This is a genomic window from Bacillus sp. 3G2, from assembly GCF_044324725.1.
Taxonomy (GTDB): domain Bacteria; phylum Bacillota; class Bacilli; order Bacillales; family Bacillaceae_G; genus Bacillus_A; species Bacillus_A mobilis.
Genome location: NZ_CP172246.1, coordinates 1,408,707 through 1,466,377, shown reverse-complemented (window position 1 = coordinate 1,466,377; position 57,671 = coordinate 1,408,707). Strand labels below are relative to the sequence as shown.

The following is a 57,671-nucleotide window of genomic DNA, read 5'->3' as shown; positions in this document are numbered from 1 at the left end:
TACTAGCAATTTTTTGTGACTCGTGTTCTGCTTTCCCATATAATACACGACCTGACTGTTGTTCCATTAATACAGCATTTCGAGCACTGACATTACTGTTCATCTTTGCATATGTAGGAATTGGCATAACGCTTGCATACATAATAAAAAGCGTGATTATTACACAAATTCGTCTCATATTTCCCCCCACGTCCTTTTGGCACTTTTTGTACAAGTGTATGCTTGGCCTTTTAAAATATGAACGAAATCTCTTGCCCCTTCCAATAAAGTGAAACTTTAATCAGTGGGGGTTTTGTTCATCCCCCACTTATTATCAGCCCTCACCAATCGGGCTTTTACGGGCAGCCCGATCCCCACCTAAATTCTTTGCTTTCACTGAATTTTGAGGTGGGGTCTTACTGCCCGTTAAATGCGGAATAAAAAAGACGCAGAAAATCTGCGTCTAATACGGTGTCCATTCAATTTGTTTCGCACTTTCAAATCTTTTTTCGACATCAGTCCAATTTACAACATTCCACCAGTTTTTAATATATTCATCTTTTCGATTTTGATATTGTAAATAATACGCATGTTCCCACACGTCTAGTACGAGGAGCGGTATGGTATCCCATTGTGTAAATAATTGATGAAGTGTACTCTGCAAAATTTCTAATCTTCCAGATCGTGGCACCCAGACGAGAATCGCCCATCCTGATCCTTCCACTTTAGAAGCTGCTTCTGTGAAATGTTTTTGAAAACGTAAAAAACTTCCAAAATCTTGCTCAATCTGTTGTGAAAGAGCCCCTCTCGGACTTCCGCCACCATCTTTTTTCATGTTATTCCAAAATATCGTGTGTAAGTAATGACCTGATCCATGAAAAGCGGCTTCTCTTTCCCAATGCTTAATTAAATCAAATTGATTCGTTTTTCTCGCTTCTTCCATCATCTTCTCTGCCTTATTTAATCCTTCCACGTAACTGCGATGATGTTTATCATGGTGTAACATCATAATTTCTCTAGAAATATAAGGTTCTAACGCATTATACGGATAAGGTAATGGTGGAAGTGTATGCCCTCCAATTGGAACAGCTCGTTCACTATCCCCTCTTTCATATAGTTCATATTCCTCTTCTCCTTGCACGAATACTTCCTGCAAATGATGCTGAATATGTTCTACATCATCACTTATCTCATACATAAACTCTGCATCTGTATCATACTCATGCTCTTTCATACGATCTAATAACGTTTGAATTTTATAAGCAAGCATATGGACATCATACACTTCCATTGCACGGCTATCTAATACGTGAAGAACACTTTCACACCAGCTTTCTACTTCATGAAAGTAATCTGTAAATACACCTTGCTGACTCATGTTACACCTCCTTAATGCTATCCCCATAAATATATTCAAAGGAAATCCCTTATATAACTTTACAAAAGGAAAAGAAGCTAAGTCCTCTTAGCTTCTTTTTCGCAATTAATATTTGTGTAACATCTTTGTTTGGTAATCCGTCTCATAATATTCTAATTCTTCACGCATCAATTGAAATTTACCTTCTAAACTCTTCATCACTTGCTCTACAGATGCTGGTGGCGTTTGTTGAAAAACGATGGAGTTTTTCCCTGTATAGGCAGACCGACTATTTTCATACCAATGATCACTCTTTGGTGAGAAAAACTCTGCAATTACTTGATGATAAATTTTATATAAAATTTTTTCAGCTGCTGTTTTTCGAAATGGCTGGCTATTTAACAAAACAAAACATGCATCATGTCCTTCTTCACAAAAAACGAGAAGACGTCTCATTGATGCTAATAACCCTTTATAATATTGCTCGTTCCCTGCTGGTGTTTCTTCTAATAAAGAAGGTAACGTATGATAATTTACATAATTGGTTATCAGTGTAATAACATCTTCTAAAAACATAGAAACTTGTTCTGTTTGATTTTCAACCATCAGATTAGACATTTTTCCCTCTCCTTTGCCATTTCACGCTATTTCTACTCTTTTATTTTTATGTAATTCAGCCAATATTTCTTGTACTTTCACCACTGTTCCCTCATCAAAATATTGCTGGAATTCTTCTATATTATTTAAATATAAACGTTTTTGCATGCGAAGCTCATTCTCTTTCAGTAAACAACATATCGCTACAATATCCCGTAAATATATGTCTTGTTCTTCTACTTTACATACTGGATTTCCTTCAAAAGGCGTAATTTCTTGTAAAACTTCTTCAAAATATCGAACATATAAAACGGAAAAAGTTCTCTCTTTATTATTTAATATATATGTCACTTCAGATCTATTAAAGAAATCTTCTGATGTATTTGGTTTTGCTTTCTCTAACTCATATCCCGCATAACCTATTATAATCATCTACTTCCCCTCTCTTCCTTCTTCTAATTTATTTTAACTTAATTTTCTGACAAACGAAATACTCTTTTAAATATAACCCTTACAAAAAATAGCTTCCCTATACAGGAATTTACCTTTTTATTTTTCTTGAAGTTTGTCATAATAATATTATTGTCTCAGTTTTCTTATACAAGGAGAGTTGTATTTATGTCGTTTTCATGGAAACGTTTCTTACAAATCGGGAAATTTATCTTCCCATTTGTTGTATTAACAATTGTATTCTTTCAAGCAAAAAAAGAATTAGCAGGCATTTCTTTTTTAGAAGCAATCAATTCAATTAAAAACATTCCAACCGGCGGAGTCTTTTTAGCAATTACACTTGGTGCATTTGCCGTATCAACAATGTTCTTTTATGACTATGTTATGCTTCGTTATTTAAAAGCTGATATACCAGTCCAAAAGATTTTCCGTATCTCATGGATTGCTAATACTTTAAATGGATTTATTGGATTTGGTGGTCTCGTTGGGGCTGGTGTACGCACAATGCTTTATCGTCCATACATAAAAGAAAATGGCAAACTTATTAAAAGTATCGCCTGGATGACAACTGCTTTTATTAACGGGTTAGCCATTCTTTCATTCCTCGGTCTTATTGGAATATTAGACACAAGTTTTATTTTGCATGAAAAACCGTGGCTATGGCCTGTTCTTATCTTTTTCGCTCTTTTCGTCCCTATATATATCGGTTTTTCTAAACTTAAAAATAGAAAAACAAACCAATTCGAAGGACAAGAAGAAGCAGAAGAGAAAAACCCAACTGTTTTATACTCATTAGTTTCATTAGTCGAATGGGTATCTGCGGGTATTGTTATGTACGTCATATTAATATTATTTGGCATCGATATCGAATTTCAAAAGTTTTTAGGTGTGTATGTAATTGCTGCTTTAGCTGGCGTTGTGAGTCTTGTGCCTGGTGGCCTTGGTTCATTTGATCTTGTCTTTTTAACTGGACTCGGACAGTATGGCATTGATACAGGCGTATTACTACCTGCTATGTTATTATATCGCCTCGTCTATTACATTTTACCTTTCTGCCTTGGTCTTATTTTTGCAGCATTTGAAATGACAGGCGTGGCCATTAAAAAGTTTGAAGATAAACCTTTTATTGCGCCTGCATTAGAAACAACTGGTGTTATATGGACTTTGCAGCGTGATTTTCTAGGAAAATTAGGTTCATGGGCATCTGCTGCCTTAACAGTATTTGCTGGACTAATGGTTATTTTATCGACCATTCTACCAACAAGTATAAACAGAGCACACGCCTTACATATTCTAGCTCCAAAACCTCTTATTCAATTTTCTTTTAGCTTATCACTAACATTTGGTATTCTCCTGCTAATCCTTTCACGAGGCATATATTATGGAACAAAACGTTCTTACTATATGACGATTATTTCTTTAATCGGAGCAGCAATCTTTAATACGCTAAAAGGAATTGATATTGAAGAAACGTTTATTTTATTAATCGTACTCGCTGTATTATATATGCTTCGTAAAAGATTTGTACGCGAGAAAATGGAAGTCTCACTTTCTGATATGGTAAAAGTTTTTATATTCCTACTTATAACTTTATATTTATATAAAAACTTAGGTATTTTATTTGCAGGTGCAAAAGAAGCCTTTAAACCTGATTTTGTCGTTCGTAATATTACACAAGTGAAACGAAGTGCATTAGCAGCTGCCTTTTTCGTTCCTACTTTTTTACTGATTGGCTCACTCATTGCCAACCGTTATCGAAGTGAATTTCCCGGGCAACCAGCGAATGATAAAAGATTGAAAAACTTCTTAGATGAACATAATGGAAATGTACTTAGTCATTTGGGATTTTTAGGAGATAAACAATTCTTCTTCAGTAGTGATGGGAAAGCGCTCCTTCTCTTCTCTATAACGGGAAAGCGCCTTGTTGTGCTAGGTGATCCAATTGGGGATCCTTCCTCTTATCGTACTGTGTTACAAGAGTTTTTAGCTGAGGCTGATCGATTTGGATACATTTGTGTATTCTACCAAATCGAAAGTAAATGGATGAGTTTATATCATGATTTTGGTTATAACTTCTTTAAGCTTGGTGAAGAAGCTGTCGTTGATTTAAACACATTTACAATAACAGGAAAAAAACGTGCCGGTATGCGCGCGACTTTCAACCGTTTTGAAAGAGAAGGCTATACATTCTCTATTCACCAGCCACCATTCTCAGATGAACTTTATGAAGAGTTAAAAAAAGTTTCAGAGGCATGGCTCGGCGGTAAAAAAGAGAAAGGCTTTTCACTCGGATACTTTGATCGTGAATATATTAGCCGAGCACCTATCGCTACATTATCTGATGCGGATGGAAAAATCATCGCATTTACAACCTTTATGCCGGTATATCAAGACGGGTCATTGTCTGTTGATTTAATGCGCTATTATCCAGATGCACCTAGCGGCATTATGGATGCAATTTTCATTCACCTATTCCAGTGGGCCAAAGAAAATGAATACCATTCCTTTAATATTGGTATGGCACCACTTTCAAATGTAGGTTTATCAACACAATCTTTCTGGTCTGAACGGGTTGCTGCTGCCATCTTTAATAATGTTCGTTATACGTATAGTTTCAGCGGACTACGTCATTTTAAAGAAAAATATAAACCAGCATGGAGCGGTAAATATTTAGCATTTAGAAAGAATCATTCTTTACCAATTACAATGCTCTCTGTAACAAAATTAATAGGAAAACGAAAAAACAGCTAAACATTTAGCTGTTTTTTCGTTTTTGAACTTGTACAATAAATTCTTTTTCATATTTCTTACCATTTATATAGAAATCTCCCCATATTTTATACGTTCCTTCTACAGGAAATGTAATACGATATTGTAATTGCTCATCTGTATCAACAGGTATTGCATATAAAAAGTTTTCTCTCGTTTCGTCCACGATATAGAGTGCCTCTACTTCTCCTCTCTCGGAATGTAATTTCAATTTCTCACCCTTTTTCGCTTGAAATTGAAATGTTAACGTCGCTGGTTCATTCGGATGCAAGGCACCAAATAATAAAGAAACTTCATACTCCCCTATTTTTTTTGTAAGCACACTATCGATTGGAAATTTTACTTTTTTCTTATTTTTCTCCTCTATTTCTCTCCCAAAATCTTTCTTCGCAAATGGTTCCACAGACTTATTTTTGTCTTCATATAAAAATATTGTATATCCTTCATCTTTCACTATTTTGGAAGAAACCTTATATGATCCATTCCCTGCAAATGTAGGTTTTATTTGTTGTACATGTTTTAATTGTCCGTCTACAATAACTGCCCGAATTTGATCATTCACACCACGAACTTCGTTGTTTTTATTATTTAGTAATTGAAACGAAATATCTACTTTCTCATTTCCTTTTCCATTTGACACATCCCATTTTACTTCCTGAACATCACCTACAGTCTCTGTAGTTTCCTGATACTTCTTTATGTAAAATCCGCCTACTACAATAAAAAGCAAAGCAACAAGTCCAATGACAAGATTTTTCAAAACATCACCTACCATTTTTATTGTCTCTATTCATACAAAACTTCTTACATATATATTCTAGATTATGATTTATGAAATCCTCCTGCTTTGCACATATTACAAATAATTAAAAGATTTTAATTGAAAGGATTGATAGTGTATAATGCAAATGATATTGATTTCTATCAATACATTATAAGGAGGACTTTTCATGAGTGTACATATTGAAGCAAAACAAGGCGAAATTGCTGAATCTATTCTATTACCTGGTGATCCATTACGTGCAAAATATATCGCTGAAACATTTCTAGAGGACGTTACTTGCTATAATAACGTGCGTGGTATGTTAGGTTTCACTGGAACTTATAAAGGAAAACGCGTATCTGTTCAAGGTACAGGTATGGGTGTTCCTTCTATTTCTATTTATGTAAACGAATTAATCCAAAGCTACGGAGTTAAAAATTTAATTCGCGTTGGAACTTGCGGTGCGATTCAAAAAGACGTAAAAGTACGTGACGTTATTATTGCAATGACAGCTTGTACGGATTCTAATATGAACCGTTTAACATTCCCAGGTTTCGATTTTGCACCAGCTGCAAACTTTGACCTTTTAAAGAAAGCTTACGATGCTGGAACTGAAAAAGGCTTACACGTTCGTGTTGGTAACGTTTTAACAGCAGATGTATTTTACCGCGAAAGCATGGACATGGTTAAAAAACTTGGAGATTACGGTGTACTAGCAGTAGAAATGGAAACAACTGCTCTTTACACATTAGCAGCGAAATACGGTGTAAATGCGTTATCTGTATTAACAGTAAGTGACCACATCTTCACTGGTGAAGAAACAACATCTGAAGAGCGTCAAACTACATTTAACGAAATGATTGAAATCGCTTTAGATGCAGCAATTCAACAATAATACATTAAAGAACTCGTCATACGTCTGTCGAGTTCTTTTTATGTGACCTTTTATAAAAAACTACTTTCGGAAGAGACAGATTTTCTCCTCTACTTTTTTGTAACGTTTGTTATAATAAAGAAATCATTTACAGTATTTCTCACAAGAGGTGACGCAGTGAAAAACAGAAGTATCGTCTTTAAACTATTTTTATTAACATCAACATTATTTACAATCATATTCCTCCTTTTTTTTCTAGGACAATCTCTATTTTTAGAGAAATTTTATATTAATAAAAAGGTAAAAACCGTTCAAACTGCTTTCGAGAAGTTCGTAGATAATTACGAAAAAAGTGGTAAAACTTATGAAGAAATTCGAAAACTAAAACAAGAATTTCATGATAAAACAAATGCCGAAATGCAGTTTTTAAATACGAACGGCATTATTAAAAGCGACAATAATTTTTACATTGATGTAATTAACCCTAAAAATAATAAAGCATATTCCATTCCACTCAATAATCTTTTAACGCCCGAAGAATATAATAAATTCGAAAACTTAGGATTGAAAAAAGATGGGGTGATAAACGTCGTCGGTTTTGTACAAGATTCCGCCATAACACCAATAGAATTGACGACAAACTATAATCGATGGCAAAACGAATATATCAACTCAGATTTCCAATCCATTAATGGCAACCCTGCTAAAAATAGACTTACAAGTCGATCCAAAACTGTAACTCAAATTGAGTTTACTGGTATTGTATCTAAGTTACAGCTTCCATCCAAAGCTGATGTTCGTCTTGCAAATGATCTTGAAACATTACAAGCCGTTCAATATTTTGCAGAAATTATTAGAGATGGCACTACTAGCCCACAGCAATTGAGCCATTTCCTACTAGATAGCGGAGAAAATATAAAGAATAGTATCTTTGTAAAACCTATTATGGAAGATGGAAAGATTAAAGAATACGCTTTTGCGGTAGCATCCTTGCAACCTGTTAATGAAGCAATGCTTGTTTTAAAGGATTATTATGTCTATGCCTTAATCATCGTATTTCTCGTAATTATTTTGTTATCCTTCTACTACTCAAAAATCATTGTGAAACCATTAATTAAAATGAATCGTGTTACAAAAAAAATGGCCAATTTTGATTTTAGCGAGAAATTACCTGTGACAGCAGACGATGAAATTGGTGGGCTTTCCGGCAGTATTAATACGCTATCTGTAAACTTAAAAGACCGAATCGATCGATTAAATGTTGCCAATACAAAATTACAACAAGATATTGAACGGGAACGTCAATTAGAGAAAACGCGAAAAGAATTCATTTCTGGTGTATCACACGAATTAAAAACACCACTCAGTGTAATTAGAAGTTTCGCGGAAGGAATTAAAGATGGCGTTAGTAAAGATACGACGTATTACACAGATGTTATTTTAGAAGAAACAGAAAACATGAACAGACTTATTGTTGAAATGTTAGAATTAGCAAAATTAGAATCAGGTACGTACAAACTAGATATGACGACATTCTCAATCGGTGAATTAATTCAACAAGTCTATACAAAGTTATTATTTAGCATGGAAGAAAAGCATTTACAAGTGAGCATAGATGTAGATTCTTCTATATTTGTGAAAGCGAATCGTAGTCGTATTGAGCAAGTGGTTGTGAACTTACTTAGCAATGCCATTCGCTATACGCCAGACGGAGAAAAAATACAAGTCTCTGTTATAGCAATGGAAGATACAGTAAAAGTTGAAATCGAAAACACAGGAAACCCTATCCCAGAAGACAGCCTTGAAAAAATTTGGGATCGTTTCTACCGTTTAGATGCATCTCGTAGCCGTCATACTGGTGGTACTGGTCTCGGATTATCTATTGTAAAAAACATTTTAGACCTCCACCATGCCGAATACGGTGTATATAACACGACTAATAGTGTTGTATTCTACTTTAATTTACAAAAAGTAAAAGAAGTCAAATAATTTGTCTTAATTTCACTAGGAGTTCACATGAAATTCACACTCTCCCTTTATAGTAAGAAACAAGTTAATCCTTTCCTTTACACACATAAAAGAGGAGAGTGCGTGAAATGAAACAAGCAGGACAACCTATTCAAAATGAAAAACAATTAGAAACTATCAAAAATATACTTTTACAATCTTCGAAACGTGATGGCTTATTATTCGTATTAGCTGTAAATTCTGGCTTAAAAGTAAGTGAAATCTTACAATTAAAAGTTAGTGATGTAATCGATGAAAATGAAAATGTTCGCCATTCCATTTTATTTTACAATGAAAAAGTAAAGAAACATAAATGGTTTGCTGTAAATGAAGACTTACAGCACGCGATCGAAGACTACATGAAAGAACGTAAAACTTGGAAACGTAATGAACCATTATTAAAGTCTCAAAAAGGAACAAAATCTATTACGAGACAACATGCATGGTACATTTTAAACAAAGCTGCAAAAGAAGTTGGATTAGAAGGGATTAGCTCACATACACTTCGAAAAACTTGGGGATATTGTGCATACAAATCTGGTGTTGATATCGCATTTTTACAACACTTCTTTGATCATAGTACTCCATCAAAAACTTTAAAGTATATTGGTATTGCTTAATAACTCTTATACATAAAAAAGGTTACCATTTTATAAATGGTAACCTTTTTTATGTTTCACACTCTCTTTTCTTGTCTCTCCTATATTGTAGTGGTACTCTAATAATAAGGGGGAGAAATTATGAACACATTAACAATTGAATTACCGAAAGAAACGGCTGAAAAACTTGATTTATTAAAACAAGCTTATGAAAAGAAAACAGGTGCTTCCATTTCTGAGAGTACTCTTGTTCAAACACTTATCTCAAAAGAGTTTATCCAAGCGATAACTCCTTTTGATTTACAACAATTCGTTACTGGAAAAGAACAGCATTAATTGCTGTTCTTTTTTTGATACTTTATCAAGAGATCACTAGAATCTCCCCAAAAAACTTCTTTGCCTCAGCCTAACTTTTTATCAGGAATCTTCCTACCCGTTACTGTCTCATAAAAGTTTTTTATTTATTTTTCGGAAAACTATTGACAATGATAATGATAACCATTATCATTTATTACGAAGCCAACAATTGATGAATCAACCAAACGCTCAGTAACATTGTTACCCCTCTTTTTCATATAGAAAGGCACTGTACATTCCCCCTGTTTGTACAGTGCCTTTCTTGTTTATTATCATTCAAACAAATTTAATTGCTCAGGCTTCGGCTCACCATATGTAATGTTCATCATTTTCATAAATTGTTTCGCATTATCCGCTGCATCTCCGCCCGAATTATTGTTAAATAGTACATATATGCCCTTTGTCTTCTTTTTCAATTGCTCTAGTCTTTCTACCCATTCTTCTAATTCTTTATTGTTGTAGCGATATAAGCAACGAACCGCTCTCCAATTTTCCCCTTTATCCAGCCAGCCATGAACATTTCGACCATGAAAACGTATTAACACCATCTCTGCATTCGTTACTTCTAAAACGAGCGGTACCGAACCTATCCCCGCCTGTGGCTCGTCACAAATTGTATGAATCCATTTCTCCTGTTCCAAAAACCGTAAAGTCTTATCTCTCATTTCTGGATAAAACCATGTTTGATTTCGAAATTCTATGGCACACGGCAAACCTTCCATTTTCTCTTTCGTATATCGAAGAAAATCTACATTTTTCTTTTTACAATCAAACCATGGTGGATATTGAAATAAAATCGTTTTTAATTTATTAGCTTCTATTAAAGGAAGAATAGATTGTTTATACACATCAAACATCTCGTCGAACGTAGAAAACGGAATTTCACCTTTCATATGTCCCGTCATCCCTTGATATGCTTTTACGACAAAAGAAAAATCTTTCGGTGTCTCCGTTGCCCATTTTGTATAGTTTCGCGCAGGTTGCATTGCATAAAATGAACTATCCACTTCCACAATAGGAAAATGCTCACTATATGTTCGTAATTTATTTCTATTTTCATAGGGATCTATATATAAAGAATCATGATCTCCCCACCCTGTCACTCCAATGAAAAGCAAATATATCCCTCCCTTTTTAACTTCACCTTCTATCCATTCTACTCAATTCCCGAACACTTCGACTAATCAATTTCATTAAGTAGCCCCTTCTTTAAGAATATCCGTATAAAAATATGATATACTAGATGGAAGAATTTTTAAATTGAGGGGTTATTTATTTATGCTTCCAAACGATGATATTGTATCTCATGAAAAACGAATAGAAGAATTAGAAAATAAAGTACGTTTTTATGAAGAACTTGTGAATCAATTACCACATCATTTCACATACAAAAATCCACATATTGGTTTACAAATAAAGAAAACGAGAACGACTCATTCTATACAACACATACAAAAAGTACATAAAGAGGATGAGTTTCAGCTTACTTGCGATTCATTATTTTTATTTGAGCAACTTGAAACATACTTTGTTCATATTTTCGATGCTTTTTCACATCATGTCACCTTTGTTGATAGTAAAGGAAATATAACTTTATGTAATCAAGCTGCAGCAGATGATTTTGGTGTAGTACGAAATGATATAATCGGAAAACCAATTCAACAATTATTAAAATTGCCAGAAGAAAAAATTAAAGCTCTTGAAACATTAAGAACGGGAACAGAATTATATAATGAAGAAGTTTTAGACAAAAACTATGGCATATTAAATAACCGAATTATTCGTGATTATAACGGAGAGATATTTAGAGTTATTAGTGTCTTTCATTATTTAAACACAGAACGTGATGCAGAGAAATTTTCGTTAGCAGGGCGAATTGCAGCTGGGATTGCACATGAAGTACGTAATCCTCTTACAACCGTACGGGGTTACTTACAATTTTTACAAGAAAGTGTTTCTCCATCTAATAAAGAATTATTTGAAAACTTACTCATTCCTGAACTAGACCGCGCAAATAGTATTATTACAAAATTTTTAGCTATTTCAAAAACACGCGAATTTACAAGAGAACCGTTTCCTATTAACACATTTTTACGTGAATATATTCAACAGTTACTAGCTAGTGAAGTCTTTTTACATAACATTTCAATTGATTATAATTTTTCTACCGAATTGGATGATGTATTAGTCAATATTGATCGTCATGAACTTGTGCAAGTTTTTTTAAACCTATTTCAGAATGCTGTCGATGCTCAAGGCGAAGAAAAACTTTCTATCCAAATTACTAGTTATCGCCTAGATAATTTTGTTCGTATTACTTTCACTGATAATGGAATTGGTATTTCACCAGCCATTCAAGAATATATCTTTGATCCATTCTTCTCAACAAAAGATTCGGGCACAGGACTGGGCTTGTCAGTAACGAAGAAAATTATTCAAAATCATAACGGTACATTAAAAATGACCAGTAATCAATATGGTACAACTTTCACTATTTCAATTCCAATTTTACCTAAAACAACTCTTGAAAGATTAAATGAATACAAATGAGGTACTCCTCCACAAAAAGCATGCCAATTGCTATATACTCCTAGCAATTGGCATGCTTTTTTATATTGAACTAATCTTTTTTTAGTTCTATAAATCTTTCTCCATAACTTAATTGTTTTCGCTTAGTAGGCAAACTTCTTATTTTTTTAGAAATAGTAGTTTGTCCATCACGAATTTAGTTTAAATTTCATTTTAATATATAGTAACGACTATTGATTCTATGAAAGAAAGGAATGAAAAGATGAACAATAAAAACAAAGGAAAAGTATTTTATGGTAATGATTGTTGCGAAGTCAGAGCTTGTAGTTATATTAACATCTCTAAGTCCGAACTTACAGAATTCGTTAGACTTCTTCAAGCTCTTGGTCAAGCTATTCAAGCTGTCTTTCAAAACCCTTCGCAACATAATATCGATAACTTGATTGTTGTCCTAAATAACCTACAAAAATTCCTCAATTGCTTAGATTTATCTCCAGCACAAAAACAAATTGGAAATTCTATCATTGCTAATCTATTAACTATTTTAACGACAAAACCTTTTTCATGCGGAGCATTATATGTTGAGCTACAAAGCCTGCTTAATTATTTATTGTATATCGCTAAATTATTCAAAGTAGATTGCTGTACGATCGACAAACTAGTTAAACTCATTTCAGAAATCCAAGCTATCTTAGTTCAATACGGATCAGGCTGCCTTGGAGGAGGGGCAACAGGTGCTACGGGAGCTACGGGAGCTACCGGGCCTCAAGGTGCTACTGGACCTCAAGGACCAGCTGGCGCTCAAGGTGCTACTGGGCCTCAAGGACCGGCTGGCGCTCAAGGCGCTACTGGACCTCAAGGACCTCAAGGCACTCAGGGGCCAGCTGGTGCTCAAGGCGCTACTGGACCTCAAGGACCTCAAGGTATTCAAGGACCAGCTGGTGCTCAAGGCGCTACTGGACCTCAAGGTGCTCAAGGACCAGCCGGCACTCAAGGTGCTACTGGTGCTCAAGGACCAGCTGGCGCTCAAGGTGCTACTGGTGCTCAAGGACCGGCTGGCGCTCAAGGTGCTACTGGTGCTCAAGGACCGGTAGGCGCTCAAGGTGCTACTGGACCTCAAGGACCTCAAGGTATTCAAGGACCGGCGGGTGCTCAAGGTGCTACTGGTGCTCAAGGACCAGCTGGCGCTCAAGGTGCTACTGGTGCTCAAGGACCAGCTGGCGCTCAAGGTGCTACTGGTGCTCAAGGACCGGCTGGCGCTCAAGGTGCTACTGGTGCTCAAGGACCGGCTGGCGCTCAAGGTGCTACTGGTGCTCAAGGACCGGCTGGCGCTCAAGGTGCTACTGGTGCTCAAGGACCAGCGGGTGCTCAAGGTGCTACCGGTGCTCAGGGACCAGCCGGCGCTCAAGGTGCTACTGGTGCTCAAGGACCTCAAGGTATTCAAGGACCGGCGGGTGCTCAAGGTGCTACTGGACCTCAAGGTGCTCAAGGACCAGCCGGCGCTCAAGGTGCTACTGGTGCTCAAGGGCCTCAAGGTGTTCAAGGACCAGTGGGTGCTCAAGGTGCTACTGGACCTCAAGGACCAGCGGGTGCTCAAGGTGCTACCGGTGCTCAAGGACCGGCTGGCGCTCAAGGTGCTACTGGTGCTCAAGGACCGGCTGGCGCTCAAGGTGCTACTGGTGCTCAAGGACCAGCTGGCGCTCAAGGTGCTACTGGCGCGACAGGTGCTCAAGGACCAGCTGGCGCTCAAGGTGCTACTGGTGCTCAAGGACCAGCGGGTGCTCAAGGTGCTACTGGTGCTCAAGGACCAGCTGGTGCTCAAGGTGCTACTGGTGCTCAAGGGCCTCAAGGTGTTCAAGGACCAGTGGGTGCTCAAGGTGCTACTGGACCTCAAGGACCAGCTGGTGCTCAAGGTGCTACTGGTGCTCAAGGACCAGCGGGTGCTCAAGGTGCTACTGGTGCTCAAGGGCCAGCCGGCGCTCAAGGTGCTACTGGTGCTCAAGGACCAGCCGGCGCTCAAGGTGCTACTGGTGCTCAAGGACCTCAAGGTATTCAAGGGCCAGCTGGTACTCAAGGTGCTACTGGTGCTCAAGGACCTCAAGGTATTCAAGGACCAGCTGGTGCTACTGGTGCTACTGGTGCTCAAGGACCTCAAGGTATTCAAGGACCAGCTGGTGCTACAGGTGCTACTGGTGCTCAAGGATCAGCCGGCGCTCAAGGTGCTACTGGTGCTCAAGGACCAGCTGGCGCTCAAGGTGCTACTGGTGCTCAAGGATCAGCTGGCGCAACAGGTGCTACTGGTGCTCAAGGACCAGCCGGCGCTCAAGGTGCTACTGGTGCTCAAGGACCAGCTGGTGCTACTGGTGCTACTGGCGCGACAGGTGCATCGGGTACTCCAGTTCCTGTAACTACAGCTGTATTAGGAAACACAATTGCACAAACCGTATCACCGGGAAGCAATGTACAATTCAATGAAACATTTGAATTAACAAACATCTCCTTTAATGGTTCTGATACTTTAACGGTTTTAGAAACTGGTGTATATGATATTAGTTTCTCTGCATCTACAACTTTCCCAGGTTCTTCACCATTTGGCTTCGGTCTTTCATTTAACGGCCAACCACCTAGTCGTAATTTTTCAACTAACGTTATCGGTAGTGCGGTTGCTTTCTCTACAATCGTTACTTTACAAGCTGGTACAACAATTTCTGTACAACCTACAGCAAATACTATTTCTATTCCTAACACAGGCGAAACAACTGCTATACTTTCAGTCTTCCGAATTTACTAACCACAATTTCCAATCATTTTTGGAATGACTAAGCAAATTTATAAGTAATAGGTTTTTGACTGTCTATTAAATCTCTCTTTTAATAAAAAGGAGCACTTATTTGGGAGGATAAGTGCTCCTTCTTTACGTTTCTTTACCTCAAATTTACTCTACCTTAATCCTCATTTTGTATGATAAATAGTGAAGTCAAAGATATGAAAGAGGGATGAAAATGAGAGTTATGTCACTAATACGCATTTGGTTTGCTCTTATGGTATGCATTATTTTATGTGTAGGATTTTTTTTAACTCTAAAATATTCCACTATATCAAAAGCAGAGAGAAAAACCGTTCCATACAAACTTTTGTATACAAAACAAAGCAACATCCCTTATTCCAATGCAACAAATAATGAAAAAAAAGTTATAACAGGAATGCTTATTACGAAAGCTTCTAGTTCCGAAGCATTACTTCAAATTGCTGAAACGATTAAAGATCAGTATACAAATAAAAAAATCGATGAAATTACACTTTCTATCCACAATGAAAATAATGGTAATTACGAAGAAGAATTACCTTACGAACCTATTAGTAAAGGAAAAATAACCGTCACATACGATTCCGAATCCTTTGGCAGTACGAACATTATACTTAACGAATAGTAACTAGTAAGGAGAAAGGAGAATTTCAACCGTTTAAAGTTTCATTTTATTTTTCATACGAAAAAGAGGCGAATTTCGTTATTCGCCTCTTTCTTTTACCAAAATGAAGGGATCCATTCTTTCACTTTATCTATCCACTCTTGTTGCTCTTTTTTTCTTTGTTGTTCCTCTTCTTTCCTTCTCTTCTCTTCTTCTTTTCTTCGTTTTTCCTCTTCTATTGTAGTCAATTGTTTTTTATAATCAGCCTCAGATATGAGTGATAACTGGAATGCTTTTTGAGCTGGATTGGCATTCGCTTTTTTCATAATATCCCGGAACATTGTCGTCGTAATTTGACTTCCCCCCGGAACATAATGATCACTATCTGTTTTATCATACCCTACCCAAATCGCACCTACTAAATCTGGTGTGTATCCAACAAACCATGAATCCTTTGCACCGGTACTTGGTCCATTTACAATTTGAGTCGTTCCTGTCTTACCTGCCGTATCAACATTATTAACTTTCGCCTTTTCGCCCGTTCCCTTTTCGACAACACCTTTTAATAAATATGTCATCTTTTGAGCAATTTTCTCGCTTGTCACCCGTGTCTCTTTCTTATACCACTTTCCAATCGTTTCACCTTCAGCATTTTGTATCTCCCTAATCGCATGAGCTTCCACTTGAACACCGTCATTTGCAAATGTACTATAGGCTTGAGCCATTACAAATGGCGAGGTCCCAACATGCATCCCGCCTAAAGCAATCGGATATGTACGATCTTCTGGCACTAATGGAATACCAAAACGCTCTAAAGATTTCAATCCTTTATCCAATCCAATTTGCTCTAATAACCAAACAGCGGAAACATTGTACGACTTTGCCACAGCTTCATACATCGTCACATCACCGTGAAAAGTATGATCGCTATTTTGTGGTTTATATTCTTTAATATTAAATGGTTCATCTTTTAATATATCGTATACTTCATACCCTTGCTCTAACGCTGGTACATATACAGCCAGAGGCTTTAGAGTTGAGCCAGGTTGTCTTTTTAATTGGGTTGCATGGTTAAACTGTAAAAACTGATACGGTCCTCTACCTCCAACTAAAGCTGGTACACCACCTGTTTTTGGATTCATAAGAACTACACCCGTTTGCATAAGTTGGTCTGAGCCACTATCTTTGAAATAGCTATCATTATTCACAACGTCTTCTACAGCTTGTTGTTTTTTCGGATCAAGCTCTGTATAAATACGATAACCACCCGCTAAAATTTCATTTTGTGTTAATTCGTACTTGTCCATTGCTTCCCTGACAATATAGTCTACATATTGAGAGTATTTTCCCTTGTATTTATCATCAACACCACGTTTTAACACAAGACCGCTCTCTTTTTCTTTATTATATTGTTCGTCAGAAATATATCCTTGCTCTTTCATTAAACTTAAGACGACATTACGTCGTTCGATCGACTTATTAAAGTTTTTATAAGGTGAATAGGCAGACGGTGCTTTAATCAATCCAGCAATCGTTGCAGCTTCTGAAGCTGTTAAATCTTTTACATCTTTATCAAAATAAGATTTAGCTGCCCTTTTTATACCCCAAGCACCTTCACCAAAATAAATTTGGTTCATATACATTTCAATAATTTCATCTTTCGTATACGTACGCTCTATTTTTTTTGTTAAAAAATATTCCTTTATTTTTCGAGAGTATGTGCGGTCTTGGGTCAGAAATACATTTTTCGCAAGTTGTTGCGTAATTGTGCTTCCCCCTGCTACAACTTCTCCTGCTGTAATATTTTTAAAAACTGCACTTATAATTCCACTATAGTAAATACCGTGATGGTTAAAAAATTCCTTATCTTCTACTGCAACAATTGCCTGAACCATAATGTCAGGAATATCTTTCCTTTTAACACCTTCTGTTTTAGAGGAAGCTAATTTAGTCGCAACTTCATTATTTGCATCATAAATTAAGGTCGGTTGCGGAACAGCTTGTTTTAATTCAGATATGTCTTGAATGGAAATTATTATATTTATAGCAATAAATAGAGTAGCAAGTAAACTTCCTAATACAATTAATGAATTACGAAGTTTCTTCCTCTTATTGAACCACTCCTGCATTTTTTTTAAGTGAGTGTTCTTCAATTTCATTCGTTCACTTCCTTTGTTTGTTTACACTCTTCTTTTCAAAAGGAAGAATATACCTCCTTTTAAATTTATTATAATAACGTAGTCTTTCCTGTAGTGTAAAGCTTTTCTTTCACATTCATACTTTTTGCAGGAAAAGGACATTCTACAAGTAAGATATTCAATATTGATTATTAATATTATTAATACAACAATGAGAGTTATGTTAAGTTTTTGTAAACTTTTCGATAAAATGTTTTAAAAAACGACAGTTTTTTGTTAGAATTGATTAGCCAATATATTTTACATATATTACTTTTGTGGGGGTAACTAATAATGGTATTTAAATCAAAAAAAGATAAATTTTCTGAAATGTTAATGAATGTTTCCGAAAATTTAAAAGAAGGCGCGCAGTTTTTCGTGGAGTATAAAATTAAAAATGCTAGCGATTTAAAAGAGTTTTCTATGCGCATGAAAGAGTATGAGTCAAAAGGTGACTCATTTATTCACGAAATCATTATGGAGCTAAACAAAGCGTTTATTACTCCAATTGAACGTGAGGACATCCTACAACTTGCAATGAGTATGGATGATGTATTAGACGGATTAGATCATAGTGCTGGTCTATTCGAAATGTATTCTATTACAGAAGCTGATGAATACATGATTAAATTCGTTGAAGCAATTAATCAATGTGCGATTGAGATTGCAAATTCTGTTGAACTACTGTCTAAAAAGAAGTTAGTCGACATTCGTACGAACGCGATTAAGATTAAGGATTACGAATCACAATGTGATGATATTCGCCGTCATGCGATTAAGCACTTATTCTCTCGTGAGAAAGATCCGATTAAAATTATTCAATACAAAGAGATTTACGAAGAGCTTGAAGAAGTAGCGGATAGCTGTCAAAGCGTTGCAAACGTATTAGAAACAATTATTATGAAGAACGCGTAAGGAGTTTGATCATGGATACACTCTTGTTACTGACCGTTTTAGTAGTCATTTGCGCTTTAGCTTTTGACTTTATTAATGGATTTCACGATACAGCAAATGCTATTGCAACGGCTGTTTCAACGAAAGCTCTAAAGCCTAGACATGCAATTATTATGGCAGCTATTATGAATTTTTTAGGTGCGATGACATTTACAGGTGTAGCAAAAACGATTACAAAAGATATCGTTGATCCATTTGCCTTGCAAAATGGTTCTCTTGTAATTTTAGCTGCTTTACTTGCGGCAATAGCATGGAATTTGATCACTTGGTACTACGGTATTCCAAGTAGTTCTTCGCATGCAATCATTGGCTCAATCGCAGGTGCAGCTATCGCTGCGGCTGGTATTAGCTCATTAAATCTTAAAGGGTTCATAAAAATTCTTGAAGCTTTAATCATTTCACCGATTATCGCTTTTGTTATTGGTTATATCGTATACAGTATTTTTAAAGTAGTCTTTAAAAACTTTAATTTAACAAAGACGAACAAAAACTTCCGTATATTCCAGATTTTCACTGCTGCATTACAAGCTTATACACATGGTACAAATGATGCGCAAAAAGCAATGGGAATCATTACGATGGCTCTTATGGCTAATAGCTATCATACTTCTAGCGACATCCCGTTCTGGGTACAATTATCTTGTGCGATTGCAATGGGGCTTGGTACTTCTGTCGGTGGATGGAAAATTATTAAAACTGTCGGTGGACAAATTATGAAAATTCGTCCTGTAAATGGTGTAGCTGCCGATTTATCATCATCTCTTGTTATTTTCGGGGCAACATTCATTCACTTACCAGTTAGTACGACGCACGTTATCTCTTCTTCTATTTTAGGGGTTGGTGCTTCTCATCGTGTGAAAGGTGTAAAATGGGGAACTGCAAAACGCATGTTAATTACTTGGGTTATCACACTTCCTATTTCAGCTTCTTTAGCTGCTTTATTTTACTCTTTATTACACTTAATCTTTTAATCAAAAGTCGTCTTCCTTATTTTTCTAGGAAGACGACTTTTTTGTGAACAAACCTTTTTCTCATGAAAAAGCGTGTATAATAATTGGTGGATAAGTTATATAGAGGAGTTGGCAATTTTGGAATACATCATGTTACTTTTCATCGGGCTAATCGCCGGGACAGTCGGGAGTTTAGTCGGGCTTGGTGGCGGAATTATTATTGTTCCGTTATTAATCGGATTACACAGTCTATCACCACAACTTGCAGTAGGAACTTCAATGGTAACAGTCGTTTTTACAGGACTATCTTCCACCCTTACTTATATGAAGCATAAACGAGTAGATTACAAAAGTGGACTTATTTTATTTATCGGGAGTGGCCCTGGTGGTATCATTGGCTCGTGGGCAAACAAATTTTTAAACCAAGATACATTTTCTTTATATTTTGGGATTTTCCTTATTTTTGTCTCCATTCTTCTTATGTTACGAGACAAATTAAACCCTCTTTCTTTATCAAATATGACGGTAATTAAACGTTCTTTTACAGATAACGAAGGAAACACTGTACACTATCAATTTCCACCGCTTCTCGCTATCTTTATCGCCTTTATAGTTGGTTTTATATCTGGGTTATTTGGAATTGGTGGCGGTGCCTTACTTGTTCCAGCAATGATGCTACTTTTTGCATTCCCAGCACATATCGCTGTAGCAACTTCGATGTTTATCGTATTTCTATCAGCCATTGTAAGTTCTGCAACGCACATCTCCCTTGGAAATGTCAGCTGGATTTATGCATTAATTCTTATTCCTGGTGCATGGATTGGCGGAAAAATCGGGGCTTATATCAATACAAAATTAAGTGGTAAAGCCGTAATTAATTTATTACGTATCACATTAATTATTCTCGGGACTAGATTAATTATTACTTCTTTTTTATAACGTGTTCTTTTTAGAATACGTTTTTTTATACACATGAATATAAAAATCCTCCTAAGAGAACAAATAAAATTAAACAAACACATAATAGCATATAATTTGAAATATGTACTTTCTTCAAGTTGACCACTCCTATAACTGCGACTGTTATCTTTATGATAGCGAAAAAATAGTTTACTTGCAGTTACAAAGTGCTAACAATGCAAAATCATTTATTACAAATTTTATCCTTATATTTCATTTCTTTGTATATTCTATCGGTTTAATAAAAAAAGATGTCATATTGACATCTTTTTTAATGAAGAAGTGACCATCCCATAAAATCCTCATGTACTTGGCACGCCCTCTTATCGTTTCGATCATATAATTCAGCATAACTATCTGTTTCTTCATCATAAGCCATCGTATAAATAATTTGGCCATCTACTTCAACGGATAATACGACTCCACCTTTCATCTCTTCTACATGAATGATAGCATTCGCCGGAATTCTCATATCCGTCATTTTTATCGCATCTAACAATATACTAAACCCCCTACAGCGTATTCATTGCTAGTACTATTACACACTAAATAGTATACTACTGTAATAGCATACATTTCGTCAATGAAATTGCTGTTTAAATAGCATATTGTCTTTATACATATACGCTACAATAAAAGAAATAGAAATGTTTAAATGGGGGGCTAACATTGATTCTACACAAAGGAGATGTACTATTCCGTCAAGGCGAGGACGGTCCTTTATATTTTATAAAAACAGGCTTATTAAAAGTAGTAAGGATCGAAGAAGATGGAACACCATTTTTATTCAACATTATTGTTCCAGGTGAAACGATACCTCACCATTCTTTAATTTCACCGAAGGAGTATCACGGTACAGCAATCGCTTTAATGAAAACAGAAGTTGAACCTATCATGAGTAGTGAATGGTACGATCAACTTCAGGCAAATCCCGCATCATATGCAAATATCGCTATGCAATTACAATCAAAATTAAGAATGATGCAGCAGCGTATTGATCAATTGACAACCGTCTCTCCGAAAGAACGTCTTCATCGTTTACAAGAATGGTTCACACTATATTTAGGTGACATTCCTATATATGAAATATTAACGCAAACTGAAATCGGCCAACTGATTGGTATACGCCGTGAAACGGTAAATCGACTATTACGAGAACAAATAAAAAACGAGGTAAAATAATACCTCGTTTTTCGCTTATTCAAATCTCATCTATTGTAAGCTTGCTGCTGGACCGAAAAATTCATAATGAATATGCTCTTGTTTCACACCTAAATCAGTTAGTGCACCATTTATATGTTTCATAAATGGTACAGGACCACAGAAATAAAATTCTGCTTCCGTTGTCGGGATAATAGTTTGTAACCATTCAGCCTCAATGAAACCTTCTTTATCAAAGTTCTTCATTTCCAAATCTTTTTCAGTTGGTGCAGAATAGCAAGTGTATGCTTTAACTTGTTCGTATTCATTATCTACTGCCTCAACGTGTTCTTTCATTGCATGTGTATTACTATTTATCGCCGCATGAACAAAACATACATTACGTTTTGAGTCTTGTTCAATTAACGTATTTAGCATACTCATCATCGGAGTAATACCTACTCCACCACTAATTAGTACAACTGGTAAAGTTGAATCCATATTTAATACGAAATCTCCTGCTGGTGCACTTACCGGTAACATATCCCCTTCTTCCACATGATCATGTAAGTAGTTAGATACTTTACCATCCGGGGTATCTACACCTTTTTCTTTCTTTACACTAATACGATAATATTCTTTTCCAGGAGCATCTGATAAGCTATATTGACGATTATGTGTATATGTTTCACCTTCGATATTTATTTGAATCGTTACATATTGTCCTGGGATGAATGCAGAAACTTTCCCGCCATCTTCAGGTTTTAAATAAAATGACGTAATAACATCGCTTTCCTTTACTTTTTTAACAACTACAAAGTTACGGAAATCTTTCCATCCACCTTCTTTATGTGCCGCGTCTTCATACATCTCTGCTTCAATGCTAATGAATGCATCAGCAATGACACCATAAGCTTCTCCCCATGCATTTAAAACTTCATCAGGTGCACCTGCAACCTCTTTAATTGCGCGTAGTAAACATGTACCTACAATCGGGTAATGCTCCGCTTTAATACCTAAACTTCTATGCTTATGACCAATTTGTTTTACAACTGGAATAATAGCTTCTAAATTATCAATGTACGTTGCAGCTGCATAAACAGCATTTGCTAGCGCTTGTTGTTGTCTTCCCTTTTTCTGATTTGTATGATTGAAAATATTCAATAACTCCGGATGTTCCGAAAATAAAATTTCATAAAATCTCGTTGTAATTTCAACGCCTTTTTCTTGTAGTAATGGTACTGTTGACTTTACGATTTCAATTGTTTTTGCACTTAACATTGTATCCCACTCCTCTATTTCCTTAACTGTTTTTAGTTTAACTGAATTGTATAGTACATATTGTGATTTTAATCACTATTCACACGGTGTTTTTGTGAAAAATATATGAACATTGCACTTACAAAAGAAAATAAGCTAACTAGAATGCTAGCTAGCTTATTATTATTTGGACCGTATTGCTTGTTCAATTACCCTTATATCATTCCCATCTCCAAACTCTGTATACCCCCAGATATTCGTTTCACCTCTATATTTATTTACGATAATATCCAAGTCATGATATACACGATGCGCATAAACTACATACTCCATATTTTGAAGTTCCACACCTTTTTTTGCAATTTCATAGCTTCTATTTACATCACGTTTTATTTTTTCATTCTTTATTTCTGTATGTATATTTTTCAAAGACGATTCTTGTTGTTGAAACCATTGTTTCAATTGGTTCCAGTCCCCTTCTGTATAATTCTCCGCTTTACCATAATTTAAGAAATTATTATAACTTTCATGTGTCATACGAATAAAATCCAGTACTTTTGTCTCTTCTTGTACATCTTCTATTTGAGCTATCGTCTTTACCTCAGCAGGCTTATTCGCATAATGTAACAGTACTTTCATAAGACTATAACTCGCAATGATCATCACGATAATAATCCCGAATACACGTAACAATTTCTTCATATACAGAACCCCTTCTCTACTAGAGATATTACAATGTAGTACTATACTTGTAACATTCTCTCGTAGAAATCTAATTCCTGTATAAATTCTTCCTATCATTTCGACAATATTTTTCTATACATTCCTCGTTGGCAAATGTTCTTGTAAAACCATATACCCTTCATAAGCTGTGTAACCGAGTATAGCCATTAATCCGATATAACAAGCAAATACCGTCCATTTCGTTTTCATATCCACTTTATAATAGTTTTCCTGTTGACTCTTTTCTGTATTCCATTCCTGTAATTTTCTTTCTGACATTTCAAATGCTTCTCTTATATAAATTGTATGTGTTTCTTTTTCTTCTTCATATGGAACATAATCAAGTGGCTCAAACTTTGGTAAAAGGTACTCTAACACTTCAATTTTTTGAAGTTCTCCTGTTTTTAATTCTTTCTCTCTTTCTTTTTGTCTTAATACATTTATTTCATGTTGCATCATATATATATTCCGATGCACTGCACCCGTTTCTTTTAACTCCTCTTCAAGCCTTGCAACATATTCTTTCATTCCATCAATTTTATATCCTAATTCCTTAATTGGCTCATCTCGCTTTATTACTCTATATAATTCCATACAGCCGATAACAACAATAAATCCTCCCAAAATACTTTTAAAGTAAATGGAATAACCGAGCAATACAATAAGACCTGCTCCCCAAATCTTTGTACTTACAACTGAGATAATTCGTCCACCATCTAATGGAGAAACTGGAATCAAGTTAAAGAAGTTAATCATACTTCCAAGCAAAATAATTAATGCCCAAAATGGCTCTTTCGTTATTATATACAGTGGAATTGCAGGTAAAAACGACAACAATCCGAAAAGGGGCCCCATATAGGCGATGTAAGCTTCATCTTTCGCATTTTTCGGCATCTCTTTCATCCCAATAAGAGCACCCATAAATGGAATAAATATTGCTGGTGATGTTGGTATACCTTTTCTTTTCGCAGCCCATAAATGGCCCATTTCATGGATAAACAACAAATAAATGAGCGCTACTCCAAATTTCCACCCATATATAACTGCGTATGCACCAAGTGATAGAAACATACTAAATACCGTTGAAAACTTTGCTAATTTAAAAATTGCAAATACCCACTTTAACTTAGAAAGTAAAAATAAACCTATGGCAACAATAATTCCCCATAATCCTTTTTTATTATTTTTCATATTCCTCTCCTTTATCTCTCATTAATGAATCATATTTATTCATTAAAGCTGGTTCTTTCTCTATTATGACATATTTTTTTCTATCGTTAGAAATAATGTTTATTTAATCCATTCTTAGCCAAAAATATAAATAAAAGGAGGTGTATACGAATGAATTTACAATCTCTCATAATAGGCGCCCTATCGTTTTTAGCTTCAACTCTTATTTTTTATACCGTTAGCTACGTATTATTATTAGATTTGTTGCCAAATCACGTATTTATTGCTTTTATCATCCTTTCCGCTCTTATGATTTCTTTTCTTATTACGCGAAAATCAATGAATGAGTCATCTGCAAAAGCAAAGTAATAGAGAGGGGACTTCCCCTCTCTATTATCATTTCCTAGGAAAGGCCATATAGACTTTACATTCATCCCATAATTAAAGTTTCACTTTATCTTTGTAAATTCATTTTTTCACCATACTCTTTAACAATTTGAATGATATTTTGAAAAACACCTATTTTCTCTTTTTTACTATTTAATATTTTTAAATCATAATTTTCATAATATGTTTCTAATGCCTTTAATTGTGATTCTGAAGCATCTTTTACCTGCACAGTAGCATGCAATTCATACTGTTTATACCCTTCCTTTACCTTTTCTCCTAAAATTTTTTCACTCTCTTTTGCTCCAATTAATTTTTGAACTTTTTCTGGGAAAATGACTTGCAAATAATATTCTTGCTCCTTCTCTAACTTGTTGTATAGTGATTGTGAAATCGTATACCGTACCGTATAATTCACTTTTTGATCACCTGCTTTAATATGAAACGCGGTAATCTGCAAATCTTTTTTTGTTACTTCCGTTAAAGGACCTGCCTGCATCTCATCTTCTTTTTGTTCTGAAACATTTGGAAATATAGCTAACAGCTTTTCCGTATCTTTTTTATTTAGCATGTACATAGCATTCTTATATTGTAGCCATCCTCGTCTATCTTCTCCTCTTAGCCATGCATAATAGGTTTCTTTTTTTCCATCTCTACTAATTTGTAGTTCATATTCCGGCTCACCAAAACTACCTGTTACGTCTTGTTTTTCCGCTTTATCTATAATATCTATTACTAACTTAGCTTCTGATTCCTGTAACTTTTTCTCTTTACCTTTTGTTTGTATAACGGTTATCCCCATTGTTTCTTTCACTTCACTCACCGTCTCTTCTACTTTTTTTGTTTCTTTTTTTTGCTCAAATTGACCACAAGATGCTAATAACATAGCAAACAATAATAATAATATATATTTCCTTTTCAACTTAATCCTCCCTTTACAATAAGAAATCCTTATAATCTTCATACAAAAAACAAAAACGTGACACACTATAAAATACGGTATACTAAGCATTGAAAGGAGGTCTTTTTCATGTCCATTAATTTTCACGATGCAAATAATAAATACACATACGCACAGCGAAACGCCCATATTTCTTGGGGAGAAATAATCAAAAGTATTACAAATATACAAAACAAGCAAATAATTGATATCGGCTGTGGTGGCGGAATTTATACGAAAGAACTTGCTCTTATGGGAGCAAAAAGTGTTGTTGGGCTTGATTTTTCAAAAGAAATATTACAAGCTGCAAAAGAAAATTGTAACGGCTTTCCAAATATTTCATTCATTCACGGTGATGCACATAGTCTCCCCTATCCTAATGATACATTCGATATTGTTATTTCGCGCGCAGTGATTCATCATTTACAAGACATTCCAACATTTCTACGTGAAGCTTCTCGTATATTAAAGAAAAACGGTGTACTCATTGTACAAGACCGAACCATAGAAGATTGTACAATTCCTGGAAGCCCCGAACACATTCGTGGATATTTTTTCTCTATCTTTCCAAAGCTCATTGAAATTGAATCAAAAAGACGTCCAAAAACCACCACGATACAACAAGAATTACAAAAATATTTCCTTCACGTGTTCCCTACTCAAACACAATGGGAAGTACGCAAAATACATGATTCTATAGAAGCATTGTTACAAGATTTATCACCTCGAACAGGTCGATCCATTCTATACGAATTAACAGATCATGAACTTTCTCAACTTCTACAACAGGTCCAGACCGCCTTACAAAATACCTCTCCTATCATTGAAAGAGATCGATGGACAATTTGGAGTGCCATGAAATTGTAAGGAAGGAAGCCTCACAAAATAATGTGAGGCTTCCTTCTTTCATAATCTAATTTTGCAACACTCTTGATATCCTCCACTTCTGGCCTGTGCACTTCCACACTTCGGACATACTAAATATCTAGACTGACTTGTCAACAAACTACCTTTTTGAAAGAGTAAAACTTCTGCTTGTTTAAACGAACGCGAATAATATAACCACATAAAACCAATTATAGCAATAATGCCAAATAATACTCCCATCGCAAGCATTTCAGTCACCTCTTTTGGTTTGTTCTTTCCAGCAAGTGGATTGTTGTATTATTCTCTGTAAATTTAAACAATACCTTCTTTACTCCTATAAATATCAACTTTCTCTACAATTTTTACAATTCTCTACAAATTTTTACTCCCGTTTTACAATCCAACATTCCCTTCACATCAACGAATATCACATTGAATATTTCCGTATGTAAATATGCCTTTCAAAAAATATATTGACTTTCAAAAAAAAACATGCAACAATACTGTCAGAATACTTGAATAAAAATTCATTGACGAGAACGAGTACGTTATAGGACTGTCCCCCAGAGAGTTGGCGAATTGCTGAAAGCCAACGTTCAGTGCGTAGCCGAAAATCATCTCCGAGAAGTAGAACCGAATGTTACAGTAAGTTCTTACCGGCTGTCCCCCGTTACAAGGAACACGTATCATGTTGTACGTTGTAAAGCCGTATACATATAGACTCATTTCTACATGTATAAATTAGGGTGGTATCGCGGGTAAATATAACTCGTCCCTTTCTTTAGGGACGAGTTTTTTGTGTTCTTACAAATGAATTTAAAAAAGGAGGAAAAACAATGAACACTGTATCAAAAAAACACATTTTTTTCACGGGTCTTATGCTATTTTCTTTATTTTTTGGGGCAGGTAATTTAATTTTCCCTCCCATGCTTGGACAAAATGCAGGTGAAAATTTTTGGCCGGCAATGATTGGATTTTTACTAACAGGAGTCGGTTTACCATTATTAACTGTTATTGCAATTTCTTTATCAGGAAACGGTATGCAGCAACTCGCAAGTCATGTTCACCCATTATTCGGAATTTTCTTTACTGTAATTGTATACATCGCAATCGGTCCTTCTATGGGAATTCCACGTGTTGCGAATGTCGCTTATGAAATGGGCGTTAGTTCTTTCTTACCAGAAACAATTCGCTCTAGTAACCTAGCACTATTCTTATACACAGTTGTCTTCTTCGCTATCGTATTTTGGCTTAGTTTAAATCCATCCAAACTTGTCGATCGCATCGGAAATATATTAACACCTATTTTATTACTTTCTATTTTCTTATTATTTGTTAAATGTGTATTTACACCACTCGGGAAATCCGGACCTGCAATGCAAGAGTATCAAACTTCTCCAATCTTCAAAGGCTTTATGGAAGGATACTTAACGATGGATACCATTTCTGCACTTGCATTTGGAATTATCGTTGTAAATGCCATTCGCTCTAAAGGTGTAAAAGATCGTAAATCCATTGCCATCGCAACAGCGAAAGCAGGACTTATTGCCGCTACTGGTCTCGTACTTGTATATGGTGCACTTGGCTGGCTCGGTGCAACTAGCGTCTCTCTCGGATATGCAAAAAACGGAGGACAATTACTTACTGTTATCGTACAACAATTATTCGGTCCATACGGTTTACTGCTATTATCTCTTATCGTTACACTCGCTTGCTTAACGACATGCGTTGGACTTGTATCTGCATGTAGTCAGTATTTCTCAACCTTACTAACTACATTTTCATACAAAATGTTCGCGAGCATCATTTGTGTATTAGGATTATTAGTTGCCAACTTAGGATTAACAAAAATTATCGCCATCTCTGTTCCGATTCTACTTGTTGTATATCCAATTGCAATTGTTCTTGTTCTACTATCATTACTTCATAAATATTTCGGTGGATATCGCTCTGTTTATGTAGGTGCTTTAATTGGAGCAGCATTCGTAAGCGTATTTGATGGATTAAAACAAGGTGGTATTTCAGTTTCATTTATCACTCCATATTTTGAATTTATCCCTTTATATAATGAAGGAATCGGCTGGCTCATACCAGCATTAGCCGGAGCTCTTATCGGCCTTATAATCGCTAAGTTAAGCGGTGCGAAAAAAGTGTCCTTACTAAACGAATCTCATGACGTAAAAGCATCCTAAAAAAACTCCCTTTCGGGAGTTTTTTTACATTTGAAAAGCAGTATGGTTAAAACTGCTTATTTTATAAGCTTTCGTATAATAGTCGATATTTGTATCCACTGTTTCTACTTTGACAACATCGTAGCAATCTTCTTGTTTCACTAAAAATAAATAGTACTCTTCTGTCGCCTCAACAATTGCAATTTTATCTGTTTCCACATTATATTGTTCACAAAGCGCTTGCAATGCGTTCACATAATCCCCTAATTTTTTAGACTTATCCATGCCAAATATAGTTTGAACTAACATATACATTCTCCCCTTTGTATGTACTGTTAACAACTTAATGATAACGCTTACATTAATTAGCGTCAATAAAAAGATTTGGCGCAAACTAATAAACAGTGGGGATAACACCCACTGCTTATTAGTTTCACCTTATCATTTCGTCAATTGATGTCTAAACGCATAAATAACCGCCTGCGTACGATCACTTACATTTAATTTATTTAATATATTACTTACATGTGTCTTTACCGTTTTAAGTGCAATAAATAGCTCATCCGCAATCTCTTGATTACTTTTTCCCTCTGCAATTAATAACAAAATTTCAGACTCTCTTTCTGTTAACTCCTCATGCAAAGGTTGTTCTTTCTTCTGACGCATACGAGACATCATTTTACCAGTAACTTTTGGCTCTAATACCGTTTCTCCATCATAAGTAGCTCGTACAGCGTCTGCTATATCACTCGCTCTTGATGTTTTTAATAAATAACTAGTCGCTCCCGCCTCAATAACAGGATACAATTTCTCATCATCTAAAAAGCTCGTTACGACTACAATTTTCGCTTCTGGCCATTCCTGAATAATAGCACGTGTTGCTTCAACCCCATCCATCTCGTCCATGACAAGGTCCATCAAAATAATATCTGGCCTTAATTGCAAAGCTAACTCTGAACCTTTTCTTCCATTTTCAGCTTCTCCAACTACTTCAATATCTGGCTGCGTTGATAAATATGCTGATACACCCATTCGAACCATTTCATGATCATCAACTAATAATACTTTTATCATGACTCTCCCCCTCTCTCAATCATAATCGGTACTTTCACTTCTATTTGTGTACCTTTATTTGGAAAACTCAGTACTTTTAATGTACCACCAATTTCATGAACCCGCTCTTGCATTGATCTTAAACCATACGAACCAGCCTTATTAACCCCTACTTTAAAACCGACACCATCATCAATAATTTTCAATATTGCATATTGGTCAATTTTGCGTAGACGTACTTCCGTTTTCTTTGCTTTCGCATGCCGTAAAGTATTAGACAGCGCCTCTTGTACAATACGGAATAAATGATCTTCTACACCCTTTTTTAATTGAATTGGTTCAATTAACCATTCAATTTTCATATGTTGCTTTCTAGACAGTTCTGTTAATAATTCTTCTATACCCTCTGTTAGTTTCTTACCTTCTAACTGCACTGGGCGTAGATGAAGAAGCAATGCTCTCATTTCTGACTGTGCATTTACAACCATATTTTCAACAAGCTGCAACTGCTTTTTCGTCATTTCTGGAATTTCAGCTACTTGTTCATTAATAGCCGACATCATCATTGACATTGCAAAAAGCTGCTGACTTACAGAATCATGCAGCTCCCTCGCTAATCGATGCCTTTCCTGGGAAATCGCTTCTTGTCTCATCTCTTCATTCCAATGAGCTCGTTCATTCGTTACTTTTTGAAAGAGTCCAGCTTGCTCCTCTAATCGACGAGCCAGAACGATTACTTTTCGTTCCACTTCATGAAATTCATCATCTGCAGTAAACGATACATCGCTCGGAAAATTCCCTCGCTCTACTTCAAATAGAAACGTATTTAACCCTTGTATACGTTGCTCTATATAGTAACCGATTGCATATCCTACAATTCCCCCGATAAGTAAACTTGTAGTCATAATAAACAAGCCAATTGGAACAGAAGCGATGGATTCCTTCCATAATAAATCATACACTTGTTGCTCGCTTTTCCATACATACACAATTGTACAAATAAGTGCGATACTCACAGAGGACAACATAGAATAACGAATATACATCCACGAAATATTTTTTTGTTTTTTCATTATACTTTCCTCACTTCCGTATCGCCTACGACAAGCGAAGAAATAATTTTAATACGACGAGGAGCCTCTTTATACTGCTCTGTTCTAAATGTAACATTGCGGTTAAATCCTGTTTCTTCATGACCTGGCAGAAGCACACGTCCGACAATAACAGAATGATTTAAAGAAAGTTCAATATCATATGGCACATATAAACGGATATTACCAACGACACCGCGAATAACAATTACCGTCTCCCCTTCTGGGATCATAGCAGTTGTTAAATCTATTTCCACATCACAAGCACCATATTGAACATTAATATCCTCAAGTTCATAAATATGATCCATCATTCGTATATTCCCTACAAACATATTTTTTAAATACGGTTCTGTACGATATATTTGCTTCTCTTCGTCTATAATTCCTTTTTCTTTAATTTCAACCTTCATTGCTTTTTGCTGATGTCCTTGTTGAATCAGTTGATAACCAATTAAAGCTAAACAAGCAAATACGACAAGAACAAATGCTGCTGAAGAAAATAAGAAGAATAAAAATACGATACCACCAACAAATAAAAATACATTTCCCCGTACGTAACGATTCTTTTTACGATAATGCCTTCCAAACATAAGCATAATAAATGCAAAAATGAGACCACCTGGTTCAAAATGTCCAAGTATCATATCAAGAAAAAGACCGAATCCAAATATGATGAGGAGCATCCCCATTAATTGTGTTTTTGAAAAATGCTTCTTCATTTCAGCTCCCCCCTTCTTTTCACATATACATAGAAGAAAAGGCATTGCTTTCCAACACCTTTTCTCCTATCACTATATCATAAGCCTGTTTTATAATATACTACTATTATTTTGTTAACTCTTTCGTTAACGATACATCATTCTTTTCTTTCATTTCACGCTCAAGCTTTGCAATCTTCATATCAAATGTGTCACGTTCATGCTCCTCATTCATACGAGTTTCTAAGTCACGAATATGATCTTCAATTTCTTCAAAGCGTAAGAATGGATTATTTTCATCCATTTTATGCATCGCAGTATTCATACGACGATTTGCATGTGCCATATTTTCACGTGCCATTAGTTCCATGCGCTTTGCGTGCATTTCTTTTAATTTGTTTTTCATTTCAGAAAGACGACGCTCTAATTCATCGATTTGCTCTACAACACCTGCATACATTTCTTCTAATCGAGTTACTTGCCCTTCATAATAAGCTACTTCTTCTAATGCACGTTCGTGTAACTGTAATTCGCCTGCTTCTTGAGCGATGATAGCCTGTTTTGATCTTTTATTAACGAAATAACGTGCTTGCTCAAGCTCACGAGCGAAATTAGATTTTAATGTTTTATGACGCTGAATTAACTTCTCAATTTTTGTTGTTTCACGCTCACTATCGCGTAAATATTGGTTTAACATAGCGATTGGATTTTTTCTTTCTTTCTCATCTAACACATTATGAAAATCTGCTAAAATTGCATCGCGTACACGTCCGAATAAAGATTGTTTCATTATAATCTTCCTCTCTTCTACTTTATAAATTTGATTTGATTTTTATTAATTTTTTATTAGTTTTTCATTAACTTGTTCCACTCATCTTCAAAGTTGCTATATGGTTTAGAACTTTCTGGTGCAGAATCAACAACTACATTTTTTTCTTTTTTCCACTCACGGTATCCGTAGTATAAAACTGCTAATGCTGCGATACCGATTAGTGCTGGGGAATGAGAAAGGGCGATGGACAAGCCGATCAAACCAACAATACCCCAAGCTAACTTTCCAAAAAATGATTGTGCTCGCACAAATGATTTATAGCTCCAATACACAACTCCTGCTCCAATTGCGAACCCTATAATACCAGCAAGACTGCCAAGAGCAATTAAAGCTAAAATACCAGCCGCGATAAACGCTAGAAATTGTTTCATCTTGTGCTTGCCTCCCTTCGATTTGATACTCTTATCTTAACTATTTTTTCATCTTTCCATAACGAGCTTAAGAACCGTTTTTAACTCAGACTTAAGACCGAGTTACATTCAGCCTTTTGTAAAACCATACGGTAGGATAGGTTGATTCACTCTTTTATCGCACATAAAAAGCCGTACAGAGAATATTCTCTGTACGGCTTTCGTTATGATTCATAAAATTCATTTTTCATTATGCTGTTTTATGATACTCTTTCTTTCCCGTCACTTTAGAAAACCTCGGGAAACCAATTAATATAGAAATGATTCCACATACTCCAACTAAGATTGGATAAAACGCATATGGTAACAATTCAACCGGAGATAACGCCGCAAATCCTGCTGCTGTTAACATTTGGGCACCATACGGAATTAATCCTTGCACACAACATGAGAAAAGATCTAATACACTCGCTGATTTACGAGGATCAATTTCATATTGATCTGCAATGTTTTTCGCAAGCGGACCTGTAAAGATAATTGAAATCGTATTATTCGCTGTACACATATTCGTCATACTTACTAAGCCAGCGATACCGAACTCCGCTCCTTTTTTCGAACGAATGTTACGCGTTAAAATATTCATTAAATATTGAATGCCACCATTATATTGAATCAGTTCGACCATACCGCCAATTAAAATAGCAAGTAATACTAATTCCATCATACCGCCCATTCCAGTCGTTACACTTTTAAAGAAACTCTCTAACGTGTAACTTCCATCTAAAAGACCGATAACGCCGGATAGTACAGTTCCACCTGTTAACACAATAAGTACATTCCAACCAAGTAGCGCTGTAATAAGTACTCCTGCATACGGTAAGATCTTTATCCAGTCAAAGCTATGTGCTTTAATCTGCGTATCACTTCCTAAAGTAACGATTACTAAAAGTACAATTGTAATAATAGCCGCTGGTAATACAATTAAAAAGTTCGTTTTAAACTTATCTTTCATTTCTGTTCCTTGCGAACGTACAGCTGCGATTGTTGTATCTGAAATAAATGATAAATTATCACCAAACATCGCTCCACCAACAACAGTAGCCATCGTAAGTGCAATGGAGATATCAGTTTGCCCACTAATACCTACAGCAATTGGTGCTAATGCAGCTATTGTTCCCATTGAAGTTCCCATCGCTAATGAAATAAATGCCCCTATAACAAAAATTCCAGCTACGATAAATCCTTGCGGTAAAACGGATAACGCCAAGTTAACTGTAGAATCAACGCCGCCCATCCCTTTTGCTGTTTCAGAAAATGCTCCTGCAAGCACAAAAATTAGAACCATAATCATAATATCTGGGTTCCCTGCACCTTTAGCAAATCGTTCTACTTTTACATTAAAGCTTTCTTTACGATTCATTGCTAAAGCGACCCCTACAGCAATTGAAATTGCTACAAGTATCGGCAATTTATAGAAATCACCTGTAATAATTCCAGAACCAATAAATAGCGCCAAAAATATCCCAAGTGGTAATAAAGCCAAACCATTTCCTCTCGTTTCTTTCAAAGTACCATCTCTCCCTAGTTTCAACCTTTTTCTAATGAATAACAAAAGACCTCTTCCAATGAGAAGAGGTCTTATACATCTATAAGAAACGCTCTTCTCATCTTTCAAGCACATGCTTGCTGGATTTGGCACAGCACTCTGAAATCGAGTCCGCTGCCGAGGCATCGTAGGGCCAGTCCCTCCGCCTCTCTTTATAAGAAGGTTTCATATTTATTTTTTAATAATAATTTCTCCCCTAACTTTACTCGCTTACAAAACAAAAGTCAATTATTTTTTGTATAGATTTTTTTGGTAATTATGCAAAAATTTGAATACAATAATCATTTTAACTTTTTGATTTCTTCTTCCAATATTGAAATCCAATAAAATTCACTATTTTTTATTGCACCTATTATCCATTTCGTAGTGTACCAAGCTAACTCATACTCTTCCTTTGTAACATCGCCACTTTTATAAGCATCCTCTAACTCATCATCATCCAATATATACATTTTACCGTTTGGTAATAACACTACATCTAAATATAAATCATCAAAATAAGGTAAGCCACGATCGTCTATTTCATATTCTTTCGCCACATCAATATAATATTGCACTAATTTTTTCTGATCATCTAACATAGCTGTAATCGCAAAGTTTTTCCCGTCTATGAAATATTGAATCCACGTAAACTGATTCCCTGCAATACAAAGTTCTTTACCCTCATATTCTTTACAACTAGGTTCTTTCACCTTTTTTATTTCCAGTCTCCCTAGCATTCCCTCTTCTATTTGCTTAACCGTATAATCTTTCTCTATTAGTCGCTTCCACGAAGAACCGTCACCATATTTACGTTTCATTACATTCGCTTCCCTTCTATATAGAAAAGCTCCCACATATTATGTGAGAGCTTGTTCAAATTATAATTAAGCTGCTTGCTTATTAGAAATTTCTTCCAAATAGGCTTGTCCTTTTTCAGCGTCATACTGACCTTCCCACTTAGACATAACTACAGCTGCTAAAGAGTTACCTACAACGTTAACTGCTGTACGAGCCATATCTAAAATACGGTCAATACCAGCGATGAAGGCTAAACCTTCAGCTGGAATACCTACTGTACCAAGTGTCGCTAATAATACAACGAATGATACGCCAGGTACACCTGCGATACCTTTTGATGTAACCATTAATACAAGTAATAATGTAATTTGTTGTGTAATAGATAAATCAATACCGTACATTTGCGCTAAGAAAAGAGCTGCAATTGCTTGATATAAAGTTGATCCATCTAAGTTAAATGAATAACCTGTCGGAATAACGAAAGATGTAATTGCTTTCGGACAACCGAACTTTTCCATTTTCTCCATGATTTTCGGTAAAACTGTTTCTGAACTTGCTGTAGAGTATGCTAAGATCAGTTCGTCTTTTAAAATCTTAAAGAATTGGAAAATGTTAATTCCAAATATTTTCGCCGTAAGTCCTAATACGACTACAACGAAGAAAATCATTGCTCCGTATACTACAATTAATAATTTCCCTAATGGAATTAATGAAGAAAGACCAAATGTAGAAACTGTAACTCCAATTAGTGCAAACACACCAAATGGTGCAAATTTCATAACTTGGTTTGTTACGTAAAACATTGCATCAGCTACACCTTGGAAAAATTGAAGAACCGGTCTTCCTCTTTCACCAATTGCCGCTACACCTAAACCAAATAATACAGAGAAGAAGATAATAGCAAGCATATCTCCGTCAGCTAATGACTTCATAATGTTCGTTGGAACAATATTTACAAATGTATCTGCAAATGAATGACTTTGTACTTGCTCTGTCGTATGTGTATATTTTGAAATATCTGTCTTTGTTAACTGCTCCATATTTACGCCTTTTCCTGGTTGGAAAATATTCGCAATCAATAGACCGACAATAATTGCAATTGTTGTAATAATTTCAAAGTAAATAATTGTTTTTCCGCCTAGTCGGCCTAATTTTTTAACATCGCCAACACCAGCAACCCCAACAACAATACTTGCTACAACAATCGGTACAACAATCATTTTAATTAATCGGATGAAAATATCACCAATTGGTTGTAAGTAACTCACCACTGCCGGATTGCCAAAGAAAATCGCCCCAACTGCAATACCTAGCGCAAGTCCTATTAATATTTGCCATGCAAGTCCTATTCTTTTCATATTTGTTGTAACCCCCTCTTCGATGTTTCACTCTATCTCTCATTCTATCTCTATAAAACTTGAAATTAAGAGTATTACATATTATTCGACAATTCACTACATTTTGTCCCTGTTAAAAATCATAAATCAAAATTTAAAATCTGACAACAAAATAAGTTTGCCCGAACGCAAATAATTTTCTTGACAAAAATAAAACCCATGTCAGAAAACCTCACATGAGAACGATTCCTTATCAGTGTTTTATTGGATTCCTATCTACTATTTTACTATATAAAACAAATATTTTTTCCCTTTATTTTACAAATAAATCCAGAAAATACATCCTTGTTGCACGAATAAAAAAACGCACCCAGCATGACAATTATCATTAAAAGATGATAAATTCCGACAAAACTTAGCAATTTTATAAAATTTTCTTTACATTATGATTACAACGATAGACACTCTTCTTCTTATGATATATAACATTCATAGGGAAAGGAGCCAGACAACCATGAAAAAGAAATTTGCAGCGTTTAGTGTTTTAGCAGCAGGAACGATTTTTGTTTCTCCGCTACTTTCACCCGTATACGCTGAAACGAATCAAGATAAATTATCTAATATTCAATCTGAATTAGAAGGAAAACAAAATGACTTACAAAATAAATCAGCTGAGAAAGACCAAATAGAAAAAGAAATTCAAGAATTACAAAAGAAAATCGACGATTTAACTACTTCTATTAATAAAAACGAAGCTGAATTAAATGATACGAAAAAAGAAATTAGTAAAACGCAACAAGTAATTGCTGAAAAAAAGAAACATATAGAGCAATTACAAACAAACATAGATACACGTCAGGAAGTTATTAAGCAACGTTTACAATCTATGCAAGAAAAACCTCGTACAAATCTTATTACAGAAGTAATAACAACTTCTACAAATATCGCTGATCTTGTTGATAATATGTACTCTGTAAGCTTAATTTTAAACAACGATACTGATATTGTGAAAAAACAAACAACTGATCAAAATGCTGTAACGAAAGAAAAAGAGACTGTTGAGAAAAAAGAGCAGCAACTAAAAGAAGCTGAACAAAAATTAGTTCAAAAACAACAAGAGTTGCAAACGAATCAACAACAGCAGCAAACATTTATTAGCGATCTACATACGAAAGTAGCAAAAGTAGATTCAGAGATTGAAGGGTTAGAAGAATCTAAAGGTATTTTAGAAAATCAGCGTCAAGCCGTTCAAAAAGCAATCGAAGAAGAAAAACGTGCGGAAGAAGCTCGTAAGGCTGAAGAAGCACGTAAGGCAGAGGAAGCTCGCAAACAAGCTACTACATCTGCTCAAACAGCTCAAGCAGCTCCAACACCTCATGATACAAATATTGGCGGCTTTATTAAGCCAGCAGCTGGATCAAAAACTTCGGGGTTTGGCGTGCGCTCTATAGATAACCATAAAGGAATCGATATCGCAGCTTCAGGAACTGTTCCAATTATTGCCGCTGCTGATGGCGTTGTTATTCGCTCAGAATTATCATCTAGTTACGGAAATGTTGTGTACTTATCTCACCGTATAAACGGAAAAACATACACAACAGTATATGCTCATATGAGTAGCCGTTCTGTATCAAATGGACAAACTGTAAAACAAGGTACTCAACTCGGATTTATGGGGAACACTGGCCAATCATACGGACAACATTTACACTTCGAGCTTCACCTTGGAGAATGGAATGTCGGCAAAACAAATGCAGTTGATCCATCTCCTTATATCGGATTATAGAAAAAAACTCGGTGCATACCGAGTTTTTTATTTATACTTCACATAATATAGGCTTTCCACATAGACTATAACTAAATGCCTATAGTTTACGGGGTGATCAACTATGAATACACAATTACTACAAGAAATAGAAGAAGCTAGAGAGACTTATATCGGCCGGATATTTACGTTTGGCGGTTCAGCATTATTTTTAATCGGATCATTCATCGCAGTCGTCACAGCCTACAAAGCATACAATCGCTTATTAAATACACCTCCAACACAATAAAAAGACGGAGATTTCTCCGTCTTTTTTTATGCAAACATTTTAAATACGCCTATCGCATTTAAAAATACAATAATTACAGTTATCGGAATAACATAACGAAGCAAGAAGAACCAAATATTAAATAATGTTTTCCCTTTCGTTTCCGTAACTTCTAATTCTTTCATTAGCATTTCTTTACTCATTTTATTTGGTACGAATAGCGAGATGGCTAGTACGCCAAGCGGCAATAATACATTACTTACCGAAAAATCGACGAAATCAAAGAATGTCTTACCAAATATTTTCACATCACTCATAATTCCAAACGATAATGCTGACGGGATTCCAACTGCAAAAATAAGAATACCAATTAATAATGATGCTGACGGACGCTTTTTCTCATTATCTTTCGCAACAGATGCTACTACAATTTCAAGCATAGAAATCGCAGATGTTAACGTTGCAAAGAAGAATAAAACTAAAAACATAATGAAGAAAAATTGTCCAAATGGTATTTTCGCAAATACTGCTGGAAGGACGATAAACAGTAATCCTGGTCCTTCAGTCGGCTTAACGCCTAATGCGAAAATCGCCGGAAAAATTGCTAATCCTGCAAGCACTGTAATAAAAACAGTCAAACTTACAATAGATGTTGCTGATTTCGCTAAATGTTCTTCTTTCTTCAAATATGAACTATACGTGACCATTACTGAAGCACCTACTGTTAGCGAGAAGAACGATTGTCCCATCGCGTATAAAATCGTATCTGCTGTCAGCTTTGAAAAATCTGGTTTTAAGAAGAACTCTACCCCAGCAAAAGCACCATCAAGTGTTAAAGCACGAACTATAATCGCAATAAACAAAATAAATAATAGCGGCATCATATACTTACTTGCTTTTTCTATCCCTTTCTCGACACCTTTACTTACAACAAAAATAGTGCAAAGCATAAAGAGAAATTGCGCTCCAATCGCGCTTACTGGATTTGAAATCGTTTCACCAAACAATTGTCCATAATCAGTAACACCACTCCAGAAACTTCCTGTAACACTATAGTATAAGTACAGTAAAATCCATCCACCTACAACACTATAAAATGATAGTACACTAAAACAGGTAACAACTCCCATACGACCAATCCAAGGATATAACTTACTATTTGGTACCAATACTTTATATGCTGTAACTGCCTCTTTTTGCGTACTACGTCCAATAACAAATTCAGCTAAAAGAAGCGGCATACCTATAAATAAAGTTAATAGTAAAAATACAAGGAAGAATGCGCCTCCCCCACCATTACCTGCAACATATGGAAATTTCCATATGGCACCAAGACCTACTGCGGCTCCGGCTGCTGCGAGTACAAAGCCTATTTTCGACGTCCATTGCTGTGTTTCTTTCATCATAATTTCTCCTTTTCTGAATATTTAAACTTTTACTAATTATACACTTTCATTTCATACTCGCACACCTCCTTTAGAAAATAAAAAAGTCCCCTACACGCAAATATGCATGTAGAGGACGATATATGTAATGTAAATACCGTGGTACCACCTCAATTGGATTGATAAATCCCACTTGTTCAAGTACAGGAAACATTCCGATACTCTATCCTTTTAACGGCGGAACCCGGGTTGCCTACTACAATGTTCAACATACCTCTCGCAAGCCCATTCTGTATATTTTACCGTACCGGGCTCACACCTTACCCCAGCTCTCTGACCGTATCAAATATACGTACTCTTCTTGCTCATCGATTTCATCTATTGAAGTTACTTGTGATTATAAATTATATTTTTATAGTTGTAAAGTACAATTTATTCATTATCCTATATGAACTCTTCTCTCTAATTCTTGTAAAAACAATTCTCTTTTTTGTTCATTTTGAACATATACCGACTTTAATACTTCTTGCAACAATATATTTCTCTGCTGTTTCTCTATTTGTAATTCTTTCACTTTAATTCTAACTTCGTATAAAAAATCTAGATATGATTCATACGCCTCATCATATTTATTTGCGATATCATCACGAATTTTTTTTGCAAGTTTCGGACTCGCTCCTCCAGTAGAAACCGCCACATTCAGTAGTCCACGATGAATCGCCGCCGGAAAATGAACATTCCCACTTTCCGGGTTCGTAATAACATTTACTAATTGATTCTCTGCACTATCTTCAGCAACTTGTTCATTTAATACAGCATCACCACTCGCTGCAACAACTAAAAAAGCACCTTGAATATCACTTTTTTCATACTCCCTTTGATACCAACGAATTTGCTTTTCTTCCACAAGTTTCACTAAATTCGCATCCAATTCAGGACTTATCACAATTATATCCGCACCTTGTTTTAGTAAAGGAATAATTTTGAATCCCGCGACTTTTCCTCCACCAATGACAACAACACGTTTCTTCTCAACTCGCACTGTAAGTGGATACATATTGATCTCCCTTCAATAATTTCTTCGTTTTCTGAATTAACATATATTGAAACGCTTCATTCTTTCCTAAATACGGACTTATTTTTATCTCATCCGACTCATATTGGCGCACTTCTTTTTCAATATGTTTCATAAGTAAACCGGTAAATAACAAGTAAGGCAGCACAACAATGTTCTTTTCTTTTCGTTCTACAACTTCCTTTAACTTCTCCTCAAATTTCGGCTCGGCAGCTGCTAAATAGCAAACCTCTACTTTTTTAATTTTCTCTTCCGTTTGAAATAAAGAAGCGATCCAGTTTATATCCTTTAATACTTCAGGATCGCTACTCCCTCTTGCAACGAGAAGTAACGTCACTTCATTCGTCTCTTCCTGTTCGATACCACTTCCGTTATACACTGATTTAACGAGTGTTTCTGATACACCAAACGGATTACCATAGGTCACTTTAACACTTGAAAATTGATTATTTAACTTTTCTAATTCAAACGGGATATCTTTTTTCACGTGACCTGCCGCTAATAGAAAAACCGGAATAACAATAATCTCTGTAGCCCCACGGTTCACACATGTACGGAACCCTTCAGCAATCGTTGGACTTGCTAACTCTAAAAAACAAACTTCTTGAATACTTGCCTCTACACGGTTCATACATGACGTAATAAATGCAACCGCTTCTTCTTTAGCTGCTTTCAAACGACTTCCATGACATATATATAAGATGGCTTTCATTTTATAACACTCCGCTTACTTGATACGTACTTTCTGTCTGCTTCTCAAACCAATGGATTTTTTCTCTAAAACGGACCACTTCTCCAATTACAATCATACTCGGATTTTGAATTTGTTCTTTTTTCGCGACATCTACAATTGTTCCTAACGTCCCGACAACTGTGCGCTGCATAGAAGTCGTTCCCCTCTCAATAATAGCAGCAGGCGTACTTGTATCTTTTCCATGTTTCACCAGTTGTTCACATATGTAGGGCAAATTACTAACCCCCATATATACGGCTAAAGTCTCTACACCTTTCGCTAAATGTTCCCACTTCACTTCCTCTTCAGCTTCTTCTTTCCTATGCCCCGTCACAATAGCAAAACTTGCACTCGCATCACGATGTGTCACTGGAATACCAGCATAAGCAGGTGCAGCTATTCCAGCTGAAATACCAGGAACAATTTCAAACGGTACACCTTGCTTCGCTAACGCTTCAGCTTCTTCTCCCCCTCTACCAAATACAAATGGATCCCCGCCCTTTAGCCTCGTTACAACTTTTCCTTTTTTCGCGTATTTAATAAGAAACGTGTTAATTGTCTCTTGCTTCATCGTGTGATAATTTGGTAGTTTTCCGCAATAAATTAAATCCGCTTCAGGCTTTGCGTATGAAAGCAACTCTTTATTTACGAGACGGTCGTATAAAATAACGTCTGCTTTCTCAATACATTTCAACCCTTTCACAGTAATTAAATCTGGATCACCAGGACCTGCTCCAACGATATAAACCTTCCCCATCATCTCTCCTCATTTCTACTATTAAAGTGAAACTTCCATCCTTATATACGAATGGAAGTTTTCATTATTTCCTATTACCTGTTCCCTACTCATGAATAACAAATGCCGCACCTTTTCGAATCTTCTTTTTTTCAAATAGAGAAATTTCCTTTACTTCTGGCAGCGGTAAAAAATGCTTTTCAAGCTCCATCTCCGCGAGCTTAAATGCCTGTTCTTCACTTTGAGCAACGACAACAATCGGAACAATACTATTCACTAACACGGCTTCAAATCGATATAAATCCATATTGTCCCTCCTAAGACGCTAGTACTTCTTCTAACACGGTATTTAACGCTATTTGTAGTGTGTCTACACCGATACGACCAACAAAATCATAAAACGTTTCAGCTGGTAATTTATTCTCTTTGAAATAACTTATAAATGATGCAAGTACATCAGGCAGATTCTCGCCATCTATTTTCCCTTTTAACTTTTGATTGTAAGCACCGCCATCTAACAACGTTCCACCTACGTATATTTCAAATGCTTCAACAATCCCTTTTTCCTTCGTTTTCATTTTCACCCCTTGTAATCCAATGTCAGCAATTTGACGTTGACCACATGAATTCGGGCATCCTACCATATGAATACGAACTGGAACATCGAGTGCAATTTGTGTATCTAAGTATTCGGCGATTTTGCGTAACCTTTCTTTCGTTTCTACTAATGCAAGATTACAATATTCAATACCAGTACAAGAAACCGCATGACCAATAAACGATTTCGGACTTGCTGATATTGCTTCAAACAACGGTTCATTTAATAAACCCGTTACATTTTCTGGCGGAACATTCGGAATAATGAAGTTTTGCGAGTTACATGTGCGAATTTGTCCATTTCCATACTGCTTAGCAATTCTCGCAATCTCAAACATTTCTTCTGCATGTAGACGTCCTACTGGTACATTAAAACCTATATATTTAAGCCCATCTTGTTTTTGATCTTGAACTCCATAAAAGTATCCCGCATTCCAGCCTTTTAGAGCACTTTCCCCTTTACTTTGCAATGGTCCTGTATACTCTATTAGTTTCTCTTTAAATTTCTCTGCTCCCCAGTCTGCAACAAGAAATTTCAAACGAGCTAAATGACGTTTTTCACGGTATCCAAAATCACGGAATATCGTAGCAATCGCAATCGCTACCGCCTTCACTTCTTCTTGTAAAACAAATACATCTAATTCATCAGCTAAATATGGACGAGCTGATAACCCACCGCCTACTTTTATATGAAAACCAACTTTTTTCTCACCATCTATTTCTTTCGTAGCAGGTGTAAATGCAACACAGTTAATTTCTGCGTTTGCTGAGTTATAAACGTTAGAACTAATAGACATTTTAAATTTACGTGGTAAGTTAGAAAACTCTTCATTATGTTGGAAATAGTCATATACCTCTTTCACAATACCAGTTGTATCAAACAGTTCATTTGCATCAATGCCAGCAAGTGGATTCCCTGTAATATTACGCGTTATATCACCACAAGCCCCAGCTGAAGATAACCCAACTCTTGCTAATCGTTTAAAAATATCAGGCATTTGATGAATTTCTAACCAATGAAACTGAATCGCCTGTCTTGTTGTAATATCTATTACGTCACGCCCGTAATCCTCAGCGATAGAAGCAAGCACTTCTGCCTGTGCATTCGTAATAATCCCTGAAGGAATATTTACACGCATCATAAAATAACCAGCTTCTTTCGGTCTTTGTAAATACAACCCTGCCCATTTGAATGCGTCCCACTCTTCTTTCGGAATAGATTCGAAGCCATTTTCTGCATAGTAAGGAATATCATTAAAGATTTCCAATCCATCTTTTTTTAATTTATTTTTCTCAGTCTGATTTAATTTTTCATTGTTAGCCCATACTTTTTCATAACTCATTTTTTAATCCCCCTATATAAAACTACGCTCTTGTAAGTACTTCACAATTTGTTCTGCACATTCTTCAATAGAATACTTGTGCGTTTCTACAATTAATTCTGCTTGCTCTGGTTCCTCATACGGTGAATCAACACCAGTAAACTCTTTAATATCACCTTGCCTTGCTTTTTTATAAAGCCCTTTCGGATCACGCTTCTCACACTCTTCAATTGGGCACTTTACAAACACTTCTATAAACTCATCTGCAGCTAATAAATCCCTCACTTGTTTTCGGTCTACTCGAAATGGTGAAATAAACGCTGTAAGAACAACAGTACCTTGATCCACAAATAGCTTCGCCACTTCGCCAATCCGTCTTATATTTTCCATACGATCACTTTCAGAAAAACCTAAGTCTTTATTTAAACCGTGGCGTATATTATCACCATCTAGTACATAGTTTCCAATATTCTTTTCAAATAGTTTACGAGCAACCGCGTTCGCCACCGTAGATTTACCTGAAGCTGATAGACCAGTAAACCAAACTACAAAACTATGATGCCCATTTTTTACTCTTCTCTCATCTTTTGAAACAGATGCTGTATGCCAAGTAATATTTGTATCCATCTCATTCTCTCCCTATTCTGTTACTACTTCTTTTTTCAAACCTTTAATTAGTACTTCTACTACTTCTTTACGACTAAATGTACTTGGCGGAACCTCACCGTTTCTTAATAGTTCTCTTACTTTCGTACCCGATAAAATGACATGATTCTCTTTTCCGTGCGGGCATGTTTTCGTCGAAGCCATCGCTTCACATTTCGTGCAGTAAAAACTATGTTCAAAAAATAGCGGTGTAATCCCTAACTCTTCCACTGTAAAGTTTGTAAAAATTTCTTGTGCTTCATAAGTCCCGTAATAATCTCCTACCCCAGCGTGGTCGCGCCCTACAATAAAGTGGGTACATCCAAAATTCTTTCTAACTAATGCATGGAATATCGCTTCCCTCGGTCCTGCGTAACGCATTGCTGCAGGAAACACACCTAAAAAGACACGATTTTTCGGATAATAGTTTTGAAGTAATACTTCATAGCTTTCCATCCTTACATCAGCAGGAATATCGTCCGACTTCGTTTCCCCAACGAGCGGATTCAAAAAGAGACCGTCTACAATTTCAAGAGCAGATTTTTGAATATACTCATGAGCACGATGTACCGGGTTTCTCGTTTGAAATCCGACTACTGTTTTCCAACCACGTTTTTTAAATTCTTCCCTCGTTTCAATTGGATCTAAATGATAAGAAGGAAACTGATTATTTTCAAATCGTTTTGTAAGAATAATCGCTCCACCGACATAAGAGTTCGGTCGTTCATATAATTTTTTCACTCCTGGATGAGCATCATCCGTCGTTTTATATACAAGTAATGCTTCTTTCTCTTTATCAGGTACAAAAATATCTTCTATTTGAATGACACCATATACATTTCCACTATTAACAAGCTTTACTTCTTCTCCAGCTTTTAGACTTTCTGCCACTTCTTCCGTTACCGGTAATGTAATTGGTATACTCCATACGCTTCCGTTTGCTAAGCGAAGAGTTTCTACGACCGAATCATAGTCTTTCTTTCCTAAAAAACCAGTAAGTGGGCTATATCCACCTGTCGCTAATAGCTCTAAATCACTTAACGCAATGTTGTCTAGTTGAATTTCTTTTTCGATTTGTGATACGTCGTAAGTCTCGTCTATACGATTTATTAATTCGTTTCTTGTACTCATTTTCTATACCCTCTCTTAGCTTTATTTTCGAATTCATCTTATTGGTAATGAAGACCACATTCTGTTTTCACTTTCCCAGACCATCTACCATCTCTCGAATCGCCACCCTCACCTACAGGTAACGTACACTTCTCACACCCAATACTTGGATACCCAATATCATGCAGTGGGTTATACGGCAAGCTATGTTTGTATACATATCGCCATACTTCTTTCCACGTCCAATGAATGAGTGGACAAACTTTAATCGATTGAAAACGATGATCTTGATTTATAAACTTTGTATGCTTACGTGTTTCTGATTGTTCCCTCCTTAAGCCCGATATCCACGCTTTTTCCGCTGCTAACGATTTTTCTAACGGTAAAACTTTCCTAATTTTACAACAAAGGTTCGGATTACTTTCCCATAATTTCTCACCATGCAACTTCGCTTGTTCATCAAGTGTAAGTTCCGGTTGTTTTTCTATAATATTTAATAAAGGAAATCGTTCCCTCACTTTTTGAATTAATTCATACGTTTCTCGAAAATGAACATTTGTATCTAAAAATACAACTTTAGCAGATGGATTTACTTGGTTTATAAGATGCAGTAATACCATCCCTTCCACTCCAAAGCTACATGCGTATACAATTTCACTTTCATATTCTTTATAAGCCCAACTTAAAACAGATAACGCGCCTTTTGTTTCATCTTCTTCTGAAAATGAAACATTATTTCCTTCCCACGTTTCATACGTCAACATGTTTTTTCCCCCTGTAAAAGCAAAAAGACGGTTTTAACCTAATCAAAATAGGTTAAAACCGCCTCTAGTTTTTCTAGTCAGCGCTTTTTACTTTAAACGTACCTTTTCACTTTTCTCTAATTGAATGACTTTTCCATCTTGCACAACAATTGTAATTGAACCATATTTCATATCAGCAAGCATCGCTTCAATTTTCTCAGACACTTCCTCAAAATGTTCCCGTACGCTCACGCGAACAGCCCCCCTTTTTATTCATAAAAAAAATCTTTCCCATTTCGAAAAGACTGTTCGGTAATATATTTTACCTTATCTTTCAAAATGGATTCCATTTTGCTGGATTTAGCACCTTGCTTTCTATAAGCAGGTTGCCGAGCTTCGTCGGGCCAGTTCCCTCCGCTTCTCTTGATAAGCTTTGTATTTGTATTTTATCACAATTCTGATTTTTTTCAATCCTAGTTTTCCGATATATTTTAATTATTTTATTTTTATAAAAAAGGAATTGCCCATTCGAACAACTCCTTTTCCCCATTTACACAAGTTCTTTAATACGTATGCGATCGTTCCCAATAATATTTTCATATGTTTCGCGCTCTACAACAATTTGTGATGTGCCGCCTTTCGCGAAGACAACAGCTGGCCTACGAATCCGATTATAATTATTTGCCATCGAGTACCCATATGCCCCTGTACAAGAAATTGCTAATAAATCGGCAGAAGCAACTTTCGGTAGAGTAATATCCCAAATTAACATATCTCCACTCTCACAACACTTCCCAGCAATCGAAACGACTTCCTCATTCTCATCAGTTCCTCGATTCGCTAACATCGCTTCATAACGAGCGTTATATAAAGCAGGTCTTAAATTATCAGTCATTCCACCATCCACTGATACATATTTCCGAATACCAGGAATGTCTTTCACAGATCCAACTGTATAAATTGTCGTTCCAGCATCACCTACAATACTACGGCCTGGTTCAACCCATATTTCCGGCAAAGGATAATTACATACTGTAAACTGTTCCCTCACTGCAGTTGTTACAGCTCGCACATATGTCTCAAGAGTTAATGGTGTATCTGACTCTGTGTAGCGAATTCCGAATCCTCCTCCCACATTTAATACTTTTACTACATAGTTCGCTCTCTCTCTCACTTCTTCTAAAAATTGATGAAGAACTTCAATCGCTCGAACAAATCCAGCCGTTTCAAATATTTGCGATCCGATATGTGAATGAATTCCTAACACATCATAATTTGATTTTTGTAAAGCAAGCTCAATTGCTTGCATCGCTTGACCATTTGAAACTCCAAACCCAAATTTCGAATCATCTTGACCTGTTGTAATATATTCATGTGTGTGCGCCTCTACTCCAGGCGTTACACGGATTAATATGTTCACAAATTTCCCATGTTGCACTGCTAAATCATGCAAAATTTCTAATTCTAAGAAATTATCGACAACAAAACAACCAATATTCGCCTTAAGTGCCATCACAATCTCTTCTTCTGTTTTATTATTGCCGTGAAAATGAATACGCGATGCTGGAAATCCTGCTTGAAGCGCAGTATATAATTCCCCTCCAGAAACAACATCTAATGACATATTCTCTTCACGAGCTACTCGGCACATCTCCATGCACAAGAACGCCTTGCTTGCATATGCTACTTGATAAGAGAACCCACTTTCTTTAAAAGCACGATGAAACGCGCGGCACTTTCCTCGAATAGACTCTTCATCGTATACATAAAGTGGTGTTCCGTATTGTTTTGCTAGCTGCGTCGTATCGCACCCTCCAATTTCTAAGTGTCCTTGCCCATTGATTCGGCTTGTGCCGTGTAAATACATTTGAATTCCTCCCTTATTTCCTCTAAAACTCATAACCCCAATCTTCTATTCATTGCAGCACGCTTTTAGATAGACAAAAAACGCGCGGAACAATGTTCACACGCGTTTCTTATTAGGAAAAATATATATTGAAAAAATAAACGAGTTGTTATCTCCTCAAAATAAGAAACCGCATCAACATCTCCAAATAGCTCTCCATAAAAGAAATCTTATGACAGTACTACATTTATTCAATGTAGTCCCAATATATGAATAAGATGGTTATTCTTATATTTCGGCAATAGTCCCTTTCAACCTATGATCACAGATTCCATTAAATCTCCCATAGCTTACTCTTTCCTATTGCGGCCTCTACCTTTGAGAGTAGATGAGGTAAGTCTATTTAATTTTCAAACATCTAATTGTTGCTATTAACAATACCAAAGGACCATTTTATTTGTCAAACAATTTTTTATATTGTTTTTTTACAGTTTAATTTCGTATCATTTGGTAAGCGCTTTACTAAAATCTTTGTCACTTCCCATTCGCCTTCTTCATTATTAAAAGTAATTGTTACTTTTTCAAATGGCGGAACAATTTTCCCACCAACCTGTTCATATTTCGTCACTTCAATAACCGCTTGAAATAAATATGTACCGCTATATACTTTTTTTAAACTAATAATTTTAGGACATTGATAAGGCTTTAAGCTCCCATATTGTTTTTCAATGGCTTTATTTATTTTGGGAAACAAAACAGAATAAAGGGCATCTTCCATAAGAGGTGCATCATATTGGGCTACCGACACACTTGGTGAAGCAAAAAGTATAACACTACTGCATACTATAAAATATAATAATTTTCGCATGATAACCTCCGTATTGTTACACGATTCTTTCTGCACACGATAATAATCATACATAGAAACTCCGTTTTATTGTCTCCTACTGCCCTTTTTCTACTCAATTATTATAAAAAAGCCCACAACTCTCTTTTATTTTCGTATAATGATACTCATAGTATAATAAACATAATAATAAAGGACTGTTCGTATATATAAAATGAGGTGCTAATCAAACCAGCTCACAAGAACGGTCATGCTTTTTAGGAGAGGAGTATATTATGCTACAACGTCTGTTTCCAAAACTGCGATTTGCACTCGTTGCAGTCGTTTTATTATGGATAAAAACATATATTGTGTACAAGCTAGCATTTGATATTAAAATTGATAATTTCTTTGAAGAATTTATGCTTTTTATTAATCCACTAGCTGCGTTACTTTTATTTTTCGGTTTTGCTTTATTTGCATCTAAACACCGAAACCGCATTATAGTTGGAATCAGTTTTATACTGTCCTTTATTTTATTTGGAAATGCAATGTTTTATGGGTTTTATAACGATTTCGTTACATTCCCAGTTTTATTCCAAACAAATAATATGGCTGATTTAGGGACGAGTATAAAAGAACTCTTTACGTACAAAACATTACTTTTATTTGCAGATGCGATTATTTTAATGTTTCTTTCACGTAAATTCCCGGCATTTTGTGACAAGACGCCGCTTTCTCGCTCTGAGAAGCGAACTTTCTTTAGCGGTGTAACAGCTTTATTAGCACTACAAATTGTTGTTTCCGTTATTTATAAACCACAAATGTTCTCACGCTCATTTGATCGTCAAACAGTCGTGAAAAATTTAGGTTTATACACATATCATCTATTTGATATAACACTTCAATCTAAATCTTCAGCTGAACGTGTATTTGCAAGTGGAGACGGGTTCTCTGAAATTAAAAACTATACAGACTCAAAAGATAAGCAAGTTGATAAAGACTTATTCGGAGCTGCAAAAGGTAAAAATGTTATTTTGATTTCCATGGAATCTACACAAAGTTTTGTTATTAATAAAAAAATAAATGGAAAAGAAATTACTCCATTTTTAAATGAATTTATTAAAGATAGTTTTTATTTCGATAACTTCTATCATCAAACGGGACAAGGTAAAACTTCTGATGCTGAATTTATCGTTGAAAATTCACTTTATCCGTTAGACCGCGGTTCTGTATTCTTTACTCACGCAACAAATGAATATACAGCTACACCAGAGCAATTAAAGAAATACGGATATTCTTCTGCTGTCTTCCATTCAAACGATAAAACGTTTTGGAATCGTGATGTAATGTATCCTGCGCTCGGATATGATCGTTACTTTAATTTAAATGATTACGTAGGCACAGAACAAATGTCTGTCGGCTGGGGATTAAAAGATAAAGAGTTCTTTGAACAATCGATTCCAAAGTTAAAATCTTTACCACAACCGTTCTATACAAAATTTATTACTTTAACAAACCATTTTCCATTTCTTCTAAATCCAGAAGATCAATATGTTGATGAGTTTAATTCGGAAAGTGGTGTTGTAAACCGCTACTTCCCAACCGTTCGTTATACGGATGAAGCTCTTAAATTATTTATTAAACAGTTAAAAGATGAAGGACTGTATGATAATTCTGTTATTGTCATTTATGGAGATCATTACGGCATTTCAGAAAACCATAATGCAGCTATGGCCCAGTTCCTTGGGAAAGACGCTATTACACCGTTTGATTCTATGCAATTACAACGCGTCCCTCTCATTATTCATGTACCTGGTCAAGAAGGAAAAGTCATTTCTAAAGTATCTGGTCAAATTGATATTAAACCAACGCTACTTCATTTACTTGGTATTAAAACAAATCAATCCGTTGAATTTGGAACTGACTTATTTATTAAAGAAAAAGATCCACTTATGGTAATGCGTGATGGTAGCTTCGTTTCGGAAGATTATGTGTATACAAAAAACATGTGCTATAAACGAAATACAGGTGAAGAAGCTGACATTTCATTATGCCAACCAAATATTGAAAAAGCGAAAACTGAATTGAAACTCTCCGATAAACTCATTTATGGAGATTTATTACGTTTCGATCCTAACAATCGTTATAAAACTGGAACAATGACAACGAAATTTGAGTAGTACTAGAAGCAACTTTATAAAAGTTGCTTCTTTTTTTACTTATTTTTCAAATCATTCTTCTATGAAATCTTTCACAAATTGGGAATTTCTTTCGTATGAGGAAGAAATTTATGGTATGATAAAATAAGTAAAATTTCATACACTAATTAAGAATTTATTACAGAAAGCAAGGGATCAGATTTTGTATAGAGCAGCTATACCAAACTTATTTACGCTCGGAAATTTATATAGTGGATTCTTGTCAATCGGCTATGCATCTTTAGGATATTATAAATCAGCTGCTATTTTAGTACTTATCGGGATGATGTTAGATAGTCTTGATGGGCGTGTTGCTCGTTTATTACGCGTTGATTCACAAATGGGAAAAGAGCTTGACTCACTTGCGGATGTCGTGACATTTGGTGCCGCACCTGCTGTTCTTATGTATTACACATCTTTCTCCAATTACGGAATCATCGGACTATACATAGCGGGACTATTCCCTCTTTTCGGAGCATATCGTTTAGCACGATTTAATGTAACACCATCTTCTACTTCAATGAAATATTTCACTGGGGTACCGATTACAGCAGCGGGAGGGCTTGTTGCTTTCTTAACATTATTTTCACATATCATTCCAAAAATCGTTCTTATTACAGTCTTTGTAACGTTCGCATTTTTGATGGTGAGCCGCATTCGTATCCCAAGTTTAAAAGATGTACCACTTCCACGATATAGCATCATTATTACACTATTTTTAGTTGGAAGCATTATCACAATGTACCAAACAGGGATCGGTAACTTTTCTGTTTTCTTATTCATTGCTATTCCACTATATATTTTGTATATGCTATCTCAATTTCTTAGACAAAGACCATCTAAAAGAGCAAATAAAGAAAAATAAGAAACCTTCCGATTTCGGAAGGTTTCTTTTTATTTTGTAACTACTGCTTTTTGATTTACAGGTGTTACAGGCTCTTCACCTTTTAATACGGCTAAAATATTTCTTACTGCCATTTCAGCCATCGCATCACGCGTTTCGAATGTTGCATTTCCTACGTGAGGAGCAAGTACTACATTCTTTAATCCTTTTAGCTCTTCAGTAATTTTCGGTTCAAATTCAAATACGTCAAGAGCCGCCCCTTCAATCTCATTCGTTTTTAATGCATGAGCAAGTGCCGCTTCATGCATAATTGGTCCACGTGAAGCATTTACAATATACGCTGTTTTCTTCATCATTTTAAACTGTTCTTCATCAATCATATGATGCAATTTCGGATTATACGCACAGTTAATTGTAATAAAGTCTGCTGTTTGTAATAATTCTTCCAATGTTACATATGTTGCTTCCAGTTCACTTTCAGCTTCAAGTTTTCGATTTGGCCCTGTATATAAAACATTCATTCCAAACGCTTTCGCACGCTTTGCAACTGCTTTTCCGATTTCTCCAAGGCCAATAATTCCAATTGTTTTCCCATGTACTTCACGGCCTAAGAAAAATAATGGTGCCCATCCGTTAAATCCAGTTGTACGACATAGCGTATCACCTTCCGGAATTCTACGTGCAGCTGCTAAAAGAAGTGCAAATGTTAATTCTGCTGTCGCTTCGGTTGATACTTTCGGTGTATTCGTTACCGCAATCCCTTTTTCTCCGGCATACGAGTAATCAATATTATCGTAACCAGCACCGTAGTTTGCAATAATTTTCAAATTAGGTGCCGCATCAATCACTTCTTTTGTCACCTTTGTAGAAAGTAGGCTTAACAATGCATCTTTATCTTTTGCACGCTCTGTTAATTCATCTAAAGAAATTAAAGCCTCTTTATCGTACATTTCTACATCATGATCCTTTAATAGTTCTAATCCGATTGCTGGAATTTTTCCTGCTACTAATATTTTTGCCACTACTAACACCTCTTCTATAGAAAATAAGATACCTCTTATCTTTCATTGTAAGAAATCCACATATAAAAACCAAGGAATTTGATTATAGTTTTAAAAATCGACACTTTTCCATAAAAAAAGAGGAGATGCAAGTCTCCCCTCTTCTTATGCTTTTTCTTGCGATTCTTTTCCAAGCTTCACATCGATCGTTCCTTCTGCAACTGTATCACTAATTTGTTCCTCAATAACGGATTGAGATGTAGCATTCGTTTCAGAAGTATACGCTTGTTGCTGTGCACTTTGAACATTTTGTTTATTTTGTTGTTTCACCATTTCTTACCCTCCTTTTTATTCTTTCTTATTTTGAACAAAAAGGAGAGTTTTCATCAAAAAATCGTGATTATTTTGAAATGGATACTTCTTCTTCCAGTAATCTCATCGTTCTTACTCGTTTCGTAAAGGTAGCTAAGTGTGAAATATCATGACTGCGTAACGTCTTTATATTCTCTTCCACATATTTTCCTAAATCATGCGGATAATGAGCATCTGAGGAGAGAGTAATCGGAACCCCATGCTTAGCTAATACTTGTAAATATAGCGGACTCGGACACATTTCGCGCACAGGATATCGATAGTACAATCCTGCATTTATTTCCGTTGCCGTATTTGTTTCTACTAATGCACGCGCAATGTCCTTATAATACGAAAGTTGTTCATTCTCATCTAACCGATAATTAAATACCTTTATGTTATCAAGATGAGCTATTATATCAAATAACTGAGAGCGAACTGCACACTCAACCGTTTTGAAAAACGTATCATATAAAGCATATAAGTTATGCTCCTTAAAATATTCTTTCGTGTCTGGATTATCAAATCCCCAGCCATTTAAAAAATGGACAGAACCAATTACATAATCAAAGTCTCGTAATGCTAGTAAAGATTGTAATTCTTGTTCACCACCAATAAAATAATCCGCTTCAATTCCAAGTTTAAGCGTCACGCCTCGTTTACTCCAACGTTCTTTCGCTTCTTCTATTGCCTTTGTAAAATCATGTAGTGATGCTACCCTTACTTGATCTAGCCATTCCTTCTGTAAACGACCAAGCTTAGAATCACTAATATCGACATATCTTTCATAGTATTCTTTCGCTTCATAAAAACGGTATAAATGATCGACAATGCCAACTTCTTTTATACCTTTTCGCAAAGCTTCTTCTAAATATAAATCAATCCATTTCGTTGTAAATGGCCCTTCTTTCACACGCCTTTGCAGGCGTTCTTGTGTTTTCACAAGCCATTCCATAGAATGTTTTTCTTCTTTAAGCGGTTCATACTGTTGCAATGATTCATTTATTTTAGCTAGCCACCCTATTGAATATGGCCCTTCTTCTAAATGAATGTGATAATCCACCTTCATCTATATTCCCCCTTATAATGTATCTATATCTCTTCTGTCCCCTACTCGCGAAAGTTTCCCATTTCTTTCTGTCACTTCCTCCTTAACATCTTCTAATGATATATTTTTTTCGGCTAATAAAACGAAGCAGTGATACAATACATCCACCATTTCTTTCACCAATTCTTCTTTATCATTATTTTTAGATGCGATAATTACTTCCGTGCATTCTTCACCAATTTTCTTTAAAATTTTATCTTCTCCTTTTGAAAACAAGTAATTTGTATACGATTCAGGCAGTGGATTTCTCTTTCGTTCTTCAATTGTTTCAAATAGTAATGTAAAGGCGTTTCCCATATGTATCCCCCTATATAATTTTGTAATGAAAACACGTTTTCTCTCCTGTATGACAAGCAGGTCCTACTTGTTTTACGACAACAACGATTGAATCTTGATCACAATCTAGATAAAGAGATTGCACATATTGGACATTTCCTGATGTTTCTCCTTTATTCCATAACAACCTTCTTGAACGAGAATAAAACCATGTTCTTTTCGTTTCTAGCGTTTTTTCATATGCTTCTTCATTCATATAAGCTAGCATTAAAACTTCTTTTGTCCCTTCTTCCATTACAACTGCTGGTAGTAATCCTTTTGAAAAGTTTGGTTTCATAGCCGCACCTCAACGTTTTCATTTCTTAATTTTCTCTTTACGTCCTGCACTGTCGCCTCACCATAATGAAAGATGGATGCCGCTAACGCTGCATCAACTGTTGTCTTTTGAAAGACTTCTATAATGTGATCAACATGACCGCACCCGCCTGACGCGATGACTGGTACGGAAACGATTTTTGAAATTTCTTCTGTTAAACGAAGGTCATATCCATTTTTCGTTCCATCTGCATCCATACTCGTTAACAAAATTTCGCCTGCACCTAGCTCGGTAACGCGCTTTGCCCATTCAATTGCATCCATTCCCGTATCAACTCTTCCGCCGTTCACATATACATTCCACTTATCTTCTGCTATTTTTCTAGCATCAATTGCGACGACAATACATTGTGAGCCAAAGTGTTCTGCCCCTTCTTTGATTAGCTTTGAATTTCGCACTGCCGCTGAGTTAATTGAAACTTTATCCGCTCCAGCTCTTAGTAAATTGTACATATCTTTAACACTTGAAATCCCCCCGCCAACTGTAAGAGGAATAAATACTTTCGAAGCTGTTTGTTCTACAACATCGATAATTGTTTTTCGTCCTTCATGCGTTGCCGTAATATCTAAAAATACAATTTCATCTGCTCCCGCATCATTGTATAAGGCAGCTATTTCAACAGGATCACCGACGTCTTGTAATCCTATAAAATTCACACCTTTTACGACTCGCCCTTCTTTCACATCTAGACATGGAATAATGCGTTTCGCTAACATAACTTTGTTACCTCTAATACTTCTTCTAAATTAATCGTTTTCTCGTAAAGAGCCTTACCAATTATGACGCCGTATATATTCATATCATTTAATTTTTTCACATCTTGAATAGATGCCACTCCTCCAGAAGCAATAAGACGAATAGCAACACTTTTTTGTAGTAACTCCAATTGCTCTACATTTGGCCCTGCAAGTGTTCCGTCTTTCGAAATGTCTGTAAACACAATCGTTTGAACACCTTCATTCTCCATTTGCTTCGCTAAGTCAATGTAAGAAATTTCAGATATATCAAGCCAGCCTCTCGTTGCTACGAAACCATTTTTCGCATCAATTCCAACAATGATTTTTTCTTTATATAGACGAACTGCTTCCTCTAAAAATGCCTTATCATAAAGAGCAGCTGTTCCTAAAATCACTTTATCTACACCTACTGACAATAACTTCTCTACCGCTACAAGTGATCGAATGCCTCCTCCTACTTGCACTGGAATACGTACTGCCTTGCAAATCCTTTCAATAACGAGCAAATTTACTGACTCCCCAGCAATTGCACCATCTAAATCAACAATGTGTAGTGTTTTAGCTCCCGATTTTTCGAATATAACCG

The 57,671-nt window shown here is 35.8% G+C and carries 60 protein-coding genes, 3 riboswitches and 2 other annotated features (2 of these 65 cut by a window edge); of the genes, 19 read left to right on the top strand and 41 right to left on the bottom strand.

Annotated features, from left to right (window positions below; translation table 11 throughout):
• From dacB to ACHZK0_RS07500, 4 genes are all read right to left on the bottom strand, one after another.
• Positions 1-178, bottom strand: the 5' end (the start) of a protein-coding gene (gene dacB / locus ACHZK0_RS07515; protein ID WP_061677827.1) for a D-alanyl-D-alanine carboxypeptidase DacB. The gene continues 947 nt to the left of window position 1, outside the view; 178 of the gene's 1,125 nt are visible here — the first part of the coding sequence; it begins with the start codon at positions 176-178; its stop codon lies off the left edge, out of view.
• Positions 179-442: 264 nt separating this feature from the next.
• Entirely contained in the window at positions 443-1,357 is a 915-nt protein-coding gene (locus tag ACHZK0_RS07510; RefSeq protein ID WP_262740730.1) for a superoxide dismutase, read from the bottom strand.
• A gap of 105 nt (positions 1,358-1,462) precedes the next feature.
• Positions 1,463-1,954: a YpuI family protein gene (locus ACHZK0_RS07505; RefSeq protein WP_063261774.1), complete on the bottom strand. Its 492-nt coding sequence runs from the start codon at positions 1,952-1,954 to the stop codon at positions 1,463-1,465.
• 21 nt (positions 1,955-1,975) lie between these two features.
• A complete protein-coding gene (locus ACHZK0_RS07500; protein ID WP_061677829.1) occupies positions 1,976-2,365 on the bottom strand; it encodes a hypothetical protein in 390 nt (129 codons plus the stop codon).
• 186 nt (positions 2,366-2,551) lie between these two features.
• Here ACHZK0_RS07500 and mprF point away from each other — a divergent pair, with 186 nt between their 5' ends.
• The gene (gene mprF, locus ACHZK0_RS07495) at positions 2,552-5,134 is read left to right on the top strand and encodes a bifunctional lysylphosphatidylglycerol flippase/synthetase MprF (RefSeq protein WP_262740731.1); all 2,583 of its coding nucleotides are present in this window, start codon (positions 2,552-2,554) and stop codon (positions 5,132-5,134) included.
• Between the two features lie 4 nt (positions 5,135-5,138).
• Here the strand turns inward: mprF and ACHZK0_RS07490 are convergent, their stop codons facing one another.
• A complete protein-coding gene (locus ACHZK0_RS07490; RefSeq protein WP_262740732.1) occupies positions 5,139-5,927 on the bottom strand; it encodes a hypothetical protein in 789 nt (262 codons plus the stop codon).
• 175 nt (positions 5,928-6,102) lie between these two features.
• Between ACHZK0_RS07490 and deoD the strand changes: the two genes are divergently transcribed.
• The 4 genes from deoD (at position 6,103) to ACHZK0_RS07470 (ending at position 9,731) form a co-directional block, all read left to right on the top strand.
• Complete coding sequence (deoD, locus tag ACHZK0_RS07485; RefSeq protein WP_000110707.1) at positions 6,103-6,810, top strand: purine-nucleoside phosphorylase; 708 nt, start codon at positions 6,103-6,105, stop codon at positions 6,808-6,810.
• Between the two features lie 156 nt (positions 6,811-6,966).
• On the top strand, positions 6,967-8,778 hold the full coding sequence (locus ACHZK0_RS07480; RefSeq protein ID WP_270342160.1) for a sensor histidine kinase: 1,812 nt from the start codon (positions 6,967-6,969) through the stop codon (positions 8,776-8,778).
• A gap of 107 nt (positions 8,779-8,885) precedes the next feature.
• Positions 8,886-9,416, top strand: coding sequence for a tyrosine-type recombinase/integrase (locus tag ACHZK0_RS07475; RefSeq protein WP_000806236.1), 531 nt, complete (start codon positions 8,886-8,888; stop codon positions 9,414-9,416).
• Positions 9,417-9,536: 120 nt separating this feature from the next.
• Positions 9,537-9,731: a DUF3924 domain-containing protein gene (locus ACHZK0_RS07470; protein ID WP_001094861.1), complete on the top strand. Its 195-nt coding sequence runs from the start codon at positions 9,537-9,539 to the stop codon at positions 9,729-9,731.
• A gap of 293 nt (positions 9,732-10,024) precedes the next feature.
• On the opposite strand, the gene ACHZK0_RS07465 is transcribed toward ACHZK0_RS07470, so the two are convergent.
• On the bottom strand, positions 10,025-10,870 hold the full coding sequence (locus ACHZK0_RS07465; RefSeq protein WP_395761383.1) for a DUF72 domain-containing protein: 846 nt from the start codon (positions 10,868-10,870) through the stop codon (positions 10,025-10,027).
• 160 nt (positions 10,871-11,030) lie between these two features.
• Between ACHZK0_RS07465 and ACHZK0_RS07460 the strand changes: the two genes are divergently transcribed.
• From ACHZK0_RS07460 to ACHZK0_RS07450, 3 genes are all read left to right on the top strand, one after another.
• Complete coding sequence (locus ACHZK0_RS07460; RefSeq protein ID WP_262740735.1) at positions 11,031-12,302, top strand: ATP-binding protein; 1,272 nt, start codon at positions 11,031-11,033, stop codon at positions 12,300-12,302.
• A gap of 241 nt (positions 12,303-12,543) precedes the next feature.
• Positions 12,544-15,072 (top strand): Gly-Xaa-Xaa repeat protein, encoded by a 2,529-nt coding sequence (locus tag ACHZK0_RS07455; RefSeq protein WP_395761382.1) that lies wholly within the window; start codon positions 12,544-12,546, stop codon positions 15,070-15,072.
• Between the two features lie 211 nt (positions 15,073-15,283).
• Entirely contained in the window at positions 15,284-15,712 is a 429-nt protein-coding gene (locus tag ACHZK0_RS07450; RefSeq protein ID WP_097820183.1) for a hypothetical protein, read from the top strand.
• Positions 15,713-15,807: 95 nt separating this feature from the next.
• Here ACHZK0_RS07450 and ACHZK0_RS07445 read toward each other — a convergent pair whose 3' ends face one another.
• Positions 15,808-17,850, bottom strand: a complete 2,043-nt coding sequence (locus tag ACHZK0_RS07445; RefSeq protein WP_097820184.1) for a transglycosylase domain-containing protein — start codon at positions 17,848-17,850, stop codon at positions 15,808-15,810.
• 312 nt (positions 17,851-18,162) lie between these two features.
• On the opposite strand from ACHZK0_RS07445, the gene ACHZK0_RS07440 reads away from it, so the two are divergent.
• From ACHZK0_RS07440 to ACHZK0_RS07430, 3 genes are all read left to right on the top strand, one after another.
• Positions 18,163-18,783, top strand: a complete 621-nt coding sequence (locus tag ACHZK0_RS07440; protein WP_000231446.1) for a DUF47 domain-containing protein — start codon at positions 18,163-18,165, stop codon at positions 18,781-18,783.
• Positions 18,784-18,794: 11 nt separating this feature from the next.
• On the top strand, positions 18,795-19,793 hold the full coding sequence (locus tag ACHZK0_RS07435) for an inorganic phosphate transporter (RefSeq protein ID WP_061680306.1): 999 nt from the start codon (positions 18,795-18,797) through the stop codon (positions 19,791-19,793).
• Between the two features lie 117 nt (positions 19,794-19,910).
• Positions 19,911-20,711: a sulfite exporter TauE/SafE family protein gene (locus ACHZK0_RS07430; protein WP_000455763.1), complete on the top strand. Its 801-nt coding sequence runs from the start codon at positions 19,911-19,913 to the stop codon at positions 20,709-20,711.
• 292 nt (positions 20,712-21,003) lie between these two features.
• Here ACHZK0_RS07430 and ACHZK0_RS07425 read toward each other — a convergent pair whose 3' ends face one another.
• On the bottom strand, positions 21,004-21,231 hold the full coding sequence (locus ACHZK0_RS07425; RefSeq protein WP_000882907.1) for a hypothetical protein: 228 nt from the start codon (positions 21,229-21,231) through the stop codon (positions 21,004-21,006).
• Between the two features lie 170 nt (positions 21,232-21,401).
• Between ACHZK0_RS07425 and ACHZK0_RS07420 the strand changes: the two genes are divergently transcribed.
• Positions 21,402-21,914 (top strand): Crp/Fnr family transcriptional regulator, encoded by a 513-nt coding sequence (locus ACHZK0_RS07420; protein WP_262741119.1) that lies wholly within the window; start codon positions 21,402-21,404, stop codon positions 21,912-21,914.
• A gap of 30 nt (positions 21,915-21,944) precedes the next feature.
• On the opposite strand, the gene hmpA is transcribed toward ACHZK0_RS07420, so the two are convergent.
• The 3 genes from hmpA to ACHZK0_RS07405 form a co-directional block, all read right to left on the bottom strand.
• The gene (hmpA, locus tag ACHZK0_RS07415) at positions 21,945-23,153 is read right to left on the bottom strand and encodes an NO-inducible flavohemoprotein (protein ID WP_270606081.1); all 1,209 of its coding nucleotides are present in this window, start codon (positions 23,151-23,153) and stop codon (positions 21,945-21,947) included.
• Between the two features lie 162 nt (positions 23,154-23,315).
• Positions 23,316-23,834, bottom strand: coding sequence for a hypothetical protein (locus tag ACHZK0_RS07410; protein ID WP_262741117.1), 519 nt, complete (start codon positions 23,832-23,834; stop codon positions 23,316-23,318).
• Positions 23,835-23,948: 114 nt separating this feature from the next.
• Positions 23,949-25,046 carry a site-2 protease family protein gene (locus tag ACHZK0_RS07405; protein WP_270342170.1) on the bottom strand — a complete coding sequence of 366 codons (1,098 nt, stop codon included), beginning with the start codon at positions 25,044-25,046 and terminating at the stop codon, positions 23,949-23,951.
• A 150-nt stretch (positions 25,047-25,196) separates the two neighbouring features.
• Between ACHZK0_RS07405 and ACHZK0_RS07400 the strand changes: the two genes are divergently transcribed.
• The gene (locus ACHZK0_RS07400; protein WP_262741116.1) at positions 25,197-25,394 is read left to right on the top strand and encodes a hypothetical protein; all 198 of its coding nucleotides are present in this window, start codon (positions 25,197-25,199) and stop codon (positions 25,392-25,394) included.
• A gap of 85 nt (positions 25,395-25,479) precedes the next feature.
• Here ACHZK0_RS07400 and ACHZK0_RS07395 read toward each other — a convergent pair whose 3' ends face one another.
• A complete protein-coding gene (locus ACHZK0_RS07395; protein ID WP_262741115.1) occupies positions 25,480-26,334 on the bottom strand; it encodes a hypothetical protein in 855 nt (284 codons plus the stop codon).
• A gap of 108 nt (positions 26,335-26,442) precedes the next feature.
• Here ACHZK0_RS07395 and ACHZK0_RS07390 point away from each other — a divergent pair, with 108 nt between their 5' ends.
• Entirely contained in the window at positions 26,443-27,219 is a 777-nt protein-coding gene (locus ACHZK0_RS07390) for a class I SAM-dependent methyltransferase (protein WP_262741114.1), read from the top strand.
• A gap of 39 nt (positions 27,220-27,258) precedes the next feature.
• Here ACHZK0_RS07390 and ACHZK0_RS07385 read toward each other — a convergent pair whose 3' ends face one another.
• The gene (locus ACHZK0_RS07385) at positions 27,259-27,468 is read right to left on the bottom strand and encodes a hypothetical protein (RefSeq protein WP_061678630.1); all 210 of its coding nucleotides are present in this window, start codon (positions 27,466-27,468) and stop codon (positions 27,259-27,261) included.
• Positions 27,469-27,740: 272 nt separating this feature from the next.
• Positions 27,741-27,999: a binding site (T-box leader), on the top strand.
• Between the two features lie 56 nt (positions 28,000-28,055).
• Between ACHZK0_RS07385 and brnQ3 the strand changes: the two genes are divergently transcribed.
• A complete protein-coding gene (brnQ3, locus tag ACHZK0_RS07380; protein ID WP_395761381.1) occupies positions 28,056-29,411 on the top strand; it encodes a branched-chain amino acid transport system II carrier protein BrnQ3 in 1,356 nt (451 codons plus the stop codon).
• A gap of 24 nt (positions 29,412-29,435) precedes the next feature.
• On the opposite strand, the gene ACHZK0_RS07375 is transcribed toward brnQ3, so the two are convergent.
• The 9 genes from ACHZK0_RS07375 to gltP all read right to left on the bottom strand — a co-directional run bounded on the left by ACHZK0_RS07375 (position 29,436) and on the right by gltP (position 37,161).
• Positions 29,436-29,774, bottom strand: a complete 339-nt coding sequence (locus ACHZK0_RS07375; protein WP_242251129.1) for a DUF3922 domain-containing protein — start codon at positions 29,772-29,774, stop codon at positions 29,436-29,438.
• Between the two features lie 57 nt (positions 29,775-29,831).
• Positions 29,832-30,464, bottom strand: a complete 633-nt coding sequence (locus ACHZK0_RS07370; RefSeq protein WP_000598709.1) for a response regulator — start codon at positions 30,462-30,464, stop codon at positions 29,832-29,834.
• Positions 30,461-31,516: a sensor histidine kinase gene (locus tag ACHZK0_RS07365; RefSeq protein ID WP_270606080.1), complete on the bottom strand. Its 1,056-nt coding sequence runs from the start codon at positions 31,514-31,516 to the stop codon at positions 30,461-30,463. The genes ACHZK0_RS07370 and ACHZK0_RS07365 overlap by 4 nt, the downstream gene beginning before the upstream one ends.
• Positions 31,516-32,256 carry a cell wall-active antibiotics response protein LiaF gene (gene liaF / locus ACHZK0_RS07360; RefSeq protein WP_001980963.1) on the bottom strand — a complete coding sequence of 247 codons (741 nt, stop codon included), beginning with the start codon at positions 32,254-32,256 and terminating at the stop codon, positions 31,516-31,518. Before liaF ends, ACHZK0_RS07365 begins: the two co-directional genes overlap by 1 nt.
• 106 nt (positions 32,257-32,362) lie before the next feature.
• Positions 32,363-33,025 (bottom strand): PspA/IM30 family protein, encoded by a 663-nt coding sequence (locus ACHZK0_RS07355; protein ID WP_001980961.1) that lies wholly within the window; start codon positions 33,023-33,025, stop codon positions 32,363-32,365.
• Positions 33,026-33,081: 56 nt separating this feature from the next.
• Positions 33,082-33,438 carry a hypothetical protein gene (locus tag ACHZK0_RS07350; RefSeq protein WP_060489551.1) on the bottom strand — a complete coding sequence of 119 codons (357 nt, stop codon included), beginning with the start codon at positions 33,436-33,438 and terminating at the stop codon, positions 33,082-33,084.
• Positions 33,439-33,667: 229 nt separating this feature from the next.
• A complete protein-coding gene (locus ACHZK0_RS07345) occupies positions 33,668-34,984 on the bottom strand; it encodes a Na+/H+ antiporter NhaC family protein (protein WP_262741112.1) in 1,317 nt (438 codons plus the stop codon).
• Between the two features lie 94 nt (positions 34,985-35,078).
• A riboswitch (SAM riboswitch) is annotated at positions 35,079-35,184 on the bottom strand.
• 120 nt (positions 35,185-35,304) lie between these two features.
• Positions 35,305-35,823, bottom strand: a complete 519-nt coding sequence (locus tag ACHZK0_RS07340) for a DUF402 domain-containing protein (RefSeq protein WP_395761380.1) — start codon at positions 35,821-35,823, stop codon at positions 35,305-35,307.
• Positions 35,824-35,889: 66 nt separating this feature from the next.
• The gene (gltP, locus tag ACHZK0_RS07335) at positions 35,890-37,161 is read right to left on the bottom strand and encodes a glutamate/aspartate:proton symporter GltP (protein WP_262741110.1); all 1,272 of its coding nucleotides are present in this window, start codon (positions 37,159-37,161) and stop codon (positions 35,890-35,892) included.
• Between the two features lie 493 nt (positions 37,162-37,654).
• Between gltP and ACHZK0_RS07330 the strand changes: the two genes are divergently transcribed.
• Together ACHZK0_RS07330 and ACHZK0_RS07325 are read left to right on the top strand one after the other, a co-directional pair.
• Entirely contained in the window at positions 37,655-38,926 is a 1,272-nt protein-coding gene (locus ACHZK0_RS07330) for a murein hydrolase activator EnvC family protein (protein ID WP_262741109.1), read from the top strand.
• 103 nt (positions 38,927-39,029) lie between these two features.
• Complete coding sequence (locus ACHZK0_RS07325; protein ID WP_262741108.1) at positions 39,030-39,194, top strand: hypothetical protein; 165 nt, start codon at positions 39,030-39,032, stop codon at positions 39,192-39,194.
• Between the two features lie 26 nt (positions 39,195-39,220).
• Here the strand turns inward: ACHZK0_RS07325 and ACHZK0_RS07320 are convergent, their stop codons facing one another.
• From ACHZK0_RS07320 to ACHZK0_RS07265, 12 genes are all read right to left on the bottom strand, one after another.
• Positions 39,221-40,576 carry a sodium-dependent transporter gene (locus ACHZK0_RS07320; protein WP_270606078.1) on the bottom strand — a complete coding sequence of 452 codons (1,356 nt, stop codon included), beginning with the start codon at positions 40,574-40,576 and terminating at the stop codon, positions 39,221-39,223.
• A 111-nt stretch (positions 40,577-40,687) separates the two neighbouring features.
• Positions 40,688-40,936 (bottom strand) — a binding site (T-box leader).
• Positions 40,937-40,997: 61 nt separating this feature from the next.
• Entirely contained in the window at positions 40,998-41,615 is a 618-nt protein-coding gene (locus ACHZK0_RS07315; RefSeq protein ID WP_001973399.1) for an NAD(P)-binding protein, read from the bottom strand.
• A complete protein-coding gene (locus tag ACHZK0_RS07310) occupies positions 41,590-42,345 on the bottom strand; it encodes a sirohydrochlorin chelatase (protein ID WP_262741107.1) in 756 nt (251 codons plus the stop codon). The genes ACHZK0_RS07315 and ACHZK0_RS07310 overlap by 26 nt, the downstream gene beginning before the upstream one ends.
• A gap of 1 nt (position 42,346) precedes the next feature.
• A complete protein-coding gene (cobA, locus tag ACHZK0_RS07305; protein WP_088029042.1) occupies positions 42,347-43,123 on the bottom strand; it encodes a uroporphyrinogen-III C-methyltransferase in 777 nt (258 codons plus the stop codon).
• Positions 43,124-43,208: 85 nt separating this feature from the next.
• Positions 43,209-43,409: a DUF3906 family protein gene (locus tag ACHZK0_RS07300; RefSeq protein WP_000366917.1), complete on the bottom strand. Its 201-nt coding sequence runs from the start codon at positions 43,407-43,409 to the stop codon at positions 43,209-43,211.
• A 10-nt stretch (positions 43,410-43,419) separates the two neighbouring features.
• Positions 43,420-45,042 carry a nitrite/sulfite reductase gene (locus tag ACHZK0_RS07295; protein WP_395761379.1) on the bottom strand — a complete coding sequence of 541 codons (1,623 nt, stop codon included), beginning with the start codon at positions 45,040-45,042 and terminating at the stop codon, positions 43,420-43,422.
• Between the two features lie 12 nt (positions 45,043-45,054).
• Positions 45,055-45,648: an adenylyl-sulfate kinase gene (gene cysC, locus ACHZK0_RS07290; RefSeq protein ID WP_262741104.1), complete on the bottom strand. Its 594-nt coding sequence runs from the start codon at positions 45,646-45,648 to the stop codon at positions 45,055-45,057.
• Positions 45,649-45,660: 12 nt separating this feature from the next.
• Positions 45,661-46,797, bottom strand: coding sequence for a sulfate adenylyltransferase (sat, locus tag ACHZK0_RS07285; protein WP_270606075.1), 1,137 nt, complete (start codon positions 46,795-46,797; stop codon positions 45,661-45,663).
• 38 nt (positions 46,798-46,835) lie between these two features.
• The gene (locus ACHZK0_RS07280) at positions 46,836-47,540 is read right to left on the bottom strand and encodes a phosphoadenylyl-sulfate reductase (protein ID WP_262741102.1); all 705 of its coding nucleotides are present in this window, start codon (positions 47,538-47,540) and stop codon (positions 46,836-46,838) included.
• Positions 47,541-47,627: 87 nt separating this feature from the next.
• Positions 47,628-47,771, bottom strand: a complete 144-nt coding sequence (locus ACHZK0_RS07275) for a YezD family protein (RefSeq protein ID WP_000116161.1) — start codon at positions 47,769-47,771, stop codon at positions 47,628-47,630.
• 72 nt (positions 47,772-47,843) lie between these two features.
• Positions 47,844-47,952, bottom strand: a riboswitch (SAM riboswitch).
• A gap of 117 nt (positions 47,953-48,069) precedes the next feature.
• Complete coding sequence (gene lysA, locus ACHZK0_RS07270; RefSeq protein ID WP_395761378.1) at positions 48,070-49,386, bottom strand: diaminopimelate decarboxylase; 1,317 nt, start codon at positions 49,384-49,386, stop codon at positions 48,070-48,072.
• A gap of 180 nt (positions 49,387-49,566) precedes the next feature.
• A riboswitch (Lysine riboswitch) is annotated at positions 49,567-49,748 on the bottom strand.
• 89 nt (positions 49,749-49,837) lie between these two features.
• The gene (locus tag ACHZK0_RS07265) at positions 49,838-50,233 is read right to left on the bottom strand and encodes a DUF3888 domain-containing protein (protein WP_001228835.1); all 396 of its coding nucleotides are present in this window, start codon (positions 50,231-50,233) and stop codon (positions 49,838-49,840) included.
• A 254-nt stretch (positions 50,234-50,487) separates the two neighbouring features.
• Between ACHZK0_RS07265 and ACHZK0_RS07260 the strand changes: the two genes are divergently transcribed.
• Together ACHZK0_RS07260 and pssA are read left to right on the top strand one after the other, a co-directional pair.
• Positions 50,488-52,374 carry an LTA synthase family protein gene (locus tag ACHZK0_RS07260; protein ID WP_262741099.1) on the top strand — a complete coding sequence of 629 codons (1,887 nt, stop codon included), beginning with the start codon at positions 50,488-50,490 and terminating at the stop codon, positions 52,372-52,374.
• A gap of 181 nt (positions 52,375-52,555) precedes the next feature.
• Positions 52,556-53,257 carry a CDP-diacylglycerol--serine O-phosphatidyltransferase gene (gene pssA / locus ACHZK0_RS07255; protein ID WP_000285414.1) on the top strand — a complete coding sequence of 234 codons (702 nt, stop codon included), beginning with the start codon at positions 52,556-52,558 and terminating at the stop codon, positions 53,255-53,257.
• A 29-nt stretch (positions 53,258-53,286) separates the two neighbouring features.
• Here the strand turns inward: pssA and ACHZK0_RS07250 are convergent, their stop codons facing one another.
• From ACHZK0_RS07250 to hisA, 7 genes are all read right to left on the bottom strand, one after another.
• A complete protein-coding gene (locus tag ACHZK0_RS07250) occupies positions 53,287-54,258 on the bottom strand; it encodes an NAD(P)-dependent oxidoreductase (protein WP_270342187.1) in 972 nt (323 codons plus the stop codon).
• 144 nt (positions 54,259-54,402) lie between these two features.
• Positions 54,403-54,570, bottom strand: a complete 168-nt coding sequence (locus ACHZK0_RS07245) for a DUF4025 domain-containing protein (RefSeq protein ID WP_270342189.1) — start codon at positions 54,568-54,570, stop codon at positions 54,403-54,405.
• Positions 54,571-54,637: 67 nt separating this feature from the next.
• Positions 54,638-55,657 carry a histidinol phosphate phosphatase domain-containing protein gene (locus ACHZK0_RS07240; RefSeq protein WP_270342192.1) on the bottom strand — a complete coding sequence of 340 codons (1,020 nt, stop codon included), beginning with the start codon at positions 55,655-55,657 and terminating at the stop codon, positions 54,638-54,640.
• Positions 55,658-55,669: 12 nt separating this feature from the next.
• The gene (hisE, locus tag ACHZK0_RS07235; RefSeq protein ID WP_395761377.1) at positions 55,670-55,993 is read right to left on the bottom strand and encodes a phosphoribosyl-ATP diphosphatase; all 324 of its coding nucleotides are present in this window, start codon (positions 55,991-55,993) and stop codon (positions 55,670-55,672) included.
• Between the two features lie 10 nt (positions 55,994-56,003).
• A complete protein-coding gene (gene hisI, locus ACHZK0_RS07230) occupies positions 56,004-56,309 on the bottom strand; it encodes a phosphoribosyl-AMP cyclohydrolase (protein WP_262741095.1) in 306 nt (101 codons plus the stop codon).
• A complete protein-coding gene (hisF, locus tag ACHZK0_RS07225) occupies positions 56,306-57,064 on the bottom strand; it encodes an imidazoleglycerol phosphate synthase cyclase subunit (RefSeq protein WP_395761376.1) in 759 nt (252 codons plus the stop codon). Before hisF ends, hisI begins: the two co-directional genes overlap by 4 nt.
• Positions 57,058-57,671: the 3' portion of a 1-(5-phosphoribosyl)-5-[(5-phosphoribosylamino)methylideneamino]imidazole-4-carboxamide isomerase gene (gene hisA / locus ACHZK0_RS07220; protein WP_262741093.1), read on the bottom strand. The gene runs 106 nt beyond the window's last position; 614 of the gene's 720 nt are visible here — the last part of the coding sequence; its start codon lies beyond the right edge, outside the window; its stop codon occupies positions 57,058-57,060. Before hisA ends, hisF begins: the two co-directional genes overlap by 7 nt.

What these genes read in the sequence shown, in the direction of transcription:
- ACHZK0_RS07390 (WP_262741114.1), top strand. Translation starts at nt 26,443, where the DNA reads ATGTCCATTAATTTTCACGATGCAAATAATAAATACACATACGCACAG.
- ACHZK0_RS07440 (WP_000231446.1), top strand. Translation starts at nt 18,163, where the DNA reads ATGGTATTTAAATCAAAAAAAGATAAATTTTCTGAAATGTTAATGAAT.
- ACHZK0_RS07505 (WP_063261774.1), bottom strand. Translation starts at nt 1,954, where the DNA reads ATGTCTAATCTGATGGTTGAAAATCAAACAGAACAAGTTTCTATGTTT.
- gltP (WP_262741110.1), bottom strand. Translation starts at nt 37,161, where the DNA reads ATGAAAAGAATAGGACTTGCATGGCAAATATTAATAGGACTTGCGCTA.
- mprF (WP_262740731.1), top strand. Translation starts at nt 2,552, where the DNA reads ATGTCGTTTTCATGGAAACGTTTCTTACAAATCGGGAAATTTATCTTC.
- ACHZK0_RS07355 (WP_001980961.1), bottom strand. Translation starts at nt 33,025, where the DNA reads ATGAAACAATCTTTATTCGGACGTGTACGCGATGCAATTTTAGCAGAT.
- ACHZK0_RS07325 (WP_262741108.1), top strand. Translation starts at nt 39,030, where the DNA reads ATGAATACACAATTACTACAAGAAATAGAAGAAGCTAGAGAGACTTAT.
- ACHZK0_RS07340 (WP_395761380.1), bottom strand. Translation starts at nt 35,823, where the DNA reads ATGAAACGTAAATATGGTGACGGTTCTTCGTGGAAGCGACTAATAGAG.
- ACHZK0_RS07410 (WP_262741117.1), bottom strand. Translation starts at nt 23,834, where the DNA reads ATGAAGAAATTGTTACGTGTATTCGGGATTATTATCGTGATGATCATT.
- hisF (WP_395761376.1), bottom strand. Translation starts at nt 57,064, where the DNA reads ATGTTAGCGAAACGCATTATTCCATGTCTAGATGTGAAAGAAGGGCGA.
- deoD (WP_000110707.1), top strand. Translation starts at nt 6,103, where the DNA reads ATGAGTGTACATATTGAAGCAAAACAAGGCGAAATTGCTGAATCTATT.
- ACHZK0_RS07350 (WP_060489551.1), bottom strand. Translation starts at nt 33,438, where the DNA reads ATGAAACAATTTCTAGCGTTTATCGCGGCTGGTATTTTAGCTTTAATT.
- ACHZK0_RS07310 (WP_262741107.1), bottom strand. Translation starts at nt 42,345, where the DNA reads ATGAAAGCCATCTTATATATATGTCATGGAAGTCGTTTGAAAGCAGCT.
- ACHZK0_RS07490 (WP_262740732.1), bottom strand. Translation starts at nt 5,927, where the DNA reads ATGGTAGGTGATGTTTTGAAAAATCTTGTCATTGGACTTGTTGCTTTG.
- ACHZK0_RS07435 (WP_061680306.1), top strand. Translation starts at nt 18,795, where the DNA reads ATGGATACACTCTTGTTACTGACCGTTTTAGTAGTCATTTGCGCTTTA.
- ACHZK0_RS07445 (WP_097820184.1), bottom strand. Translation starts at nt 17,850, where the DNA reads ATGAAATTGAAGAACACTCACTTAAAAAAAATGCAGGAGTGGTTCAAT.
- brnQ3 (WP_395761381.1), top strand. Translation starts at nt 28,056, where the DNA reads ATGAACACTGTATCAAAAAAACACATTTTTTTCACGGGTCTTATGCTA.
- ACHZK0_RS07460 (WP_262740735.1), top strand. Translation starts at nt 11,031, where the DNA reads ATGCTTCCAAACGATGATATTGTATCTCATGAAAAACGAATAGAAGAA.
- ACHZK0_RS07500 (WP_061677829.1), bottom strand. Translation starts at nt 2,365, where the DNA reads ATGATTATAATAGGTTATGCGGGATATGAGTTAGAGAAAGCAAAACCA.
- ACHZK0_RS07330 (WP_262741109.1), top strand. Translation starts at nt 37,655, where the DNA reads ATGAAAAAGAAATTTGCAGCGTTTAGTGTTTTAGCAGCAGGAACGATT.
- ACHZK0_RS07405 (WP_270342170.1), bottom strand. Translation starts at nt 25,046, where the DNA reads ATGAAAAATAATAAAAAAGGATTATGGGGAATTATTGTTGCCATAGGT.
- ACHZK0_RS07315 (WP_001973399.1), bottom strand. Translation starts at nt 41,615, where the DNA reads ATGTATCCACTTACAGTGCGAGTTGAGAAGAAACGTGTTGTTGTCATT.
- ACHZK0_RS07370 (WP_000598709.1), bottom strand. Translation starts at nt 30,464, where the DNA reads ATGATAAAAGTATTATTAGTTGATGATCATGAAATGGTTCGAATGGGT.
- hmpA (WP_270606081.1), bottom strand. Translation starts at nt 23,153, where the DNA reads ATGTTAAGTGCAAAAACAATTGAAATCGTAAAGTCAACAGTACCATTA.
- ACHZK0_RS07280 (WP_262741102.1), bottom strand. Translation starts at nt 47,540, where the DNA reads ATGTTGACGTATGAAACGTGGGAAGGAAATAATGTTTCATTTTCAGAA.
- ACHZK0_RS07240 (WP_270342192.1), bottom strand. Translation starts at nt 55,657, where the DNA reads ATGAAGGTGGATTATCACATTCATTTAGAAGAAGGGCCATATTCAATA.
- ACHZK0_RS07455 (WP_395761382.1), top strand. Translation starts at nt 12,544, where the DNA reads ATGAACAATAAAAACAAAGGAAAAGTATTTTATGGTAATGATTGTTGC.
- liaF (WP_001980963.1), bottom strand. Translation starts at nt 32,256, where the DNA reads ATGAAGAAGCATTTTTCAAAAACACAATTAATGGGGATGCTCCTCATC.
- ACHZK0_RS07260 (WP_262741099.1), top strand. Translation starts at nt 50,488, where the DNA reads ATGCTACAACGTCTGTTTCCAAAACTGCGATTTGCACTCGTTGCAGTC.
- ACHZK0_RS07320 (WP_270606078.1), bottom strand. Translation starts at nt 40,576, where the DNA reads ATGAAAGAAACACAGCAATGGACGTCGAAAATAGGCTTTGTACTCGCA.
- ACHZK0_RS07295 (WP_395761379.1), bottom strand. Translation starts at nt 45,042, where the DNA reads ATGAGTTATGAAAAAGTATGGGCTAACAATGAAAAATTAAATCAGACT.
- ACHZK0_RS07265 (WP_001228835.1), bottom strand. Translation starts at nt 50,233, where the DNA reads ATGCGAAAATTATTATATTTTATAGTATGCAGTAGTGTTATACTTTTT.
- ACHZK0_RS07300 (WP_000366917.1), bottom strand. Translation starts at nt 43,409, where the DNA reads ATGGATTTATATCGATTTGAAGCCGTGTTAGTGAATAGTATTGTTCCG.
- ACHZK0_RS07470 (WP_001094861.1), top strand. Translation starts at nt 9,537, where the DNA reads ATGAACACATTAACAATTGAATTACCGAAAGAAACGGCTGAAAAACTT.
- sat (WP_270606075.1), bottom strand. Translation starts at nt 46,797, where the DNA reads ATGAGTACAAGAAACGAATTAATAAATCGTATAGACGAGACTTACGAC.
- ACHZK0_RS07245 (WP_270342189.1), bottom strand. Translation starts at nt 54,570, where the DNA reads ATGGTGAAACAACAAAATAAACAAAATGTTCAAAGTGCACAGCAACAA.
- ACHZK0_RS07365 (WP_270606080.1), bottom strand. Translation starts at nt 31,516, where the DNA reads ATGAAAAAACAAAAAAATATTTCGTGGATGTATATTCGTTATTCTATG.
- ACHZK0_RS07510 (WP_262740730.1), bottom strand. Translation starts at nt 1,357, where the DNA reads ATGAGTCAGCAAGGTGTATTTACAGATTACTTTCATGAAGTAGAAAGC.
- cobA (WP_088029042.1), bottom strand. Translation starts at nt 43,123, where the DNA reads ATGGGGAAGGTTTATATCGTTGGAGCAGGTCCTGGTGATCCAGATTTA.
- ACHZK0_RS07400 (WP_262741116.1), top strand. Translation starts at nt 25,197, where the DNA reads ATGAATTTACAATCTCTCATAATAGGCGCCCTATCGTTTTTAGCTTCA.
- ACHZK0_RS07385 (WP_061678630.1), bottom strand. Translation starts at nt 27,468, where the DNA reads ATGCTTGCGATGGGAGTATTATTTGGCATTATTGCTATAATTGGTTTT.
- lysA (WP_395761378.1), bottom strand. Translation starts at nt 49,386, where the DNA reads ATGTATTTACACGGCACAAGCCGAATCAATGGGCAAGGACACTTAGAA.
- hisE (WP_395761377.1), bottom strand. Translation starts at nt 55,993, where the DNA reads ATGGGAAACGCCTTTACATTACTATTTGAAACAATTGAAGAACGAAAG.
- ACHZK0_RS07475 (WP_000806236.1), top strand. Translation starts at nt 8,886, where the DNA reads ATGAAACAAGCAGGACAACCTATTCAAAATGAAAAACAATTAGAAACT.
- ACHZK0_RS07450 (WP_097820183.1), top strand. Translation starts at nt 15,284, where the DNA reads ATGAGAGTTATGTCACTAATACGCATTTGGTTTGCTCTTATGGTATGC.
- hisI (WP_262741095.1), bottom strand. Translation starts at nt 56,309, where the DNA reads ATGAAACCAAACTTTTCAAAAGGATTACTACCAGCAGTTGTAATGGAA.
- cysC (WP_262741104.1), bottom strand. Translation starts at nt 45,648, where the DNA reads ATGGATACAAATATTACTTGGCATACAGCATCTGTTTCAAAAGATGAG.